This is a genomic window from Eubacterium barkeri (assembly GCF_900107125.1).
In the GTDB taxonomy this organism is placed as follows: Bacteria; Bacillota; Clostridia; order Eubacteriales; family Eubacteriaceae; genus Eubacterium_O; species Eubacterium_O barkeri.
The window spans coordinates 1-57,671 of record NZ_FNOU01000007.1 but is presented as its reverse complement, the minus strand read 5'-3'; the positions used below and the strand labels follow the sequence as shown (position 1 = coordinate 57,671).

At 48.0% G+C, this 57,671-nt stretch carries 58 protein-coding genes (1 of these 58 running past the window's edge); 52 read left to right on the top strand and 6 right to left on the bottom strand.

The genetic code is table 11. The features are described 5' to 3' along the window. From acsV to BLU30_RS05775, 15 genes are all read left to right on the top strand, one after another. On the top strand, positions 1–1,343 hold the 3' portion of the coding sequence (gene acsV, locus BLU30_RS05845) for a corrinoid activation/regeneration protein AcsV (protein ID WP_090244413.1). It extends 598 nt beyond the left edge of the window; only the last 1,343 of its 1,941 coding nucleotides appear in the window; its start codon lies beyond the left edge, outside the window; the stop codon is at positions 1,341–1,343. Further along, positions 1,340–1,984, top strand: coding sequence for a DUF3786 domain-containing protein (locus BLU30_RS05840; protein WP_090244411.1), 645 nt, complete (start codon positions 1,340–1,342; stop codon positions 1,982–1,984). The genes acsV and BLU30_RS05840 overlap by 4 nt, the downstream gene beginning before the upstream one ends. 87 nt (positions 1,985–2,071) lie before the next feature. Continuing rightward, complete coding sequence (gene acsD, locus BLU30_RS05835; protein ID WP_090244409.1) at positions 2,072–3,007, top strand: acetyl-CoA decarbonylase/synthase complex subunit delta; 936 nt, start codon at positions 2,072–2,074, stop codon at positions 3,005–3,007. Between the two features lie 18 nt (positions 3,008–3,025). Further along, complete coding sequence (gene acsC / locus BLU30_RS05830; protein WP_090244407.1) at positions 3,026–4,372, top strand: acetyl-CoA decarbonylase/synthase complex subunit gamma; 1,347 nt, start codon at positions 3,026–3,028, stop codon at positions 4,370–4,372. Positions 4,373–4,489: 117 nt separating this feature from the next. Then, complete coding sequence (gene acsE / locus BLU30_RS05825; protein WP_090244405.1) at positions 4,490–5,275, top strand: carbon monoxide dehydrogenase/acetyl-CoA synthase methytransferase subunit; 786 nt, start codon at positions 4,490–4,492, stop codon at positions 5,273–5,275. 130 nt (positions 5,276–5,405) lie between these two features. Then, positions 5,406–7,313: an anaerobic carbon-monoxide dehydrogenase catalytic subunit gene (cooS, locus tag BLU30_RS05820; protein WP_340148131.1), complete on the top strand. Its 1,908-nt coding sequence runs from the start codon at positions 5,406–5,408 to the stop codon at positions 7,311–7,313. Positions 7,314–7,329: 16 nt separating this feature from the next. Continuing rightward, on the top strand, positions 7,330–8,115 hold the full coding sequence (locus tag BLU30_RS05815) for an ATP-binding protein (RefSeq protein ID WP_090244403.1): 786 nt from the start codon (positions 7,330–7,332) through the stop codon (positions 8,113–8,115). Between the two features lie 51 nt (positions 8,116–8,166). After that, positions 8,167–10,314, top strand: coding sequence for an acetyl-CoA decarbonylase/synthase complex subunit alpha/beta (gene acsB / locus BLU30_RS05810; RefSeq protein WP_090244401.1), 2,148 nt, complete (start codon positions 8,167–8,169; stop codon positions 10,312–10,314). A gap of 169 nt (positions 10,315–10,483) precedes the next feature. Continuing rightward, positions 10,484–10,858 carry a DUF8180 domain-containing protein gene (locus tag BLU30_RS05805; RefSeq protein ID WP_090244399.1) on the top strand — a complete coding sequence of 125 codons (375 nt, stop codon included), beginning with the start codon at positions 10,484–10,486 and terminating at the stop codon, positions 10,856–10,858. Between the two features lie 50 nt (positions 10,859–10,908). After that, positions 10,909–11,109: a CooT family nickel-binding protein gene (locus tag BLU30_RS05800; RefSeq protein WP_090244396.1), complete on the top strand. Its 201-nt coding sequence runs from the start codon at positions 10,909–10,911 to the stop codon at positions 11,107–11,109. Further along, positions 11,102–11,539: a DUF3842 family protein gene (locus tag BLU30_RS05795; protein WP_340148130.1), complete on the top strand. Its 438-nt coding sequence runs from the start codon at positions 11,102–11,104 to the stop codon at positions 11,537–11,539. The genes BLU30_RS05800 and BLU30_RS05795 overlap by 8 nt, the downstream gene beginning before the upstream one ends. Further along, positions 11,536–11,751, top strand: a complete 216-nt coding sequence (locus BLU30_RS05790; protein WP_090244394.1) for a DUF8180 domain-containing protein — start codon at positions 11,536–11,538, stop codon at positions 11,749–11,751. The genes BLU30_RS05795 and BLU30_RS05790 overlap by 4 nt, the downstream gene beginning before the upstream one ends. A 32-nt stretch (positions 11,752–11,783) precedes the next feature. Continuing rightward, positions 11,784–13,547, top strand: coding sequence for a vWA domain-containing protein (locus tag BLU30_RS05785; RefSeq protein WP_090244393.1), 1,764 nt, complete (start codon positions 11,784–11,786; stop codon positions 13,545–13,547). A gap of 20 nt (positions 13,548–13,567) precedes the next feature. Beyond that, complete coding sequence (locus BLU30_RS05780) at positions 13,568–14,485, top strand: AAA family ATPase (RefSeq protein WP_090244391.1); 918 nt, start codon at positions 13,568–13,570, stop codon at positions 14,483–14,485. 32 nt (positions 14,486–14,517) lie between these two features. After that, complete coding sequence (locus tag BLU30_RS05775; RefSeq protein WP_090244389.1) at positions 14,518–15,081, top strand: 5-formyltetrahydrofolate cyclo-ligase; 564 nt, start codon at positions 14,518–14,520, stop codon at positions 15,079–15,081. Positions 15,082–15,128: 47 nt separating this feature from the next. Here BLU30_RS05775 and BLU30_RS14220 read toward each other — a convergent pair whose 3' ends face one another. The 5 genes from BLU30_RS14220 to BLU30_RS05755 form a co-directional block, all read right to left on the bottom strand. Beyond that, the gene (locus tag BLU30_RS14220) at positions 15,129–15,293 is read right to left on the bottom strand and encodes a hypothetical protein (protein WP_176770841.1); all 165 of its coding nucleotides are present in this window, start codon (positions 15,291–15,293) and stop codon (positions 15,129–15,131) included. Between the two features lie 114 nt (positions 15,294–15,407). Continuing rightward, complete coding sequence (locus BLU30_RS05770; RefSeq protein ID WP_090244387.1) at positions 15,408–16,922, bottom strand: 4Fe-4S dicluster domain-containing protein; 1,515 nt, start codon at positions 16,920–16,922, stop codon at positions 15,408–15,410. Positions 16,923–16,948: 26 nt separating this feature from the next. Beyond that, positions 16,949–17,206: an NAD(P)H-dependent oxidoreductase subunit E gene (locus tag BLU30_RS05765; RefSeq protein ID WP_090244385.1), complete on the bottom strand. Its 258-nt coding sequence runs from the start codon at positions 17,204–17,206 to the stop codon at positions 16,949–16,951. Positions 17,207–17,223: 17 nt separating this feature from the next. Continuing rightward, entirely contained in the window at positions 17,224–18,582 is a 1,359-nt protein-coding gene (locus tag BLU30_RS05760; RefSeq protein WP_090244383.1) for a PFL family protein, read from the bottom strand. 14 nt (positions 18,583–18,596) lie between these two features. Continuing rightward, a complete protein-coding gene (locus BLU30_RS05755) occupies positions 18,597–18,866 on the bottom strand; it encodes an ACT domain-containing protein (protein ID WP_090244381.1) in 270 nt (89 codons plus the stop codon). A gap of 189 nt (positions 18,867–19,055) precedes the next feature. Between BLU30_RS05755 and mraZ the strand changes: the two genes are divergently transcribed. The 33 genes from mraZ to dprA all read left to right on the top strand — a co-directional run bounded on the left by mraZ (position 19,056) and on the right by dprA (position 50,535). Further along, positions 19,056–19,493 carry a division/cell wall cluster transcriptional repressor MraZ gene (gene mraZ, locus BLU30_RS05750; RefSeq protein ID WP_090244379.1) on the top strand — a complete coding sequence of 146 codons (438 nt, stop codon included), beginning with the start codon at positions 19,056–19,058 and terminating at the stop codon, positions 19,491–19,493. 9 nt (positions 19,494–19,502) lie between these two features. After that, positions 19,503–20,438: a 16S rRNA (cytosine(1402)-N(4))-methyltransferase RsmH gene (gene rsmH, locus BLU30_RS05745; RefSeq protein WP_090244377.1), complete on the top strand. Its 936-nt coding sequence runs from the start codon at positions 19,503–19,505 to the stop codon at positions 20,436–20,438. A 37-nt stretch (positions 20,439–20,475) separates the two neighbouring features. Then, the gene (locus BLU30_RS05740; RefSeq protein WP_090244375.1) at positions 20,476–20,973 is read left to right on the top strand and encodes a hypothetical protein; all 498 of its coding nucleotides are present in this window, start codon (positions 20,476–20,478) and stop codon (positions 20,971–20,973) included. Positions 20,974–20,999: 26 nt separating this feature from the next. Further along, the gene (locus BLU30_RS05735; protein ID WP_090244373.1) at positions 21,000–23,405 is read left to right on the top strand and encodes a penicillin-binding transpeptidase domain-containing protein; all 2,406 of its coding nucleotides are present in this window, start codon (positions 21,000–21,002) and stop codon (positions 23,403–23,405) included. 90 nt (positions 23,406–23,495) lie between these two features. Then, entirely contained in the window at positions 23,496–24,860 is a 1,365-nt protein-coding gene (locus tag BLU30_RS05730) for a UDP-N-acetylmuramoyl-tripeptide--D-alanyl-D-alanine ligase (protein ID WP_176770840.1), read from the top strand. 3 nt (positions 24,861–24,863) lie between these two features. After that, the gene (gene mraY, locus BLU30_RS05725) at positions 24,864–25,835 is read left to right on the top strand and encodes a phospho-N-acetylmuramoyl-pentapeptide-transferase (RefSeq protein ID WP_090244369.1); all 972 of its coding nucleotides are present in this window, start codon (positions 24,864–24,866) and stop codon (positions 25,833–25,835) included. 23 nt (positions 25,836–25,858) lie between these two features. Then, positions 25,859–27,232 (top strand): UDP-N-acetylmuramoyl-L-alanine--D-glutamate ligase, encoded by a 1,374-nt coding sequence (gene murD / locus BLU30_RS05720; protein WP_090244367.1) that lies wholly within the window; start codon positions 25,859–25,861, stop codon positions 27,230–27,232. Continuing rightward, entirely contained in the window at positions 27,232–28,335 is a 1,104-nt protein-coding gene (locus BLU30_RS05715; RefSeq protein WP_090244365.1) for an FtsW/RodA/SpoVE family cell cycle protein, read from the top strand. The genes murD and BLU30_RS05715 overlap by 1 nt, the downstream gene beginning before the upstream one ends. Next, positions 28,335–29,438, top strand: a complete 1,104-nt coding sequence (gene murG / locus BLU30_RS05710; protein ID WP_090244363.1) for an undecaprenyldiphospho-muramoylpentapeptide beta-N-acetylglucosaminyltransferase — start codon at positions 28,335–28,337, stop codon at positions 29,436–29,438. Before BLU30_RS05715 ends, murG begins: the two co-directional genes overlap by 1 nt. A 31-nt stretch (positions 29,439–29,469) precedes the next feature. Continuing rightward, positions 29,470–30,258, top strand: coding sequence for a cell division protein FtsQ/DivIB (locus BLU30_RS05705; RefSeq protein ID WP_090244361.1), 789 nt, complete (start codon positions 29,470–29,472; stop codon positions 30,256–30,258). Positions 30,259–30,266: 8 nt separating this feature from the next. Then, a complete protein-coding gene (locus tag BLU30_RS05700; protein ID WP_090244359.1) occupies positions 30,267–30,983 on the top strand; it encodes a DUF881 domain-containing protein in 717 nt (238 codons plus the stop codon). After that, positions 30,970–31,707, top strand: a complete 738-nt coding sequence (locus BLU30_RS05695; protein ID WP_176770839.1) for a DUF881 domain-containing protein — start codon at positions 30,970–30,972, stop codon at positions 31,705–31,707. Before BLU30_RS05700 ends, BLU30_RS05695 begins: the two co-directional genes overlap by 14 nt. A 22-nt stretch (positions 31,708–31,729) precedes the next feature. Then, positions 31,730–32,203: a small basic family protein gene (locus BLU30_RS05690; RefSeq protein WP_090244355.1), complete on the top strand. Its 474-nt coding sequence runs from the start codon at positions 31,730–31,732 to the stop codon at positions 32,201–32,203. 44 nt (positions 32,204–32,247) lie between these two features. After that, positions 32,248–33,321 carry a cell division protein FtsZ gene (gene ftsZ, locus BLU30_RS05685; protein WP_090244528.1) on the top strand — a complete coding sequence of 358 codons (1,074 nt, stop codon included), beginning with the start codon at positions 32,248–32,250 and terminating at the stop codon, positions 33,319–33,321. Positions 33,322–33,329: 8 nt separating this feature from the next. Next, positions 33,330–33,785: a transcriptional regulator NrdR gene (gene nrdR / locus BLU30_RS05680; protein WP_090244354.1), complete on the top strand. Its 456-nt coding sequence runs from the start codon at positions 33,330–33,332 to the stop codon at positions 33,783–33,785. A 10-nt stretch (positions 33,786–33,795) separates the two neighbouring features. After that, entirely contained in the window at positions 33,796–34,326 is a 531-nt protein-coding gene (locus BLU30_RS05675) for an NUDIX hydrolase (protein WP_090244353.1), read from the top strand. A 75-nt stretch (positions 34,327–34,401) separates the two neighbouring features. Next, positions 34,402–35,673 (top strand): diaminopimelate decarboxylase, encoded by a 1,272-nt coding sequence (lysA, locus tag BLU30_RS05670; RefSeq protein ID WP_090244350.1) that lies wholly within the window; start codon positions 34,402–34,404, stop codon positions 35,671–35,673. Position 35,674: 1 nt separating this feature from the next. Continuing rightward, positions 35,675–36,319, top strand: coding sequence for a site-2 protease family protein (locus BLU30_RS05665; RefSeq protein ID WP_090244348.1), 645 nt, complete (start codon positions 35,675–35,677; stop codon positions 36,317–36,319). Between the two features lie 3 nt (positions 36,320–36,322). Next, entirely contained in the window at positions 36,323–37,078 is a 756-nt protein-coding gene (locus BLU30_RS05660; protein WP_090244346.1) for a segregation and condensation protein A, read from the top strand. Continuing rightward, the gene (gene scpB, locus BLU30_RS05655; RefSeq protein ID WP_090244345.1) at positions 37,050–37,625 is read left to right on the top strand and encodes an SMC-Scp complex subunit ScpB; all 576 of its coding nucleotides are present in this window, start codon (positions 37,050–37,052) and stop codon (positions 37,623–37,625) included. The genes BLU30_RS05660 and scpB overlap by 29 nt, the downstream gene beginning before the upstream one ends. Next, entirely contained in the window at positions 37,622–38,341 is a 720-nt protein-coding gene (locus BLU30_RS05650; protein WP_332582224.1) for a pseudouridine synthase, read from the top strand. The genes scpB and BLU30_RS05650 overlap by 4 nt, the downstream gene beginning before the upstream one ends. Before the next feature lie 3 nt (positions 38,342–38,344). After that, positions 38,345–38,734 (top strand): hypothetical protein, encoded by a 390-nt coding sequence (locus tag BLU30_RS14215; protein WP_176770838.1) that lies wholly within the window; start codon positions 38,345–38,347, stop codon positions 38,732–38,734. A gap of 1 nt (position 38,735) precedes the next feature. Continuing rightward, positions 38,736–39,317 (top strand): tRNA 5-(aminomethyl)-2-thiouridylate-methyltransferase MnmM, encoded by a 582-nt coding sequence (gene mnmM / locus BLU30_RS05645; protein ID WP_176770837.1) that lies wholly within the window; start codon positions 38,736–38,738, stop codon positions 39,315–39,317. Continuing rightward, positions 39,314–40,231, top strand: coding sequence for a MurR/RpiR family transcriptional regulator (locus BLU30_RS05640; protein WP_242873522.1), 918 nt, complete (start codon positions 39,314–39,316; stop codon positions 40,229–40,231). Before mnmM ends, BLU30_RS05640 begins: the two co-directional genes overlap by 4 nt. Further along, positions 40,219–41,457, top strand: coding sequence for a BaiN/RdsA family NAD(P)/FAD-dependent oxidoreductase (locus tag BLU30_RS05635; RefSeq protein ID WP_090244341.1), 1,239 nt, complete (start codon positions 40,219–40,221; stop codon positions 41,455–41,457). Before BLU30_RS05640 ends, BLU30_RS05635 begins: the two co-directional genes overlap by 13 nt. Positions 41,458–41,460: 3 nt before the next feature. Then, the gene (gene cmk / locus BLU30_RS05630) at positions 41,461–42,111 is read left to right on the top strand and encodes a (d)CMP kinase (protein ID WP_090244339.1); all 651 of its coding nucleotides are present in this window, start codon (positions 41,461–41,463) and stop codon (positions 42,109–42,111) included. After that, positions 42,108–42,686: a lysophospholipid acyltransferase family protein gene (locus BLU30_RS05625; protein WP_090244337.1), complete on the top strand. Its 579-nt coding sequence runs from the start codon at positions 42,108–42,110 to the stop codon at positions 42,684–42,686. The genes cmk and BLU30_RS05625 overlap by 4 nt, the downstream gene beginning before the upstream one ends. A 97-nt stretch (positions 42,687–42,783) precedes the next feature. After that, complete coding sequence (locus BLU30_RS05620) at positions 42,784–44,958, top strand: bifunctional 4-hydroxy-3-methylbut-2-enyl diphosphate reductase/30S ribosomal protein S1 (RefSeq protein WP_090244336.1); 2,175 nt, start codon at positions 42,784–42,786, stop codon at positions 44,956–44,958. Between the two features lie 137 nt (positions 44,959–45,095). Further along, positions 45,096–45,461, top strand: a complete 366-nt coding sequence (locus tag BLU30_RS05615) for a demethoxyubiquinone hydroxylase family protein (protein WP_090244335.1) — start codon at positions 45,096–45,098, stop codon at positions 45,459–45,461. Between the two features lie 9 nt (positions 45,462–45,470). Next, a complete protein-coding gene (locus BLU30_RS05610) occupies positions 45,471–46,274 on the top strand; it encodes a family 1 encapsulin nanocompartment shell protein (protein ID WP_090244333.1) in 804 nt (267 codons plus the stop codon). A 191-nt stretch (positions 46,275–46,465) separates the two neighbouring features. After that, entirely contained in the window at positions 46,466–47,872 is a 1,407-nt protein-coding gene (locus tag BLU30_RS05605) for an amidophosphoribosyltransferase (protein WP_090244331.1), read from the top strand. Continuing rightward, the gene (locus tag BLU30_RS05600) at positions 47,872–49,404 is read left to right on the top strand and encodes a YifB family Mg chelatase-like AAA ATPase (RefSeq protein ID WP_090244329.1); all 1,533 of its coding nucleotides are present in this window, start codon (positions 47,872–47,874) and stop codon (positions 49,402–49,404) included. The genes BLU30_RS05605 and BLU30_RS05600 overlap by 1 nt, the downstream gene beginning before the upstream one ends. A gap of 36 nt (positions 49,405–49,440) precedes the next feature. Further along, positions 49,441–50,535: a DNA-processing protein DprA gene (dprA, locus tag BLU30_RS05595; protein ID WP_090244326.1), complete on the top strand. Its 1,095-nt coding sequence runs from the start codon at positions 49,441–49,443 to the stop codon at positions 50,533–50,535. 56 nt (positions 50,536–50,591) lie between these two features. Here dprA and coaBC read toward each other — a convergent pair whose 3' ends face one another. Beyond that, on the bottom strand, positions 50,592–51,788 hold the full coding sequence (gene coaBC / locus BLU30_RS05590) for a bifunctional phosphopantothenoylcysteine decarboxylase/phosphopantothenate--cysteine ligase CoaBC (protein WP_090244324.1): 1,197 nt from the start codon (positions 51,786–51,788) through the stop codon (positions 50,592–50,594). A gap of 155 nt (positions 51,789–51,943) precedes the next feature. On the opposite strand from coaBC, the gene BLU30_RS05585 reads away from it, so the two are divergent. From BLU30_RS05585 to BLU30_RS05570, 4 genes are all read left to right on the top strand, one after another. Further along, complete coding sequence (locus tag BLU30_RS05585) at positions 51,944–52,576, top strand: ECF transporter S component (protein ID WP_090244322.1); 633 nt, start codon at positions 51,944–51,946, stop codon at positions 52,574–52,576. A 177-nt stretch (positions 52,577–52,753) separates the two neighbouring features. Further along, a complete protein-coding gene (locus BLU30_RS05580; RefSeq protein ID WP_090244320.1) occupies positions 52,754–54,811 on the top strand; it encodes a lectin like domain-containing protein in 2,058 nt (685 codons plus the stop codon). A gap of 62 nt (positions 54,812–54,873) precedes the next feature. Continuing rightward, positions 54,874–55,668 (top strand): LytTR family transcriptional regulator, encoded by a 795-nt coding sequence (locus BLU30_RS05575; RefSeq protein WP_090244318.1) that lies wholly within the window; start codon positions 54,874–54,876, stop codon positions 55,666–55,668. A 270-nt stretch (positions 55,669–55,938) separates the two neighbouring features. Continuing rightward, positions 55,939–57,300, top strand: a complete 1,362-nt coding sequence (locus tag BLU30_RS05570; RefSeq protein WP_090244315.1) for a citrate/2-methylcitrate synthase — start codon at positions 55,939–55,941, stop codon at positions 57,298–57,300. Positions 57,301–57,671 lie beyond the last annotated feature (371 nt).

The window sequence follows — 57,671 nt, the reverse complement described above, 5'->3', positions numbered from 1 at the left end:
AAATACTGGATGTAGCCGTCCCTTTTACCGATGCACGACAGCTCTACGGCATTGCCTTAGACATTGGAACCACCTCTGTTTCTGCCTGTCTGGTGGATATGGACAGCAATGAAATTGTGGCAAAGGCATCCATGGGGAATGCCCAGGTGAAATATGGCGGTGATGTCATTAACCGGATTGTGTATTCATTAAAGCCAGGGGGTCTTGAAAAACTTCGGGCGGCGGTGGTGGATGAAACCATCAACCCCTTAATCGAACAAATTGTCCTGGCTACGGGGATTCGTCCCACGGATATTTACACCATTTGTGCGGCTGGGAACACGACCATGGTTCAGCTGCTTCTGGGGGTAAACCCGGACTACCTAAGACAGGAGCCCTTTATTCCAGGAGTTTGCCGGGTAAACGAACTGGCAGCCATGGATTTAGGGATCAATATTAATGCCGAGGGGCGGATCTACCTGGCTCCCTCCGTCGCCAGTTATGTAGGTGGCGATATTACCACTGGCGTTTTCGCCGTGCCCCTGTGGCTCCAGGAGGACTTTACCATGCTGGTGGATTTGGGCACCAATGGTGAAATCGTCTTTGGGAATCAGGACTTTATGATGACCTGTGCCTGCTCTGCCGGGCCGGCCTTTGAAGGGGGAGAGATCAGCTGTGGAACCCGGGCAGTACCGGGAGCCATTGAAACGGTCCACATTGACGACACCTCCTATAAAGCGGATTTTCATACCATCGGCGATGAAAAGACGGTGGCGGGAATTTGTGGTTCGGGTATCATCGATTTAATTTGCGAGCTGAAGCGCGTGGGACTCATCGATGGGAAGGGACGGATGCCCCGGGAATTCAGTACTCCCCGGATTGCCTTCGATGATTATGACATCGGGCGGTATCTGTTATTGTCCAAGGATTTGGACGGCGCAGCCCGGGATATTTACTTGACGGAGGTGGATATCGATAGCTTTATTAAAGCCAAGGGAGCCGTATTCTCAGCCATCAATACCCTGCTTAAAACAATGGATATGCCGGTGGAGATATTGTCCAATATCTACGTGGCCGGTGGGATTGGGACCAATCTCAATATCCACAACGCCATTGCGCTGGGGATGCTGCCGGACATTGAAGAGGAAAAGTACTACTTCATTGGAAACAGTTCTATTCAGGGCTCCTACCTTGCCTTGACCTTAGCAGAGGCAAAGGAGAAAATCGAAAGTATCGCCGATAATATGACCTATGTGGAATTAAGTGCCCATCCGGGGTATATGGATGAATTTATTTCAGCCTGCTTCATTCCCCATACGGATAAAACCCTGTTTCCAAGTTTAAATCAAGGGGGGATGGGATGATCGATCGTAAGGCAATTCTCGAAGCTGTTGAAGAGCACCGTAAGGATAAGGTTCCCCTGGAGCATTACCGAAGCTTACTCGGTCAGCATGACCCACAGGAAATGGCAGCGGGAAGCAGCTGTCCATATGATGAAGCTGAAAAATCCTTTGATGTCGTGCTTATGGGAAAACACTATTTTGTCAGCTACCCAAAGGGGATAATTACCATGGAGGATGGCACCGAATGCCAGGATATGCACATGATGACGCTGATCCTGCGGTATTTGGAAAATGCGAAGCCCATGGAACCCACAGGTGCTAATATTGCTTACCGGGATATATCCGGTGGGAACCATTATTTTAAAACATTTGAAGGCCGCTGCCTTAAACGTTTGGCCTTCAGTTTCGGACACAACCCAGGAGGTTTTAAAAAGGCCATGGCGGCTGTCGGTGCAGAGCTGGTAAAAGGAGGGGATTTGGCCTACCGATTCCGGTTTATTGGAAATCGGTATGTTACCGCGATTTTGTGGCTGGCCGATGAGGAGTTTCCGCCGGAAGCCCAGGTGCTCTTTGATGAAAATGTTTTAACTGCCTTTGATGCCGAGGATTTGGCAGTGGTTGGCGATGTTTTTATCAGTGAGCTGAAGGCTTATACAAAATAATAGGGTATAAAGTTTAATCTGTTTATATCAATATAATTTATTTATATTTATTATAAAATTCAAAGAGGTTTAGAGGAGGTTTTGGAAATGCCATTTAAAATGACAAAGCAGAAATTCAGTGGCAGTATCAACGAGTGTGTCCTGGGGACAGGCGAAAAAGCCATCACCATCGGTGGGGAAAAGGGCCTGATGTTCCTGGACGATGCTGGGCATGCACCAGCAGTGGGAATTGAAATTACCGATTCATATCCGGAGGATTGGGAACCCTGTCTGAAGGATCTGTACGGTGATGTGATGAAGGACCCAGTGGAATGGGCCAAGTACATCGAAGCCAATACCGATGCTCAATTTATCGAATTGAAATTTAGCAGTGCGGACCCCAATGGTGCGAATCGTCCGGTTGATGAATGCGTTGAGATTGCAGTCGCTGTTGAAGCTGCTGTGGATCTGCCCCTTATTATTGGTGGTTGTAAAAATGCTGAAAAGGACAGTGAGCTATTGAGCAAAATCTCCCAGGCATTAATGAATAAGAATGTCATTTTATTCTCTGCTGTGGAAGATAACTATAAAACAATCGGAATCGAAGCCAATGCGGATGGCAACAAGGTTTCAGGTGAATCTGCCGTGGATATCAACCTGGCTAAACAGTTGAACATCCTCATGGACCAACTGGGCGTGAATAAAGATAACATGGTTATGGATATCGGTTCAGCTGCTGTAGGTTACGGTTTTGAATATGTTGCATCAACCATGGACCGCATTCGTCTGGCTGCTCTAGGCCAAAATGATGATTCCCTCCAGATGCCCATCATCACCAATGTAGCCGATGATGCCTGGGGCGTAAAGGAAGCCGTGTTTACCGAAGAGGAAGCTCCGGAATGGGGAAGCCAGGAAACCCGCGGCATCGATATGGAAGTTTCTACTGTGGCTGCCTGCCTGATTGGAGGCAGTAATGCGGTCGTCGTCAGACATCCCAAGTCCGCAGCAGTTGCTTTGGATTTCGTCAAGGAATTAGTTGGTTAGGAAAGGCGGCGTACTAAAATGGCAGTAAAAGGATTAGATATTTTCAAATTAACTCCCAAAAAGAATTGTAAGGAATGTGGATTCCCGACCTGTATGGCATTCTCAATGAAGGTGGCCGCTGGCGCTGCTGAATTGGAAAAATGTCCTTATATTTCAGACGATGCCAAGGCAGTCCTTTCCGAAGCCACAGCACCTCCTATGAAAACCATCAAGGTAGGTACTGGTGGAACAGAATATACCCTCGGTGGCGAAACGGTACTTTTCCGTCACGAAAAAACCTACAACAACAAAGCCCTCATGGCTGTAGAACTCTCTGATGCCGACGCTGATGACGTCATTGCAGCAAAGATTGCTCATTTAGAAAGCGTAAAATACGATCGAATCAGCGAAATGATGTTCGCTGAAATGGTTGCGGTCCGCTACGCAGGCGATAAAGACAAGTTCTTATCCCTCATTGCAAAGGCTGTTGAACTCGGCCGTGTACCCATCGCCGTTGTCGAAGATGCAGATGTGGCTAAGGAAGCGGCTGCTGCCATCGCACCCGTCAAGGGGATTCTCATGGCTGCCAACGTAGATAACGCTGAAGCCATGGCTGCTGTTGCAAAGGAAGCTGGTGTCGTTCTAGGTGTGACAGCGGACAGCATTGAAGCCCTCCACGACACGGTGGAAAAAATCGAAAAGGCCGGTTACAAGGAATTAATCCTGAATGTGGGTGAAACCTCCATTAAGGATGCCTATCAAAATGCTGTAACCATCCGGACCAATGCCCTGAAGGGGGACGACCGGACCTTCGGTTATCCATCCATCGTCTTTGTTAATAAGCTGGCAAAGAGCTCTGAAATGGAAGTGGCTCTGGCTTCTGCTTTCATCATGCGTTATGGCTCCGTTATCGTCATGAATGATATTGATTATGCCCAGGCTCTGCCACTGTTCGGCCTGCGCCAGAATATCTTCACTGATCCTCAGAAGCCAATGCGTGTTGAACCCGCGATCTATGAATACAATAAGCCTGATGATAACGCACCAGTCCTCGTTACCGTTGACTTTGCATTATCCTACTTCGTGGTTTCAGGCGAAATCGAACGCTCCAAGGTGCCATCTTATCTGATTATTCCCGATGCTGGTGGATACTCTGTTCTGACCGCCTGGGCAGCTGGTAAATTTGGTGCAGGAACCATTGCTGATTTCGTCAAAGAATCTGGCATTGAAGCAAAAACTAAGAGCAGAAAGCTCATCCTGCCAGGGAAGGTAGCTGTCCTCCAAGGGGATGTTGCTGAAAAACTGCCGGATTGGGAAGTCATTGTTGGACCGACCGAAGCCATGCAGGTTCCTAAGTTTATGCGGGATCTTTGCGGCATTAGCTAGAAAGCACAGAGTAGCATTCAAAGTCGGAATGAATTCTGGCTGGAGGAGCGCTTTCCCCTTGAAGAATGGAGGAAGTGCTCCTGTGAATAAATGTTGAAAGCGTGAAAGGAGACTCCTATGTCTAAATTTATGGTAATTGGTGAACGGATTCACTGTATCTCACCGGTAATTCGAAAAGCTTTTGAAGAACGTAACCCTGAACCAATTCTGGCTCGTGCAAAGGAACAACTGGATGCTGGTGCAGATTATTTGGATCTGAATATTGGGCCGGCTGAAAAAGATGGGGAAGAACTGATGCAGTGGGGCGTCAAGCTCCTCCAGGAAAACTTCAATAATGTGCCGTTGGCATTGGACACCGCTAACATGAAAGCCATTGAAGCAGGTATCCAGGTTTATGACCGCAGTGTTGGGAAGCCTATGGTTAACTCAGCGGATGCTGGCGAACGGATTGGTTACTTAGATCTGGCAGCTGCCAATGATGCCATGTGTATCTGCCTGTGCTCTAAAGAAGGTGTTCCTGGTGATAATGATGAACGGATTGCCTATTGCTCTGAGCTTCTCGAACGAGGCATGGAACACGGTATGGAGCCCACAGACATGCTCTTTGATCCCCTGTTCCTGGTGGTCAAGGGAATGCAGGATAAGCAGATGGATATTTTAGAATGTATCAGTATGATTACCGAGATGGGTCTGCTGACCACCGGAGGCTTAAGCAATAACTCCAATGGTGCTCCCAAACATATTCGTCCCATTTTGGATAGCGCGATCATGGCCATGGCTATGCAGTGTGGTTTATCCTCTGCGATCATCAATCCCTGCGACAAGCGATTGATGGAAACCATCAAGGCTTGCGATATCATTAAGAATGAAATCCTGTATGCGGATTCCGTTTTAGAATTGTAATTTTAGCTAAAATAGAATAGAGCGTCTTCGCGAGGGCATCGAAATGCCGGTGCAAAGACGCTCAGAGAGAACACATCTATTATAGCAAATTTTTAACTGTTTGAAAACAGAAGAATGAAGGAGATAAAATATGTCAAATGAGATGGCCAGTAAGTTATTGGAATTTGACCAGATAGCTGAAGCTTTATTAGAAAAGGCCGAAAAGGATGGCGCTGAAACCATGTGGGACCGCCGGAAAGCCTTAAAGGCCCAGTGTGGTTTTGGTGAAAATGGGATCTGCTGCCGAATTTGTGTCATGGGACCCTGCCGGGTTGGGATGACCGAAGACAAAGGCGCACAACGTGGGATTTGTGGCGCAGACCGCGATACCATCGTTGCTCGTAACTTTGCCCGTATGGTCTGCGGGGGGACTTCTGCCCACTCTGACCATGCCCGGGATATCGTTCATGCCATGCACAATTCCTCCGCAGAAGGCCCCTTTAAGATTCGTGAAGAAGGTAAGCTGCGCAGAATTGCTGCAGAGTGGGGAATCGAAGATGCTGATACCAAGGAAACCTACGCTTTGGCTCATGAATTGGCAGAAGTTGCATTGTTGGAATTTGGAAAGCCCTTTGGTACCCAAAATTTCTTAAAACGTGCCCCGGAAGCCCGTCAAAAGATTTGGAACGACGAACGTCTGGCACCTCGTGCCATTGACCAGGAAGTGGTTACCCTGATGCACTCGACCCATATGGGTTGTGCATCGGATTATAAATCCATCTTAAGACGCGCCCTGCGTACCGGGATGGCAGATGGCTGGGGCGGCTCTATGATTGGAACTGAATTCTCAGATATTATGTATGGTGTTCCCACCGAACGTGCTTCTCAGGCCAACCTTGGAGTTATTGAAGAAAACATGGTCAACGTCATGATTCATGGACATGACCCAAATCTGGCAGAAATGGTGGCTGTGGCGTCCAAAAACCCAGAATTCATCGAAATGGCAAAAGAACAAGGTGCCGATGGTATCAACATTGTTGGGATGTGCTGTACTGGTAATGAAATGACCATGCGTCATGGTATCCGAATCGCAGGGAACTTTTACCAGCAGGAAATGGCAATTTTAACTGGGGCTATGGAAGCAATTGTTGTTGACGTGCAATGTATTTTCCCGGCATTGCCAGAATTAGCAAAATCCTACCATACCCGTTTTATCTCTACTTCTCAGAAGGCCCATATCGCCGGAGATATGTATATTGAATTTAACGAAGAAGATCCCATGGCAGTGGCAAACGAAGTCATTAAAACTGCAGTCATGAACTTTAAAAACCGGGATGCCTCAAAGGTTAGCATTCCTGAACTAAAATCAGATACCATCGTCGGTTATTCAGTAGAAACTACCATCAGTGCCTTAGACCGCGTGGTGAACTCCCAGACCGATGTTACTGGAACTTTTAAGCCTCTCACAGACCTGATTTGGGCTGGTGTCCTCCGTGGTGCTGCTGGTGTGGTCGGATGTAACAACCCGAAACAGGAACATGACCTGGCCCACATCACCTTAATCAAAGAGCTTATTAAGCGGGACGTGGTTGTCGTTGTGACAGGATGTGCGGCTCAGGCAGCTGCTAAAGCTGGTCTTTTGACTTATGAAGCGAAGGATCTTTGTGGCCGTGGGTTGCGTGAAGCTTGCGAACGTGCTCATATCCCACCTGTACTGCATTTAGGTTCCTGCGTGGATAACAGCCGAATTCTGGATTTAGTCAATCAATGTGCCAACGAACGCGGCATTGATGTCTGTGAACTGCCTGTTGTTGGGGCTGCTCCTGAATATATGTCTGAAAAAGCCGTTGCTATCGCATCCTATGTGGTTGCTTCTGGACTGAATACCTACCTGGGTGTCACCCCCTATGTGGCTGGTAGCCCCAATTTCATGAAGGAAATGAGCGAAGGCCTGAAAGAATACACGGGAGCTGGTTTTGTCTTTGAAACCGATCCGATGAAGATGGTTGATTTGATCATGGAAGATATCGAAGACAAGCGTGTCAAATTAGGAATCTAGCCGAGGAGATGATTGCATGAAGATTGCACTGACGGGAAAAGGCGGTGTGGGGAAAACCACAATTACCGCTTGCTTAAGCCGGTATTTTGCGGACAAAGGGTATGAAGTCCTTGCTGTAGACGCCGATCCAGATGCCAATCTGGGACTGGCCCTGGGGATGAGTGAAGAAATGATCGATTCCATCACGCCCATTTCAGAGATGAAGGATCTGGCGGAGGAACGGACCAATGCCACCACTGGTGGCTATGGCGCCTTCTTCAAAATGAATCCAGAGGTTGCAGATATTCCTGAAAAATTCTGCCGCAGATTCAACGGCGTTAAGCTACTGACCATGGGAACTGTCGATCTCGGCGGATCTGGATGTGTCTGTCCCGAGCATGTGCTACTAAAGATGCTCACGACCCATTTGGTTCTTTACGAAAAGGACATGGTCATTATGGATATGGAAGCCGGTATCGAACACCTGGGCCGGGGCACCGCCTCGGCGGTGGATGCCTTCATCACCGTAGTGGAGCCTGGAGTGCGCAGTATTCAGACCTATAAACGGGTCTGTAAACTGGCAGCTGATATCGGAATCCATCAGGTCTATGTCATTGGAAATAAAATACGGGGTCAGAAGGATCGGGATTTCCTCACCCAGCGTATTGGTGCGGAAAACATCGTTGGCTTCATCGATTATCAGGATTCAATCTCAGAGTCAGACCGGAACGAACACTCTCCCTATGACGTACCGGCAATCCGGGAAATGACCGCTAAATTGGGCGATGCTATTGAAACCATCGTCCAGGAAAAAAAGAAATAGCCATATTAACGGATGCATGAAGCACCCTTTAAGTATTAAGGAGATATTTATATGGAACGAAAAACAGTCAATTTGTTTGATGTTATTTTTAGAGGTACGGCGGAGTACCAGACCCGTGCTGAAAAAATGGTGGCGGAAGCCTTGGCCACTAAGGGCGCGGATGCCCAGGTCAAGCTGCCAGATACCGCTTACGCTCTGCCCTGTATTTACGCCATCACTGGTGAAAAAATCACTACCGTTGGCGAATTAGAACACGCACTGGAACTTGGGCGGGAACGAGTTAATCGGACAACCATGCTGCAAAGTGCATTGGATGCTGGCGTGGCCTCCATTATTTTCTGTGAAATCATCCAGGCCATTAAATACTTGGATGGTAATCCCCACGAAGAATGGGTGGACGGTTCCTTAACCGATGCTGTCGTCCGTTCTTTCGGTGTGGCCCTGGTTACCCAGGATATCCCCGGTGTCGCCGTTATCATCGGGAAGCACAAGGATCCGGAGCAGCTGGCTAAAACCATTAAATCCTACCAGAACAAGGGTCTGCAGACTTACTTGGTAGGGGAATGTATCGACCAGGCCAGAGAACAAAATATTAAAATGGGCGTTGAACTTCGGGTTATCCCCTGTGGGTATGAAATCGAAGATGTCATCAATGTTGTTTCTGTCGCCATCCGTGCTTCTATCATGTTTGGGAACACACCAGCAGGGGATTGGGAAGCACACCGCATTTACACCCGCGACCGGGTTATGGCCTTTGTCAACGTCTTTGACGATTGGACAGATAAAATTATCGCAGCTGGGGCTGGTGCCATCGAGCTGGGATTCCCGGCCATTACGGAAACCTATATCAATGAAGTACCAACCCTGCTGCTCAACCAGCCAGATCTGACAAAAACCGATTCAACTTCTTTGGAAGCCCGGGGCATTAAGATTAAGATTACCGAAATCGATTGTCCAGTGTCCGTTTCTTCTGCCTTTGAAGGGGAACGTGTCCGTAAGGATGACATGAAGGCTGAATTCGGTGGAAACCGTACTAAGGCTTGGGAATTGGTCCACACTGTTGATTTAGGGGATATTGAAGATCACTCCATTGAAATCATTGGACCGGATATTGACGATCCAATGTTCGACGGCGTGGATGTCGTTCGCCTGCCCCTGGGTATGGAAATTAAAGTGGCTGGTAAAGCCATGCAGTCGGATTTCGAATCCGTTCTGGAACGTCGTCTCCATTACTTCTTAAACTATATTGAAGGCTCCATGCACGTTGGACAGCGTAATATCTCCTGGATCCGCCTAACCAAAGAAGCCTTTGATGCTGGCTTCCGTCTGCGTCACTTTGGTGAAGTGGTTTATGCCAAAATGCTGGATGAATTTGGTAAGGTGGTAGACAAGGTTTCTGTAACCTTGTACACAAAAGAAGAAGATGTCGTTCGTTTAGAAAAAGAAATGGTTAAGCCCATTTACGACAAGCGTGATGACCGTCTTGCATCCCTCACCGATGAAAGTGTTGATCAATTCTATACTTGTACCCTTTGTCAGTCCTTCGCACCTTCCCACGTTTGCGTGGTTACACCGGAACGTTTGGGTCTGTGCGGTGCTGTATCCTGGCTGGATAGCAAGGCTACTAAGGAACTTGATCCTACTGGTCCGGCTCAGCCAATTGAAAAGAAAAAGGTGATCGATGATCGTCTGGGTTCATGGGAAGAAGTCAATGAAATTGTGGCAAAATGTTCCCAGGGTGCGGTCGAAGCCGTTACCTTGTACTCCATTTTGGAAGACCCCATGACCTCCTGTGGTTGCTTTGAATGTATCTGTGGGATTATGCCAGAAGCCAATGGCGTTATCATTGTCAACCGTGAGTTCCCGGATATGACCCCCACAGGCATGACCTTTGGTGAATTAGCATCAATGACTGGTGGTGGGGTGCAGACGCCTGGCTTTATGGGCCATGGCCGTCACTTTATTTCCTCCAAGAAATTCATGGCAGCTGAAGGCGGTATCGAACGGATCGTTTGGATGCCTAAGGAGCTGAAAGATGATGTTGCAGAACGTTTGAATAAGTCAGTTGAAGAAATGACCGGTATTAAGAACTTTACCGATATGGTGTGTGATGAAACCATTGCCACTGATTCTGAAGCTGTTCTGGAATTCTTGACTGAAAAAGGACATCCAGCCCTTGAGATGGATGCGATTATGTAGGGGCACCTGCCTTTATAATGCATGATTGCTTTGTTTGACTGCCCCCTTTCTTAAGGGGGCTTTTCAATAGGCAGGTATGGACGTCATTCCAGTGGATTTTCTCGCCAGCCCCAATAGACTCTGTTATAATGATAATAAATATAATGAATAATGCAAAGGAGGCATTCTGATGAAAGAACATACGCACGAACACTTGCACGATCACGACCACGATGGAGGGGCACACACCCATGAGCACGTTCATACCCATACCCATGATGGTGAAACCCACGGTCATGCCCACAGCCATGATCATGCCCATGATGGTGAGCATGGCCATTCCCATGCTGCAGGGGGACGGGAGCAAGAGGTCCTTGCCCTGCTCTTAGACCATTGGGCAGCCCATAACCAGGACCATGCCGTGGAATACCAAAAATGGGTGGATAAGCTGACCGCTGATGGAAAAATGGATGTCGCAGGAGCTATAACTGAGGCTATTGCCCTCATGGCCCAGGCGGATGATCATCTCCGTGCCGCTAAAAAGAAATTGATGGAAGAAGCGTAAAGCCTAAAAAGCATATTGAAAATTGAAATACAGATCAAAGGAGAACAATCATGTGTGAATCTGCCGCTTTTTTTGTAAACAAACAAGGTAATGAAGAAAAGATAATGGATTATGTTATTGATATCCGTCCATCGGAAGATGGTGGTTTAGTGTTATCCGATTTATTGGGTGAAACCAAATCCATCCGGGGACGGTTAAAGGAAGTTCAGCTGCTCCAACATAGAATCCTCATTGAGGAAACTGATGCGTGAAATGGTTATTACGGTACTGGATGGTATGGGAGGGGGCATCGGGGCTCGGATTGTTGAAATTCTAAAGGAAGAGCTTCCGGCTGAGGTGATGGTGTACGGCCTGGGAACCAATTCCCTGGCGACGGCAGCTATGCTGAAAAAAGGTGCAAACCGCGGCGCTACCGGAGAAAATGCCATTGCTTACAATGTGGCCCGGGCGGATGTGGTGGTGGGAGCCATCTCCATGATGATTCCCAATGGGATGATGGGGGAGGTCACCACCCCCATGGTGGAGGCCATTGCAGCCAGCAACGCCATTAAAATCCTCATTCCCATCCTCCCGGAAGGGACGGCCATCGTGGCTCTGGAAAAGAAACCCTTGCTCCTGCAAATCCGTGAGGCCGCCGATTTAATTAAAATGAAGTTAGAATCCGGAGGGTGTTTGAAATGAAGCCAGGGGACCAGCAATTATTTAAGGTACTCATAACCCATTGGATTAACCATCTGGAGGACCATGGGACAGAGTATGGGGTATGGTCTGAGCGGGTCGCTGGGGAGTACCCCGGAGTATCTGCAGAAATTAAGGAAGCCTGGGAGATCATGAAGGGGGCTGAGGGTCGCCTAATGGCGGCGAAGGTGGCCTTTGACAGGGATCAGGCTTAAGATTGCCCTATGGGAGCGGGAAGGAAGACTGTATGGCGGACGGCAGTAAATGGCTCACGGATACACCAGAGATTGACAATCGTATCTCCAACATGATGTGGACGATTTCTGGAAATTATGACGACGGTGTCGATGCCGGAGAAAAGAGTCGGATTTCCCCGGAGGTTGCCCTGTACTACGGCATTACCGCTGGGGGCCGCCGGCGGTTCATCCAGTGGGATCAGGTTAAAAAATTTGTGATTAGCCGGGTCCGGTCCGGATGTGACAAGGATACCCTTCTGGGACTGGTACAATTGGCTTCCGATAGCTATGTGGAAGCATGTGTGATTGCCGAGCGTCCGGGGGTGGCCACCTTACGGCAGCAGGCCTACGATTCCATAGCCGCCCATTTTTTGTTTCTCCACAGCGCAGATCTTATGGAAAAAGCCCAGTATGCCACGGTGCTAAGAAAATCCGGTCGAAACCCTCAAATGGACACGGCCACCAGCAGGCTGCTATCAGCGATATCCGAGGCGGCGTCCCAGAAGGACACCCGGGAAATGCTGCGCAGCCTGGAGAAAACCTATCTATCCTTTTTTCCTTTATACCTGCCATCAGAAAATGGGGAAAACCCCGAGGAGCAGCGAAAGGCACAGTCCAGTGATTTCAATGATTTCCTCCTGGACGAGCTGTATAGTGATGATGAGCTTGAGGATGTGGAAATGGAGCTGGAAGAACTGGCCGAGGCTTTATTTGAAGGGACCCTGGATGAAGGTGCGGGTGCTCTGGATGGAGGCCCAGCCCGGGTTTTAAGAATCCGGGAGGAAGATTTAGAAGGCATTTACCGCCAGGTTTCCCGGCATTTCGGAAACACCTATCTCTCCCCGGAGGAGCTTTTAATCCGCCAGGGGCGTTTATGCCGGGGCATCCACGAAAACTGCCGGATTCATATGACCGACGGCGTGCTGCGGTCAGCCTGTGATAACGCCTTCCAACATAGCTTTGTCACTCGGCATAAAAATAAGAACAAATTGGTTTATGGTGAAAACCAGCGAATCTTTCGCCGGGCGATTCATAAGCTCACCGAGAGCATCGCCCGAACCCTGGTCCAGGAGGACGTGGTGGATGCCATTGCCTCAGATGCCGGCGCTTTGGTGCCCGGGCGCTTGTGGCGTATCGGGCGAAGCAATAACCATAAGGTCTTTGAACGTACCGTGGATAATACCAAAGGGCGGTATGTGGTGGATGTCCTCATCGATGCCAGCGGGTCCCAAAGCCGGAATAAATACCGGGTGGCGGCCCAGGCCTACATCTTAACCGAGGCCCTCACGGGAGCAGGCATTCCTACCCGGGTCCAGGGCTACAGCAGCTTTCTGGATTTCACCATCCTCAAACGCTTCAGGGACTACGAGTCCCCTCACGCAGCGAATGAGAATATCTTTGAGTACTTTTGTTCGGGAAATAATCGGGATGGCCTGGCCATTAAAGCAGTCACCTATGATTTAGTAAAGCGTCCGGAGGAAAACCGTATCCTCATTGTCTTAAGCGACGGACGGCCCAACGATATCCAGGTGGGCAAGGGGCGCAGTACTACCATGGAGGAATCCTATCGGGGCATCAACGCTGTGCGGGATACGGCCCTGGAAGTCCGAAGAGCCCGACAGGCTGGCATTATGGTTTTGGGGGTATACACCGGACGGGAGCGGGACCTTCCGGCTGAAAAACTGATATACGGTGTAGATTTTGCCTATATCCGGGATATCAACCGGTTTTCAGAGATCGTCATTAAGTATATTCGGCAAATTATCACGATTTAAGAGGAATAAAAGGAAGAAGAATGGTATTAGCAGACAAGCTTAGAGAACAACAGGTGGATGAATCCTTAATCCAGGCAGCCATGGCCTTTAATGAAACCAGTCCATTGGCTTCCGATCTGGCCGATCGCATCCCCGGGACAGAGATGGTTTTTTATGGAAAAGAAATTTGGGAGATGTGTATCGCCGCACTCCTGGAAGGGGAGAATATTCTGCTATCGGGGCCAAAGGCCACAGGTAAGAATATCTTAGCCGATAATTTGTGCCGATTGTTTGGCCGTCCCCAATGGAATACCTCCTTCCATGTCAACACCGACAGTACCAGCCTCATCGGTACGGATACCTTCATTGATAACGAAGTGCGGCTGCGCCGGGGATCGGTTTATGAATGTGCCGTCAATGGTGGATTTGGGGTCTTTGATGAAATCAATATGGCCAAAAATGATGCCCTGGTAGTGCTGCACTCTGCCCTGGATTATCGAAAGATTATTGACGTTCCGGGTTATGAGAAAATCTCCCTGAATCCTAAAACCCGTTTTATCGGCACCATGAATTACGATTATGCCGGGACGAAGGAACTCAATGAAGCCTTGGTCTCCCGGTTTTTGGTGGTGGACATTCCCAGAATCGAGGCCCCGGTTTTAATGAAAATTTTGACTGATGAATTTCCTGATGGCCGTCTAGAGGCCTTGGAGCAATTTGCCGGAATCTTTGTGGATCTTCAGGAAAAGGCGTTCCATTCGGAAATTTCCACAAAGGCAGTGGATCTCCGGGGGATTATGGCGGCCCTGCGGACTATCCGTCGGGGGTTATCCCCACAACTGGCCATTACCATGGGGGTGGTGGGAAAAACCTTCGATCAATATGAAAAGGATATTGTCGGTGATGTCATTGCCACTCGATTGCCCCGGGAGTGGGGCCCTGCTGATATTTTTGCTTAGGGCAGAAAATGGAGAAAAAGAGGAGCGAACCAATGGATAAACAAACCTTTCGGAAGGAAACCCTGGCCAAGCGCAAGGCAATCTATTCCCCAGTGACCGATGCCCGGATCGTCAATCGATTTTTGGCATCGGATGACTACAAGTCCTGCCAATGGATCATGGTCTACGTCAGCTTTGGGACGGAAATTAACACCCATGAGCTCATCCGCCGGGCGTTGACAGATGGGAAGCATGTGGTAGCACCCATTTGCGTTATGGCTGACCATACCATGATTTTATCGGAAATCCAGGATTTCCCGGGAGATTTAGAGGAAGGCCACTACGGCATCCTGGAAGTTAAAAAAGAATGCATCCGGCCCATTGATGCCAGAAAATTGGATTTGGTATTAGTGCCGGGTATGGCTTTTATGCCCGACGGCGGGCGCATGGGTTTTGGGGGAGGCTACTATGACCGCTTCCTGGAAACCATCACCCCGGATTGCAAAACCCTGGGGCTGATCCGGGAGGATTTTATTTATGAGACCATTCCCATGGATGCCCACGATAAACACGCCCAGGTTTTAGTGACCGAGGATCGGATTATTAATTGTCAGTGAGTTAACGTAAAAAGGGACTGTGTGGGACAGTCCCCTTTTATTTGTGTCTAAACCGCTTCTCCCGGCAGGGTTTGGAGGGTGCTGTACACCTCGGTGATTACCTGGCAAATGGTGTTCACATCCAGTTTAGGAGTATCTCCTGTATTTTGGTGTGCAACAATATAGGCCTTTGCGACATCAACGGCTAATTCTTTGTTGGATTTTTCGTCCATGTCCACGTCTCCTTTCGCTTTTTGCCATTGTAGCACCAAAAGCTTGAAGGTTTTATGAATAAAAACGAAAGGACAGAAAGCGTTAAGGATAACGGCCTGTTTTACCAAAAACGCTTAATCTAAGGTATCCATTTCTGAAAGATAGCTGCTGTCCATAGCGCTGTGGTGCTCCGCTTCTTTTTGGAATTTTCCCACAGCAGTGACAGCCTTACGGATGGGCATTAAGGTACCGGCACCACCAATACAGCCACCAGGACAGGCCATTCCTTCCAGGAGGTAACCATCCCGTTTACCGGCCCGGGCCAGCTTTAGCATTTTTGCACACTCCCGGAGTCCCTCGGCGCGGTCAATCTTCACCTCCACATCGGGGTACAATTCCTTTACGGTTTGGCCAATGGCATCCGCCACACCGCCAGCTACAGCGTAGCCACGGCCAGCTGAGGTGGCGTCTTCAATGGGAGTATCGGTATCAATTTCACCGAACTCCACACCCTTTCCTACAAACATTCCCATGAGCTCTTCAAAGGTAATGACAAAATCCACATCGCTGCGTACCGTCCGGCGGCTGGCTTCCAATTTTTTTGCGGCACAGGGTCCGATAAAAACAATGCGGGCGCCAGGCCGTTCTTTTTTAATGATCCGGGCTGTGGCAACCATGGGGGTAAGTTCCCCGGAAATATATGACGCCAAATCCGGGAAGGTGGTCTTGGCCATGACGGACCAGGAGGGGCAGCAGGAAGTGCCAATGAAGGGATCTTCGCCCCGGACAACTTTATTGACATAATGATGGGCTTCTTCGATGGCACCGAGATCCGCACCGATGGCCACCTCATAAACATCGGAAAAGCCCAGTTCCCTGAGTGCATCCTTAATTTTTTCAGGGGTGGCCAAGGGTCCGAATTGCCCCACAAAGGCGGGGGCAATGGCGGCAATTACCTCATCCCCATTTTTAATGGCTTGAATAAGCTGAAAAACCTGGGTTTTATCCGCAATGGCTCCAAAGGGGCAGCTGACCAGACACATACCACAGGAAACACATTTATCGTAATTGATCGTTGCCCGACCTAAATCATCGCTTTCGATGGCATCGACACCGCAGGCTGCGGCACAGGGACGGTCGTAGGCAATGATGGCACCGTAGGGACAGGCATCCTTACAGCGGCCACATTTAATACACTTCTCATTGTCAATAATGGATTTTCCGTTTTGGATGGAGACGGCCTTTACAGGACAGACAGAGGTACAAGGATGGGCCAGGCAGCCCCTGCAATTATCGGTGACTTCCAGGGCCTTTGTCTTGCAGGCATCACAGGCAAAGGGAATGACATTGATGAGGGGAGGCTCGTACACCTTTTCAGCAATGGCGCTTTCCCGGACTCCCTTGGAAATAGGCGAGGGCCGATCTACGGGATAGAGGGGCAGGCCGATGGCAAGACGCAGGCGTTCCCCAACAATGGCTCTTTCTTTAAAAACACTGTCCCGGTATCGGGCGGTTTCTCCAGGAACAATTTCATAAGGGATTTCTTCAATCCGCTTAGCGTAGTCCACATCGTCATCGTAAGCCATTCGGGCAATGGCGGCAAAAACGCGGCGACGTATTTCGGTCAGAGGGGTATAGATGCCTCTCAATTGATTCACTTCCTTCTTCTGTCAAATCAGGCCAGGGCCATAATATGGGCCATGACGGTTTCCATGGTAGCGCATTCGATGATATTATCCCCAATCCGAACGATGGGGGAATTTTTTCCGTGACCTGGCAGTCCAAGACAACCCACCGGTTTGATTTCAATATTACACTGGAGACCCGTAATATCCTGGACCTCCCCGAGACTCTCGATGGAGTCAATAATATCCATGGCTCCCTTTAAAATGCATGCTGAGCAGACGCATACTTCAATCTGTAAATGATCCATACCATCCTCCGATAGTGTTAGTTTTTGAAACTGTGGATTGGTGCGGGGATTTTTCCACCGCGGTTGACAAATACGGAGCTATCATTACTGTTGACCGCCATGATGGGGGCCATGCCCAGTAAACCACCGAATTCAGCGGATTCACCAAGGCCCTTGCCATAGACTGGAATCAGACGGACGGCGGTGGTTTTATTATTGACCATACCGATGGCCGCCTCATCTGCAATAATGGCTGAAATGGTGGTGGCCGGTGTATCCCCGGGAATGGCGATCATATCCAGCCCCACGGAGCAGACGCAGGTCATGGCTTCCAGCTTATCCAAGGTGAGGGCACCGATGGTGGCGGCCTCGATCATGCCTTCGTCCTCACTGACAGGGATGAAAGCACCGCTTAAACCACCCACCGAAGTGGAGGCCATAATACCGCCCTTTTTAACGGCATCGTTCAGCATGGCGAGCGCCGCGGTAGTACCGTGGGCGCCGCAGTGTTCAAGCCCCATTTCTTCCAGGATTCGGGCGACGGAATCTCCGATTTCTGGTGTGGGTGCCAGGGATAAATCCAGGATGCCAAAGGGGACATTCAGGCGTTCAGCCACAGTGGTTCCCACCAATTGTCCAGCCCGGGTGATCTTAAAGGCCGTTTTTTTGATGATTTCGGCCATTTCGTCAAAGGACGCATCTTGTCGTTTTTCCAAGGCCCGTTTGACAACTCCAGGACCGCTGACACCAACGTGGAGCACTGTGTCAGGCTGACCAACACCGTGGAAGGCACCGGCCATAAAGGGATTATCCTCCACCGCATTACAAAAGACCACTAGCTTGGCGCAGCCAATGGAATCGGCATCCCGGGTGAGATAAGCGGTCTGCTTGACAATTTCGCCCATCATTTTGACAGCATCCATATTGATACCCATTTTAGAGGAGCCCAGGTTGACCGAGGAGCAGACACGTTCGGTTTGAGCCAGGGCTTCAGGGATGGAGTTGATCAGGGTGAGATCCCCCCGGGTAAAGCCCTTGGGAACCAAGGCGGAAAAACCACCGATGAAATTGACGCCAACTTCCTTGGCGGCAGCATCCAGGGTTTGGGCAAAGGCGACATAATCGGTATCGCCACTGGCACCTGCCACCAAAGAGATGGGGGTAACGGAAATTCGTTTATTGACAATGGGAATACCGAATTCTGTTTCAATCCGTTCGCCCTGCATCACCAATTGTTCTGCACTCCGGGTGATTTTATCATAAATTTTCTTGCGGCATTTTTCACCGTCGGCATCGATACAGTCAAGCAAGGAAATCCCCATGGTAATGGTACGGATATCCAGGTTTTCTTTTTCAATCATGCGGACAGTTTCCAGCACATCTTTAAACATTGCCATCGCTTTCCACCGCCTTAAATGGAATGCATGGCGTTGAAGATGTCTTCATGCTGGATGCGGATGGACATACCGATAGTTTTGGAAAGGGCATCCATATCTTCTTTCAACTGGGCAAAATCGCAGGTGATGTTGGAAACATCCACTAACATAATCATGGTGAAAATCCCCTGCATGATCGTTTGGCTGATATCCTCGATATTGGCATTGTTTTCCGCGAGAATTTTGGAAACATTGTAAATGATACCGGTACGGTCATTACCGATTACTGTCAAAACTGCTCTCATACTTTAACTCCTTAAATAATACTTTTTCTATACATCTTATACTAAAAACCGAGGAATCACAAGGGGAAGGCGTGGTGTAACGGAATTCAGGAAATCAATTATAACCTTTTTAATGAAATAAAAACCATCCGATCTTGCGATGAAGTGGGGAAAAGTGGTATAATGTGGTAAATTATGGTGATTGGAGGGATGATTGTGGCAGATTATGTGCTTGGCGAGTATTCTTATGCTGTGGATAATAAGGGCCGGGTCATCATTCCGCCTAAATTCAGGGATTTTTTAGGGGAATCCTTCATCATCACCAAAGGACTGGATGGCTGTCTCTTTGTATTTCCAAAGAATGAATGGCAGCTTTTTGAAAAGAAATTGATGGAGCTGCCCCTGGCGGATCGGGATGCACGGATGTTTACCCGATTCTTCTTTGCTGGTGCGGCTGAATGTACCCTGGATAAGCAGGGGCGGGTGATGCTTCCGGCAGTACTGCGACAATTTGCGGATTTGCAAAAAACAGCTGTGGTGGTGGGGGTAACGAATCGGATTGAAATATGGGATGAGGCCAAGTGGCAAAGCTGCACGGATATCGATGCAACGGATTTTGCTGATCGAATGGCCGCCCTGGGAATATAGGAGGAGCCTGTGGAAGGAAAGCACATTACTGTCTTATTACACGAAACAGTGGATAGCCTTTGCATTAAGGCTCAGGGGACATACGTGGACTGCACCCTTGGGGGTGGTGGCCATTCAGAGCTGATTTGCAAAGAATTGGGGAAATCAGGCAGGCTCATTGGTATCGATCAGGATACTTATGCCTTAGAGCGTGCTACCAAGCGCTTGGCCCCTTATCCCTGTGAAAAGGTATTTGTCCACGACAGCTTTTTTAATTTAGATCGGATACTTGAGGAAAAGGCACCGGATGGTGTGGATGGCATTATTTTTGACCTGGGGGTTTCTTCCTTCCAATTTGATGATGCTGACCGAGGCTTTTCTTACCATAATGACGGTCCTCTGGATATGCGCATGGACCGCAGTGCATCCCTGACAGCGGCAGATATTGTGGCCACCTATGACAAGACAGCGTTAGTCCGGGTTCTCAAAGAATTTGGGGAAGAACGTTTTGCCGGACGCATTGCCGATCGGATTATTACCCAGAGGGACAAGGCCCCCATCGTCACAACCCTGGCATTGTCTGATATTGTCAAGGGGGCTTATCCAGCCAAGGAGCGATACAAGGAAAAACACCCAGCACGAAAAACCTTTCAGGCTCTGCGCATCGAGGTCAACCATGAGCTGGACTATTTAGAGGATGCCCTGGCTGCAGGGATTCATCATCTTCGTCCAGGGGGACGAATGTCGGTGATCACCTTCCATTCCCTGGAGGATCGGCTGGTGAAGCAGTATTTTAAAAAATGTGAGCACCCTTGTACCTGCCCTCCGGATTTTCCAGTTTGTATCTGTGGTAAAAAGCCAGAGATCAAAGGGATCACGAGGAAGCCCATTGCACCCCCAGAGGAAGAGCTGGAGATAAACCGCCGGGCGCGGAGTGCAAAGCTGCGGGTAATTGAAAAACGATAATAAAATCCACGAAATGAAAATTTGTTGAGGTGAATGAATGAAACGGAAAGAATATGGTTGGCAAATTTCTCAGATGAGCGGTATGGGCAATGTTGCAGCGGCCCCGGGAAGTTATACAGGCACTAAGCGGAAGGTGCCAGAGGCACCAGTCCGTTCCCCAAAAAAGAAACGACCGGCTAGAAGCCGGGCCAAGGGGAGAAAAAACCAATGGGCTTTGACCACTACCATCAGCGTTGTAGCAATCATTGCTTTTTTACTCTGTGCCGGAATCCTGGTCCAGCACGCCGTTATTTCCAGCTTAGATAATGATGTGCGGCAGCTCCAAAGCCAATACGATGAAAAAAAAGCGTTAAATGATAGTAAGGAAGGGCAGCTGGTAACCAGCAGGGATTATAATCAGATCGAAGCCCAAGCCCGGGGCTATGGGATGACAGAGGCAACCGCCCAGCAAAAGGTGAGCGAATCCGTTACCTCCCAAACCCTGCAGGAAAGTCCAGAGGAGAACACTGCGTGGTATGTGGGGCTTTTTAATTAGCCACCTTTCATATAAATGGAGTTAGAATGGCAAAAAAGAAAAAAGTTAAAAAAAGTCTGAAGCAGATTAGCCAAAAGCGTCTGCTTTTCGTCATATTCCTCCTTTCCTTTGTTTTGGTTTTTATCATCGGGAAGCTGATCTATCTGCAAATTTTTGATGTGGCGGATCAATATGAAGCCCAGGTCGATCAATCTGTTGATGAGGTAGAGGTATCCGCTTCCCGTGGGAATATTCTGGATCGAAATGGGAATATCCTGGTGCAGGATAGCTCGGCTAAGTCTGTGCATATCATTCCCTTGGACGTTGAAACCGGGAAGGAAAAGGATTTAGCTAACCTCCTTTCCCAAAAGTTGGGCCTGGACTACAATGAGGTGTATGAAAAGGTTACGCGGTTAGAAAACGACCGGGTCGAGATGAAGAGCGGTGTCTCCCAGGATGTGGCAGATACCGTCACCAAAAAAATTACCAAGGGAATGACCTACAAAAATGGAACCCTTTATTGCATTCCAGATGAAATAGAAGATAGTGCCGCGGCTGCGGGGGCGATCAGCGATGCCACGGGGATGGAATACGATTCGGCTTTAAAATATCTGACCCGTCGGGAAAATTCGCCAATTAAAATTAAGGGGAAGGTCGACAATAGCCTGGCCCAGGAAATTCTTGAGAGCCAAAGTAAAAAGGATGCCGCTGGAAAAACAGAAAGCACCAACGGTGTTGAGCTTATAGAGGATAGTCGCCGATATTACACCAATGGTAATTTTGCGTCCTATTTATTGGGCTTCACCGATGCCAATTACGATGGCCTCAGTGGGGTGGAAGCGACCTGTAACGATATTTTAAGTGGAGAAAAGGGCATTGCCTATTTCCAGAAGGACGCTACGGGAAATACCATTCCAAGCCAGACAAAGATTATCAAGCAGCCTACCCAGGGGAAGAATATCACCCTGTCCATCGACAGCAATATACAGAATATGGCTGAAAAAGCGGTATCCAGCGCCATTGAAGAATGGAAGGCTAAAAGTGGTACAGCTATTGTCATGGAAACGAAAACCGGAAAGATTTTGGCCATGGCCAGTAAGCCGGATTATGATTTAAATGATCCCTATACCATTAGTGATGCTTTTAAAGCGAGAAAAGCGGAGGATCTAAATGGCAAATCTGAAAGCGATCAGCTATCGGAAATGTGGAAAAATCCTGCAGTGGCATCGAATTATGAGCCGGGTTCTACCTTTAAAGCTGTAACGGCCGCCGCCGCCTTGGAAGAAGGGGTGGTGAGCCCGGATACAACGGTGTATTGTTCGGGGTCCATTAATATTAACGGTGTGACGGTCAATTGTACGGGAAACCACGGGACCCAATCGGTAACTGAAGCCATTGCCAATTCCTGCAACCCTGGCCTGGTTCAAATTATCCAAAGGCTGGACCCCAATAAGTTCTACCAATATGCTTACAATTTTGGCTACGGTGAAAAAACGGGGATTGAGCTTACGGGTGAAGAAGCCGGCTTGATTAGCCGCCGTTTTGACGATAGTGGTGCCATTAATGAGCTGGATTACTCAACCCTTTCCTTTGGGCAAGGCCTGGCCACTACGCCAATCCAAAATCTGGCAGCTCTGAATTGTGTTGTCAATAATGGGTATTATATGGAGCCGTCGGTTCTGGCAGATAATAATGATTCCTCATTGGGGGTCAACGGAAAACTAGGGTCTTCCAAACAAATTGTCTCCAGTGAAACCTCCAAGGAAATGCGGGATATCATGGTCAATGTCATCACGGGGAGCAGCACGCTAAAGAATCTGTCTGAGGGATACAGTATGGGTGGGAAAACCGGGACTGCGGAAAAATTTGTGGATGGTGCTTATTCAAAAACGGCCTATGTGACATCCTTCTTCTGCTACGCACCGGTTGAAGATCCCCAATATTCCATTTTGATGGTATTGGATGAGCCCAGTAGTGATGCATCCGGTGGGACGAGTGCCGCGCCGGCTGCCATTGAAATTATGAAGCAAATTCTCGGAGCATCGGAATCCAGTGTATCCAGTGCGGGCGTCGGCGGAAGTGTTGTGGTGCCGGATTTGGTTGGACTGAACCTTGAAACAGCAAAGGCGATATTGGATGAAAAGGGGATTGCTTATACGGTAAATCAAAAGGATCATGGCGGTATCGTCCTTAGCCAGAGCATTGATGCCAAGGGAAGCTACGCCGAAGGGGATACCCTGGCCCTGGATGTGGGAACCTCGGACAGCATAGAAAATGGAAAGGTCCGGGTGCCGGATTTGACCGGATTATCGGTCCAGTTCTGCAACGAGCTTCTCAAGGGCCTGGGCCTGAACCTAAAAGTCCAGGGGAGTGGCTTTGCAACGGGTCAAAATCCAGCGGCTGGATCAGCGGTCGATAAAAATTCTGATGTAACGGTAACCTTTACCCAATAACCCTGAGAAAAGAGCTGGACCTTATTGAAAGATTTGCTATAATAAATAAGTTAAGCAAAAGAAAAATGAAATAGAAGGATGCAGATCGAAATGGAAAAATTTTTAGTCAGTGAGTTGTTGGATGTTTTTGATGGTCAACTGGAGCAGGAGGGGACCGTTCCCTTCATTACTTCAGCTTCCATTGACAGTCGGACCATCGCTCCTGGAGGATTATACATCCCCATTATTGGTGAATCAATGGATGGGCATCAGTTCATTCAAAATGCCATTGATAACGGAGCGGTGGCCGTATTAACCCAGCAGCCAGATTGTACAGCTCCTGAAGAAATAACAGTTATACGGGTGGATTCCACCAAGGATGCCCTTCAGGCCCTGGGACGAGCCAATCGTCATCGGTACCATATTCCGGTAGTGGCAGTGACGGGGAGTAGTGGAAAGACAACCACGAAGGATGTCATCGCCGCGGTGTTATCTCAAAAATGTAAAACGATGAAAACCCAGGGCAATTACAATAACCAGTTGGGAGTGCCCCAAACCCTCTTCCAGTTAGATGGAAGTTACGGTGCTGCCGTCGTGGAAATGGGGATGGATCATCTGGGGGATATCCGGGAGACCATCGATGAGGTGACACCCCACTACGCCGTCATCACCAATATTGGGACAGCCCATCTTGAGTTTTTAAAGACCCAGGAAAATATTTTGAAGGCTAAAATGGAAATTTTGGAAACCATGGGTGAGGGAGACTATGCGATTTTAAATGGCGATGATCCTTATCTTAATCGCATTTCAGAGACGCCCTACCGTATTATTCGCATCGGAATCGATTCTGATGCGCTAGATTACCGGGCTGAAAACATTGAATCCTCATCAGAAGGGGTGCGCTTCACCTTGGATGGAGAGGCTTATCATTTCCGGTTTCCTGGGATTCACAATGTGTACAATGCCATGGCTGCCATCGTCATTGCAAAGGACCTGGAACTGAGTCAGGCGCAAATCCAAGGTGGGTTTGATGCCTTTGTACCCAGCGGAAACCGCATGAAGGTGGAAACCATTGGTGGCATTACCTATATCGATGATTCCTACAATGCTAACCCAGATTCTATGCGGGCGGCATCAAATACCCTCCGGGCCATGGGTGAGGAAAAAGGCCGCTGTATTGCTGTGATTGGTGATATGCTGGAAATGGGAGAAACCGGTTGGGAACTCCACCGTAAGGTGGGGGAAACCGTCGGGGAAATAGCGGATATTCTCATTGCCGTTGGGGATTTGGCCAAGGCCTATGTCCAGGGAGCGTCTGGAAAATTGCCCGCTGAGGCCATTCATCACTGCGAGGATGCCGTGGATGCTGCGCTGATGCTTAAGAATATTGCGGCACCAGGGGATACGGTTTTAATTAAGGCATCCCATGGTGTCCATCTTGAAAAAATTATGGAATCCGTAAAGGAAGAGGACTAAACGATGGGTATTGAAAAGCTAACGATTATTGCTTTTTTAGTCAGCTTTCTGTTTGTCTGGATTATCACTCCGCACTTTCTGCCGGTGCTCAGACGCTTACATTTTGGCCAGGCCATCCGTGAGGAAGGGCCTAAAAGCCATATGAAAAAGTCCGGGACACCGACTATGGGGGGCATCGTTATTCAGGGTGGTGTTCTTTTCTCCATGATTGTAATGATGATTGCCACGGGGGCAGCGGTATTATTTCCTGTGATCGTCATGCTCTTTTTCGGACTTATTGGTTTTGTGGATGATTATATCAAGGTGTCAAAAAAGCATAATTTGGGACTGAGGGCATGGCAGAAGCTAGTCCTTCAATTTGGTGGGGCAGCACTGATTGCTGCCTATACCGGTCTAAACCCGGATATCGGCACCGCCTTATACTTGCCCATTGGGGGTGGTATGGTAGATCTGGGGATGTGGTACTATCCCTTCACCTTTATTGCGGTGGTAGCGGTGGTTAATGCCGTCAATCTTACCGACGGACTGGATGGCTTGGCTTCTGGTGTTACTGCGGTATCCATGACCTTTTTTGCCATTGCGGCCATTGGCCTTAATCTTTTGCCACCAGCGATGTTCTCAGGGGCCCTCATTGGAGCCTGTCTTGGATTCTTGCGTTACAACAGCAATCCTGCGGATTTATTTATGGGAGATACCGGTTCCATGGCTCTGGGCGGCGGGGTTATTGCGGTGGCCATTATGACCCAGCTGCAGTTCTTTGTATTAATCGCAGGTTTTGTTTTCGTCATGGAGGCCTTATCCGTTGTCATCCAGGTGGGGTATTTTAAAATGAGTGGTGGCAAGCGTGTCTTTCGAATGGCCCCTATCCATCATCATTTTGAGTTAAAGGGCTGGAGTGAGACCCGGGTGGTCACTGTGTTTTGGGTGGCGGCTGCACTTTGCGTTGCTCTGGCATTTTTAGTATACGTTGCTTAGCTGTTATAATCCAGGAGGAAAATATGAGAGAAAAAGTATTGGTTATCGGAGCTGCCCGGAGTGGCGCCGCGGTTACACAGGCTCTGCTAGCCCGGGGGTACGATGTCATTCTGACGGATACCCGGGATACGGCGGCCATTATCAAGGAGTTCCCCCAGGTGGAGGACGCTTTAGCGGCCTTTTCGGCTGACCGGGTGGAAAAAATGCTGGGTGAACAGATCGATGTAAAAGTGATTTCATCCATTAATATGATTGTCGTGAGTCCAGGGGTTCCGTTGACCATTCCAATCATTCAGGCTGCATTTGAGAAGGATATCCCGGTGATTAGTGAGGTCGAATTAGGCTACCGCCTTTCAGCAGCGCCTTTTATTGCGATTACAGGGACCAATGGAAAAACGACTACCACCACATTGACTGGTGAAATTTTTAAAGCCAGTGGCCGGGGGACGTATACTGTTGGGAATATTGGAGATCCCATTTCCAATTATGTGAATGATGCCCGTGGGGAAGATATTTTTATAACGGAAATCAGTAGCTTTCAACTTCAAACTTGCCTGACCTTTAAACCGGTGGGGGCGGCCATTTTAAACCTTTCCCCAGACCATTTGGATCGGCATAAGACCTTGGAGAATTACTATGAGGCTAAGGCCAGGGTGTTTATGAATCAGGATGGGGCGGATTTTATCGTGCTTAATGCCGATGATGCGGATGTCTGCCGTATCGGTGCCATGGCTAAATCCCGTAAAATTTATTTTAGTGCTGAAAAGCCAGTGGATACCGGGGTTTTTCTGGAGAATGGAAAGGTTATCCTTCGGGATGGCGGGGATACCCCGGTGTGCACTGTGGAGGATATCGGCATTAAGGGGCCCCACAATGTCATGAATGCTTTAGCGGCAACAGCATTAGCTTATTTTGGTGGGGTATCCCTTCCAGTGATTCAAAGGGTTTTAAAGACTTTTTCAGGGGTAGAGCATCGACAGGAACGCTTTGCTACCATTGGTGGCGTAGAGTATATCAATGATTCCAAGGGAACGAATACCAATGCCTCCATCACAGCTCTGGAGGCCATGACGAAACCTACCATTCTTTTAGCTGGTGGCTATGATAAAAATGAAGATTATACCGAATTCATTGGAAGTGTTAAGAAAAAGGTGAAGGCCCTCATCCTTTTGGGCGCAACAGCCGATGCCATTGAGGCCTGCGCCCGCAAAAACGGTTTTGAAGCGATCTACCGTGTGGAAAATTATGATGAAGCAGTTCAAAAGGCATGCGGGCTGGCAGCGTCTGGGGATGTTGTTCTCCTTTCACCGGCCTGTGCCAGTTGGGGAATGTTTGATAATTATGAGGATCGAGGCAGGCTCTTTAAAACCCTCGCTGTCAAATACGGGAGTCAGTAATGAAACGTGGAGGGGTTGACCGGCCTTTACTCATTGCCTTGCTTATTTTGGTCGGCTTTGGAGTTCTGATGGTTTTTAGCGCCAGCATGTACACCTCATCCGTTGACGGCAACAGCAGTGGGCTCAGTCTGTTTGCCAAACAATTATTCTTTGTTGCATTGGGGCTGGTCATCATGTACTTTATCAGCCGGATTGACTATCGACGGCTGAATAATAAGGACCTTTCCTACTTTCTGATGGGTGCCAGTGGCGTATTACTGGTGGCTGTCCTGTTAATTGGGGTGGAAGTGAATGATGCTAAAAGGTGGATCTCTTTAGGATTTACGACCTTTCAGCCCTCAGAGCTGGCCAAGGTTTCCGGAATTGTATACCTTGCTGGCTTGATCTGCCGGGAGCCCAAGGTCCTGGGGAATAGTAAGCAATTTGCCCTTCGGTGTATTGCGCCTATTATGGTTTTATGCGGCCTGACTGCCATTGAGCCTTCACTCAGTGCCGCCATGGCCATTGGTGTGGGGATGCTTATTGTGCTTTTCCTTGGTGGGGTCAATATGAAGCGGTTTTTACCCTATGTACTGGTGATGCTCATCGGTGTGGTCATTTTGTTAATTGCGGAACCCTGGCGTTTAGAACGGATTCGCGTTATGTTTGGCCAGGGTACCGTGGATTATCAGATTACCCAGTCGCTCCTGGCCATCGGGACAGGCGGAATCTTTGGAAAGGGTCTGGGGAATGGCATGCAGAAATATCTGTTTTTACCTGAGCTGCAGAATGACTTTATCTTTGCCAATATCGGGGAAGAGTTTGGCCTTTTGGGATGCCTCTTTGTGATTGGCTTGTTTTGCTTTATCATTATTCGAGGCATTAAGATTGCAAATGCCTCCCCGGATCGCTTTGGCTATCTTTACACCAGCAGTGTCATGATTCTTTTAGGCTTTCAAGTGGTGGTTAATATTGGTGTTGCCACAAAGGTTCTTCCTGTAACGGGAATGGCGTTACCCTTTGTCAGCGCCGGAGGGAGCTCGATGTTGGTGCTTTTTGCGATGATGGGGCCGATTTTCAACTTATCCCGTCGGGTTAATTTAGAGAAAAGGAAAAAACACTAGTGAAGAAAATACTCATAGCTGCGGGAGGAACCGGCGGTCACATTTTTCCGGGCCTGGCCATTGCAGATCAGTTAAAGGAGAAGCTGCCGGATAGCCACATTACCTTTGTGGGGTCTTACGTGGGGATGGAAAAGAATATTATTCCTAAATACGGCTATCCGATGACCTTTATTCGGGCTCGGGGCTTCGAACGGGAGCTATCTTTAGAAACCCTGGCGGCAGTAAAGGGGATTTTTGATAGTATTCGGGATTCGAAGAAGCTTCTCAGAAGTGAAAAGCCGGATTTAGTCATTGGAACCGGGGGCTTTACCTGCGGGATGCTCGTGAAGGAAGCCGCTAAAATGGGGATTCCGACGCTTATCCATGAGCAAAACGCTTATCCGGGACGATCAAACCGAATGCTTGCCAAGGTAGTCGACCGTATCGGGATTAGCTTTAACGAGGCCCGGGATTACTTTCCAGAGGATAAGGTCTTTTTTGCTGGGAATCCTGTTCGGGGTGTCTTTAAGACCATTGACCGGGGAGAAATGCGAAACGCCCTTCATCTTGGGGAGGATCAACGAATGGTCCTTGCCGTTGGCGGCAGCCAGGGGGCAGAGAGCATTAATCGGGCAATGGTAGAACTGGTCGGAAAGGATGCGGAGTCAGACCGGGTGTTTTATCATCTGACAGGGAAAGAACAGTACGATGCGGTCTGTCAGGACTATGCAAAAGCGGGCATTACCATTGATGGAGAACGCTTGAGGGTGTCCCCCTTCAGTACCGAAATGCAGGTGCTTATTGGCGCCAGTGATTTGGTTATCAGCCGTTCCGGGGCAATGTCCATCGCAGAGCTGGCAGCGTCGGGAACTCCTTCGATCCTGATTCCCTATCCCATGGCAGCTGGGGACCACCAGCGTGTAAATGCCCAGGCAATTGTGGATCTTGGGGGGGGAATTATGATCCCGGATGCCGACCTTGAAGGCGGACGCTTGATGCAGGTTGTCGAAGATTTATTGGCAGATCCTGTGGAAATGGAGAATATGGAGGCAGCGGTACGGGCCTACGGTGTCATCGATGCAGATGCACGTATTGCCGATGAAGCCATGGGGCTGATGGTGTGAAATAAGATCAAATAAGGAAGTAGATGCCGGTATGAAGAAAAGGTCACAGCGACAAAAGGAGCTCAAGCAGAAGCTGAAGCGAAGAAAGAGACGGCGCATTGCGGTGCGTGTTCTTAGTTTGCTTATTGCCTTGGGGATTCTTGCCGGTGTGGGATACTGGTTTTACACCGCAACGGTCCAGGGAGTTTTTAATATCAAACATGTTGAGGTTGTGGGGAGTGGATCCCGGGAATCCCAGGGGATTATCGATGCAGCTGGTGTCCCTATGAATCAAAATCTCTTTACGGCCAATCTCAATGCTATTGATACCAATATCCGAAATAATTTGATGGTGGACGATTTGAGGGTATCAAAAAAATATCCGGATACGATTCTTATTGATATTACCCTGGAGCCTGCTGTTTGTGCCATGGTGGCAGAGGATAAAACCTTTTATCTTAACAAGGAGGGAAAGGTGGTGGAGGTCAGTGATTACCTGGAAAAATCAGATATTCCACTGGTCTCTGGACTGACGGGGATTACGGCGGATACCGCAGTGCGCAGTAATGCGACCATTCAGCCGGAATGGAAATACAAAGAAATCCTGCGGATGATTGATGTGTTAGACAATAGTGGTTATGGGTCAAAGATTTCAGAAATCATTGCTACCTCGGATAATCACTATAAAATTATCACCAAAAATAATGTGATTTTCCAGGTCGATGATTTTGAAGGTTTTAAAGAAAATTACGATTATATTGGTACGGTTATTCAAAAGAACCAGAGCAATCTGGATATCAATCTGACGGCGGGGCCCAATCCCATCGTTAAAACACGTTAGGGGATGATATGAAAAACACCGGAAAATTATCCATTGCTGTCGTGTCTGTCCTTGTTGGCGTACTCATTATTCTGTCCATGCGGGCGGTGGATCAGATTGGCGGCTCCGCCAACACAGAGCGTGCCGCCAAGCTCGCCTCTGAAATCAATGCCCTGGAAAGCCGTAATGAAGCCTTGGAGGCAGAGAAAACAAAGCTATCCCAAAAACTCGCCCAATATGAAGCCTCTGTGGCAGAAGGGGACGATGTCATTAAGGAGAAGCTGAAAGCTTTGGAAAAGGAGCGGATTGCAGCAGGCTATACGGATGTCAGTGGTTCGGGTATTATCATTGCCATCGATGTTGACGGTACATCGGATTACGATCCAAGCCTGTACGCTTCCCATGCAGAGCTACTCTTAACCCTGGTGAATGAGCTCAACGCAGCGGGGGCAGAAGCGGTCTCCATCAATGGAGAACGACTTGTGGGGACAACAGAAGTCCGCCAGGGCGGTAATTATGTCAATATTAATAAAAAGAAATTTACGGCTCCCTTTGAAGTTCGGGCTATTGGAGAACCAGCAACTCTCGCTGCAGCGGTGGAAATGCGCTCAGGTATTGTGGATGTCATGAAGAGTAATCATCTGAAGGTGGGAATTTCCCGGCAGGATACCCTGGAAATTGCGGCTTATGATGGTACGGTAGACATTCAATATGCTCAGCCGGTGGCAGATGATGCCGCCCAATAAATATTTAAAACCCAGGGAACTGGGACTATTGGTTTTATTCACCCTTATTGGTGCTCTGATGGCGATTATGGTTAGAAATCTGGATAGCGTTAGCTTTACCCTGGGAGACGGCCTTCATTCTACAGCGTCCCTGTACGAGCAGGAGGTAATCCTTGAGAACCTCAGGACACGGAGTGCAATACTCGAGCAGCAAATGACAAAGCAGCAGGAGCGTATTGCGTTGTACGAGGGAGCCTACGATGTGCCCTCCAAGAGTGCTGATGAAAACAGAACAGCTTCTCTGGAAGCGTATTTAAATGAGACGACCCAAACGCTGCAGATTCTTGATGGTTCCCTCGCCATTCAGGGCCAGGGAGTCCGGGTAACTTTAATGGATAGTGATCGGGAAATCCAGAAGGGTGAGAATCCCAATCAATTTTTGGTCCATAATTCGGATGTGCTTCAGGTTCTCAATGAACTGCGTGTGGCGGGTGCGGAAGGCATCGCCCTCAATGGTTTTCGGGTAACAGAGCATAGCACCGTAAATTGTGGTGGTGCAGTCATCAATGTGGATGGAAATCTTTCGACCCCACCCTTCGTTATTGAGGCGATTGGAGATTCGGAGAAATTGAGTCTTTACTTAAATTCTGACGAAAGTGTCATTCAGATATTGAAATATTCGGAAATAAAGGTTAATATAGAAAAGTCAGAATCATTATACTTGGATAAGAGTAGCTATTATTAATTTTCCAGGAAAAGAGGTTGCGATGTTATTTCCTTTAATTGGGTTGATGATCGGTCTGATCATCGGGCTGTTTTTACCCATAGAGGTACCGCTGGCCTATTCCTCTTATTTATCCATTGCCATTCTGGCTGCATTGAATTCCATTTTTGGCGGGATTCAGGCGGATTTGGAAGGGGCCTTTGATCAAAAGCTTTTTATCACAGGTTTCTTTGGCAATACGGTACTCGCCGCATTGTTAACCTATATTGGGGACCGTATTGGGGTTCCGATTTATTACGCCGCGATTTTCTATTTTGGAACGACATTATTTTCCAACTTTGCTAAAATCAGGCGACATTACTTCCATACAGAAGGTGGCAACAAGAATAGTGTTATTAAGCGAGAAGAAGTGCCTGGAACCATCAAAGAGTCAGCAATGGCGCGGGAAAAGAAGGACGAAGGTACCAAACATCCCGTAAACATGGAGCAGCTTAGAGATGTTGAAGGTGATGATTGATATAGATTATTATTCTGTATATGAAAAAGCAGGAGGGAAAAAAAGTGATTGAATTAGATAACTACAGTAGCAATTTCGCTAAGATTCGTGTCGTCGGTGTCGGCGGAGGTGGAAACAATGCCGTCAATCGCATGATTGAGGCTGGCCTTAAAGGGGTTGATTTTGTCTCCATCAATACGGATAACCAGGCCTTGGCTCTAACCTTGGCAGAAAAGCGCCTTCAGATCGGTGAAAAGACCACTGGAGGTCTTGGTGCAGGTGGCAATCCGGAAATGGGTCAAAAATCTGCAGAAGAAAGCCGGGATGCCATCGCTGAAATCATCGAGGGCACCGATCTTCTCTTTGTAACTGCCGGAATGGGTGGTGGGACTGGCTCTGGTGCTGCCCCAATCATCGCCAGAGTGGCGAAGGAAATGGGAATTCTCACCATTGGTGTCGTTACAAAGCCCTTCTCCTTTGAAGGAAAGGTGCGGATGCGCAATGCTCAGATTGCCAGTGATTTCATGCAGGACAGTGTCGATGCCCTGGTAACCATCCCCAACGACCGTTTGCTGCGTATGGCAGACAAATCCACCTCCCTGCGGGAAGCTTTTAAATTAGCAGATGATGTTCTGCTTCAGGGTGTTCGTAGTATTTCGGATTTAATTTCCATGCCAGGCCTGGTCAGTCTTGACTTTGCCGATGTCAAGACCATCATGCAGGATGCCGGTTTGGCCCACATGGGTGTTGGCCGTGCTTCCGGTGAAAACCGTGCTGAAGAAGCGGCTAAAGAAGCCATTTTAAGTCCACTTCTGGAAACTGAAATTGATGGTGCTACAGGCGTATTGCTGAACATCACCGCAGGGGAAGATTTATCCCTCTTCGAAGTTGATAAAGCAGCGACCATTGCCCGGGAAGCCTCTGACGAAGATGCCAATGTCATCTTTGGGGCAACCATTGATGAAAGTCTGGGGGATGAAATCCAGATTACTGTCATTGCCACTGGTTTTTTGACAAAGGATGAAGAACGGGCAAGCCGTTCAGTTCCAACTCAGAAACAGGCGCCGAAAAAGAGTGAAAACCGTCGTTCCAGTGCGGATCTCTTCTCTATTCCGGACTTCTTGAATACAGACGAATAGGATGAACCATGCGATGTCCCTTTTGCGAGTATGACGGCAGCCGGGTAATCGATTCACGACCAGTTGAAGAAAATACCATGATTCGACGTCGCAGGGAGTGTGAAAAGTGCAAGAAGCGCTTTACCACCTACGAGCGGATTGAAAACATCCCCCTTATCATTGTGAAAAAAGGGGGCCAACGGGTATCCTTCGATCGGAATAAAATCCTGAACGGGATGATTAGAGCCTGCGAAAAGCGGCCTGTTCCCATCAACCATCTCGAAGAAGTGGTCGATGGCATTGAACGCAACCTTTATCAAAATGAGGCCAAGGAAATATCCTCGGAGTGTATCGGTGAGCAGGTGATGGATGCCCTTAAATCCATTGATCAGGTAGCTTATGTGCGCTTTGCTTCAGTTTATCGACATTTTAAGGATGTGGATTCCTTCATGGAGGAACTGAACCATCTGAAGTCGGAGCAGTAAGGAGGCTTTTGTGGACTTTTACGAACCGACCATCGAAACAAAGGAAATTTTTTCTGGTCGAATTTTAAATTTAAGGGTGGATACCATTGCCCTTCCGGATGGAAAAACATCCCTCCGTGAAATTGTTGACCATAAAGATGCAGTGGCTATTTTGCCCATCGTGGATGACTGCATGGTCTTTGTAAAGCAATTTAGAAAGGCCATCGAAACGGTGTTGACAGAAATACCCGCAGGCCTTATGGAAGTGGGGGAAAATATTTTTGAAACCGCTTCCCGTGAGCTCCAGGAAGAAATTGGACTGAAGCCGATGGACCTGAAGTACTTAGGAGACATGTGGCCTTCACCAGGATTCACCAATGAAAAGACAGCGTTGTTTATGGCGACACAGTTTGAAGAAGAAGCTTTGGAGGCGGATGATGATGAATTCATCCAGATTATCCGGATTCCAATCCCGACAGTAAGGGCCCTTTATTTAAGCGGCAAATTTACAGATGCAAAGACGGCCTGCGCATTGGGACGTTATTTTTCACAGTGCAGATAATAATCATGGGTGATCCTTTATCCCGCCTGGGCGAGATAAGTGGTCACCTTTTCTATTCTAAAAAAGGAGTATTGAATGAGCCATTATATTTTTTCCGGGCACGATACCGTGACCCTGGCCAAAGAGTACGGCACACCCTTATATGTTATGAGCGAAGATATTCTTAGAGATAATATTCAGGGAATTAAGGACGCCTTTGAAAAAACAGGCGCCGAATACGAAATTAATTTTGCCGGCAAATCCTTCTTGAACCTGGCGATGTGCCGTATCGTTGATGAGATGGGCATTTGCCTGGATGTTGCTTCTGGCGGAGAATTATACACCGCCCTCCAAAGCGGCTTCGATCCGGCACGCCTTTGTCTCCATGGCAACAACAAATCCAGGGAAGAGCTTGAAATGGCTCTGGATGCCAGGGTCGGGCGTATTGTCATTGACAACGCAGTAGAGCTTGATACTCTGGATCAACTGACCCGGGACCGGGAGCAGCACATCACCGTTTTGTTTCGGGTAACACCGGGAATCTCTGCCCATACCCATGAACTGATCCAAACAGCAACCGAGGATTCCAAGTTTGGAGTTCCCATTCGTCAGGCTCGGGGAGTCATTGGCAATGCTCGAAAAATGCCTTTTATTGACGTAGTCGGTATCCACTGCCATGTCGGCTCCCAGATCATTGACGATGCCCCCTTTGTTATGGCCATGGACATCATGATGGATCTGTATAAGGTCCTCCAGGAGGATGGCTTGGATTTAAAAGAAATTAATCTGGGGGGAGGCTTTGGCATTCCATATTTAACGGGTGACGAATCCTTTGATGTCATGAACCATATTCCAAGAATGGTGGCCCATATTCGGGAGATGTCTGTAAAAAAAGCCCTGGCCATGCCACGTTTGGTTGTCGAACCAGGCCGGTATATATCGGCGACCGCTGGCATTACTCTATACACGGTTGGAACGGTGAAGGATATCCCCGGGGTGAAAAAATACGTGTGTATTGATGGGGGAATGGCAGATAACCCAAGACCTGCGTTGTACGATGCGGAATATGAAGCCCTTTTATGCAATCACTATGGGGAAGCATCCACCGAAACCGTGACAATTAGTGGAAAGGCCTGTGAAACCGACCGCTTAATCGCTTCGGCAAAATTACCCAGTGCCGCACCAGGGGATATTTTGGCCGTCCGCCATACCGGCGCCTATAATTATTCCATGAGCAGTAATTATAACCGTCTCCGTCGGCCGGCAGTGGTCCTCCTTCGTGGTGAACAGTCCGGTATTATTGTGGAACGGGAAACTTATGCAGACCTTATCGCCCATGACCGGATCGTGCCATGGCTGGAGAAATAAGATGCTGACAAATTTTACGCCAGAGTATTTTTTCAATCTGCTCCTTGGGCTACCGGGGATCCTCATTGCCATCTCTTTTCATGAGATGGCCCACGGCTATGCGGCGGATGCCATGGGGGATCCCACACCCAAGATGATGGGACGTCTGACCATGAATCCTTTAAAGCACATCGATCCCGTGGGATTCATTGCCATGGTGCTGCTGCGCTTCGGCTGGGCGAAGCCGGTTCCTGTCAATCCCAATAATTTTAAAAATCGAAAAAAAGGGATGATTGTCGTTGCTCTATCGGGATGTCTTACCAATTTGCTGTTAGGCTTTATCGGAATGGCGGCCTATTTTGCGGTCCTTCCTTTGCAAAATGGGATGCTCTCGACGATTTTACAATATATTTACTACTATAACGTCCTCTTTGCCGTTTTTAATCTCATTCCCATTCCACCTCTGGATGGGTCCCAGCTTTTAGCTGAATTTCTGCCGCCAAGGGCGAGCCAAAAATTCTCTGAATTCGGGCGTTATGGGATGTTTGTTTTGCTGGCATTGATGTTTACTGGTATTTTTGGGATGGTCATCAGCCCTATTATCAATGCGGTGCTTAATCTGTACGCCACCCTTTTGTCACCGTTGTTCACCCTCATCTGGTCCTAAACGATGTCCTATGAGGTTGCACTGGAGAGCTTTGAAGGCCCTTTAGACTTATTGTTGTTTTTAATTCAGAAAAATAAAATCGATATCTATGATATCCCAATCGTACAGGTTACCAGGCAGTATTTATCTTATATTTATAAATGGCAGGAGATGGATTTAGAGATTGCCAGCGAGTTTATCGTCATGGCCTCCAGGTTGCTGGAAATTAAATCCCGGACGCTGTTACCCCGGACGACACCCGAGGAAGAATCTGAAGAGGAGATGCGGGCAGCTCTAGTCAGCCAACTTCTGGATTATCAGGTTTTTAAAAAAATCAGCACCTATCTCGAGAATCGGGAGATGGCTGAGCTGGGAACCCTGGCCAAGGAGCCAGAGTATATTCCAGGGCTGGTCCAGGAAAGGCCGGTGGAAATAAAGGGGGAGGATTTGGCCAAGGCCTTTCGGGGTGTCATTGCCATGTACCGGGATGATCATCTCCTTAAATCTTACTCCGGACAGATTTTAAGGGATAATTTTACCGTTGAAGAAAAGATTGATTTAATACGGGGCCGAGTTTCAAATGGGACAGGAGAAGCGGTGCCTTTCTCGGATTTACTCATTGGACATGGGCAGAAGGAGGAGGTGGTGGTCACCCTTTTGGCTGTACTGGAATTGTTCAAAGGTGGAGAGATTGCCATTAGGCAAAGGGGCTTGTTCCAGGAAATAATCATAGAAGAAGGATGGATGGTAGATGGAGAATCGACAGATAACCATGATTGACCGCCGCCGATATCAGGGAATGATCGAGGCGGTACTTTTTGCGTCCGGGGAACCGGTTACCTTAAAGGATCTGGCTGTGGCGGTGGATCAAAAGCAAGACACGGTACAGCAGCTGTTGATTGAGATGGAAAAGGCCTATCAGAAGGAAGAACGAGGAATTCGTCTCCTTAATGTTAACGGAACCTGGCAGTTAACGACAAAGCCAGAGCACTACGCCGTGGTTTCGGATGTTTTAGGCCTCCATCAGGCAGCGGGTTTATCCAAGGCAGCACTGGAAACCCTGGCTATTGTAGCCTATCGCCAGCCCATTACCCGGGTGGAGGTTGAGGCTCTCCGAGGGGTAAGCTCCAGCAGTTCGATCCAATTACTTCTGGACCGGGAGCTTATCACAGAGGCAGGGCGCAAGGATGCCCCCGGGCGTCCATTTTTGTATAAAACAACCGATTGTTTTTTGAAATCCGTCCATCTGACATCTTTGGCAGAGCTGCCATCTTTTGATCTCTTTTCAGATGCGGGACAGGATTTATTGGAGGAAGCTATTTTATGAGTATGCGGTTACAAAAATATATGGCAATGTGCGGCGTGGCCTCCCGACGAAAATCTGAAGAGCTCATTGCCACAGGTCATGTTCGGGTTAATGGCGTGGGCGTTATGACACCGGGGTACCAGGTGGAGCCCGGTGTAGATCAGGTGGAGGTGGATGGTAGCCCCATTACTGGGGAATCCCATGAATATATCCTGCTGAACAAACCCATGGGAGTGATTTCGACGTCATCGGATGTTCATGCCGTGGAAACCGCCGTGGATTTGGTGAAAAGTGATAAGCGCCTGTACACGGTGGGACGGTTGGATAAGGATACCGAGGGCTTGTTGGTTTTGACCAACGACGGGGATCTGACCTTTCGACTTACCCACCCACGGCATCATTTTAAAAAGACCTATACCTGCCTGGTTAAGGGGCGGATGGAGGATGAGGCCGTTGAGCTTCTCCGGGGAGGGGTCCTTATTGATAATGATGGGGAAGACTATCAAACCCAACCTGCGGAGATTACAGTACTGCGAAGAAAACGGGGAGCTACCCTCATTAGTATCACTATTTCTGAAGGGAAGAATCGTCAGGTCCGTAAGATGTGCGAGGCGGTGGAGCATCCTGTTATCCAGTTAAAGCGGGTTGCATTAGGGAATTTAAAAGACCCGGCCCTTAAAGCTGGAAAGTGGCGCTATCTGACGGCTGCTGAAGTGGACTACTTAAAAGGAGTTTAGAAAATGCTGAAATTTTATTTTCCAAAGGAAACAGATGGAATTGCCTCTTTTTTTGAGGAGGATGCTTTAAAGAAAAGTTTGATTATGGCTGCAGAGGATGAGGTTGGTCTTTTGGCCCTCTGCCGTTTTATTTATTCGGGAAGCTCAGCCGTGATCCAGGAGATTGTAAAAGTGGACCACAGCGCAGATTTGGAGATATTTGATGGACTTCTGCGGTCTGTTCTTTTCCATTTAATGGAGATGGGCTGCCGTTCGGTGGATGTTTTCGATGGACCAGAGGATCTGGAGGGATACTTTAAGGGTCTGGGCTTTACGCGGGAAGGAAACCATTGGCATCACGATGATTTTCCAGGGGCCCTTTTCTGCGGATGTCCATCCTGTGGAGGCATGTAGTATGATTGAAGCCTTTAGGCGTCAAACAATTTTGGCAGGGTCCATTATATGGGAGCATTTGAATCATGGAGATTCTGCCATCGATGGTACCGCAGGAGCTGGAGAGGATACTCTTATGATGGCCAGGAGGGTGGGGCCAGAAGGCAGGGTGTATGCCTTTGATATTCAAGGGGAAGCCATTGCCCGGACGCGCTCCCTTCTGGCGTCCCAGGGGGTGGAACAACCGGTTCGGCTGTATCACCTGGGGCATGAGTCCTTGGGAAGCCTGCCGGAAATTTCCGGTGATCCAAGAATTCGCGGGATTATGTTTAACCTCGGTTACTTACCAGGCGGCGATCATGCCATCGTGACCCGATGTGAGACCACCATAGCGGCTCTGAAGGGGGCCCTTGGCGTATTGGCAGCGGATGGGGTGATGACGGTATGCGTTTATGGACATCAAGAAGGTCTGTCGGAGGCACAAGGGGTAGAAGCCTGGTGTAGTGCCTTAGGTAAGGGGATTGATGTCCATCGGATTGAAACCATCAATCATCAGAATAGCCCCGTTTTGTATCTTATCAAAAAAGCAAGGGATGTAAAGTGAACAATTATCGGAAAAAATGTGATGTCAGGGATATCTTTGCAGAACTAAAGCACCAGTATAACAGCTTTAGCAAAAGCCATAAAAAGATTGCGTTGTACATCATGCGGAATTTTGAAAAGGTCCCGGATATGTCGGCCATGCAGGTCGCCCGGGCAGTGCATGTCAGTGAGGCCACCGTGGTGCGATTTGCCATTTTCCTTGGCTATGAAGGCTATCCGGAATTTCGGAAATTCCTGAAGGACGAAATGAATAGCAAGTTAACCACCGTGGAGCGCATTGACTTAACCATGGGTGATGATGAAAAGGCCCTTCTGATGAAGGATAGCGCCAAACATATGCTTAAAAGCGATATCGAATCCGTAAAGGATACCCTTGCGAATTTCGATGAGGAGACCTTTGAACACTGTGTGGGGCTCATTGCAGAGGCCAGGAAGGTTATTATCATCGGATTTCGAACTACCAGCCTCCTTACTGAGTATTTGGGCTATTATTTGGGTCTGGTATTGGATGATGTGCGCATCGTTAACCATGGGGTGACAGATTTTTATGAGCATCTCATTAAAATTGGGGAGAATGATGTGGTCATCGCCATTAGCTTTCCACGTTATGCCAAAAAAACCATGGAGGCTGTGGAGTTTTTAAAGGATCGGGGGCCGAAAATTATTGTGATTTCCGATAACAACCATGCTCCCATTAACCAATATGCGGATTATACGCTTTTGGCCAAAAGCAACGCCTACGCCTTTGTGGATTCCCTGGTGGCGCCACTGAGTATGATTGATGCTCTGGTGGTGGCCATCGGTCTTAAAAATGTAGCAAAAACAAAAAAGACCTTTAAGGATTTGGAAGAAATATGGAAAGAAAACTACGTCTATACAGGAGATGAATTGGAGCGAGACTTATGGAGCGAGTAATGCAGACCATAGTGGTCGGCGGCGGCCCCGCCGGAATGCTGGCGGCCCTTTCTGCAGCAGAGGGTGGAGGAGCTGTGATTTTGTGCGAGCAAAATGAAAAGCTGGGAAAGAAGCTTTATATTACGGGAAAAGGCCGCTGCAATGTGACCAACGCCTGTGACCGGGATGATTTTTTTGAAAACATTATGACTAATCCTCGGTTTTTATACTCGGCCTTTGCGGCCTTTAATAATTACGATTTGATGGGGATTCTGGAAGATGCTGGCTGCCCCCTTCAGGTGGAGCGGGGAAACCGGGTTTTTCCCACAAGCAATAAATCCAGCGATATTATCCGCGCTCTGGGCACAGCCCTTAAAAAAGCCGGTGTTCAGGTTCGCCTGGGGACTGCGGTCAAAGCCATTGAAAGGGAAACTGTAAAGGGTAGGCCGAGGGCCATGGGTGTAACGCTACAAGACGGGAGCCTCATTCCAGGGGACCGCGTGATCCTGGCCACCGGGGGGATGAGTTATACGTCCACTGGCTCTGATGGTTATGGCATGCGTCTGGCCAAGGCCCTGGGGCATCGCTTGGTGCCTTGTCGGCCCTCTTTAGTGGGCCTGACAACCAAGGAGCGGTGGCCGATGGCGCTTCAGGGATTATCCCTGCGCAACGCTGGTCTCACCCTGTATTCCGGGAAAAAGCTGGTCGCCCGGGAACAAGGGGAAATGCTCTTCACCCATTTTGGGGTGTCCGGTCCCATGGTCTTAAGCCATAGCGCCCGAATCAAGAAGGACCCGGGAAACTATCATCTCTCCATCGATCTTAAGCCAGGACTCAGTGAGGAGCAAATCCAGGCCCGGGTCGTCCGGGATTTTGAAAAATACCAGAACAAACAATTGATTAATGCAATGGGAGATCTCCTTCCCGCCAAACTGATTCCTGTCTTTGTCGAATTAACGGGAATTTCAGGGGAAAAGCGGGTCAACCAGATTACCAGGCAGGAACGGCGCAGGGTTGAGGAGCTCCTTAAATCCATGCCCCTGTCCATTACCGGGTTTACCGCCATGAATTCGGCCATCATTACCTCTGGGGGTGTTCATGTGGGGGATATCAATCCGAAAACCATGGAATCTAGAATTATGGATGGACTGTATTTTGCAGGGGAAATGATTGATGTGGATGCCCTGACGGGAGGATATAATATTCAAATTGCAGCGAGCACAGGATGGCTTGCCGGTAAGGAGTGAAAAATGCAAATTGCCATTGATGGCCCGGCAGGGGCCGGTAAAAGTACCATTGCAAAGATGATCGCAAAGGACCTGGGAATCATCTATCTGGATACCGGGGCAATGTATCGGGCCATTACCTATGGTGTCATGGAAGCGGGGATTCCATTTTCGGATGAAGGAGCCATTATTGATTTTACCCAGAAAAGTACCATTGATTTTGATGGTTCCGCTGTGCTTTTAAACGGGGACGTCATTACTGAGGAAATCCGCAGGCCCCTGGTGAGCCAGCATACCTCGGATATTGCCTGTATCCAGGCTGTTCGGGATCTTCTGGTGAAGGAGCAGCGACAGATTGCGGCTAATCATTCTGTTATTATGGATGGCCGGGATATCGCATCGGTGGTGCTGCCCCAGGCTCAGTACAAATTCTATTTAGATGCCAGTATTACAGAGCGTGCTGTGCGGCGGATGAGGGAATTGGCAGAAAAAGGCATCGATAAGTCCCTGGATGAGGTGAAGGCGGATATTGCTACCCGGGATTATAACGATACCCATCGCGATGCTGGTCCCCTGGTCTGTACTGAGGATGCCATTATCATTGATACCACGGGCAAAAGCATCTCTGAGGTTTGTCAGGCCATTATGACACATATTAAAGGGGGGCCATTATGATTTATCGACTGGGCCGTGCTTTATTCAAATATATTGTCAATATCATCCTTTATCGGTTTACCATTAAGGGTAAGGAGAATGTACCTGAAAGTGGCGGGCTAATTATCTGTCCCAACCATGTTAGCCTTTATGATCCCATTGTCATTGCGACCCAACTGGATCGCCCCATCCATTACATGGCCAAGGCGGAGCTTTACAAGCATGCCCTTGTTGCCTGGGTTATGCGTGCGGTTAAAACCATTCCGGTGAATCGGGGGAATGTTTCTGTACAAACCCTTAAGGAATCCATGAAAGTTCTGAAAGACGGCGGGATTTTAGGAATTTTTCCAGAAGGAACTCGGGTGGCAGAGGGGGAAGAAAAGCCCCCTATGGATGGCTTTGTGGTGTTTGCACTTAAGACAAAAAGTCCAATTTTACCGGTTCATATTCAGGGGCGTTTTAAGTTTAGAAGCCATATCACCATTACTTTTGGAGCGCCCATCACTTTGGAAGAATACTACGGGAAGAAGCTGAAAGCCCCTGAGATGTCCGAAATTAGTCAAAAAATCATGGATCAGGTGTACGCTCTGGATTAGGCCCAGGGAGAATGAAAATATTAGAAAAAAAACACGAATTCGTGCAAAAAATAGTGGACATTAAGGGGGTTTTACAATACAATAATGGAGATAGTCGATGAAAATAATTATTGCTGAAAAAGCGGGGTATTGCTTTGGAATACAGAACGCCATGGCAATGGTGGAAAATACCCTTAAAACCTATCCTGGACAGCCAATCTATTGTCTGGGCGATATTTCCCATAACCGGCAGGAAATGGACCGTCTGATTACCCTTGGGGTGAAAAAAGTGGATACATTGGATGCGGTAGAGGATGGCATCGTCATTATTCGCTCCCACGGTGTGGGAAGGACGGTCATCACTACAGCAGAAGAGAAGGCACTGACCATTGTCAATGCAACCTGTCCTTTTGTCCGGGCCATGCAAAATAAGGTTCGGGATTATTACGAAAAGGGCTATCAAATTGTTATCGTTGGAAATGCCGAGCACCCAGAAGTGGTCGGAGCCATGGGGTGGTGTGATGATTCTGGAATTGTCCTCAGCTCCGGGGATGAAGTGGATGCCTTACCGCATTTCGAAAAAATCTGCGTGGTGGCTCAAACCACTATCATCGAAACTAAATTCCAAAGGATAACCGCAGCCTTGAAAAACAAGGCAGATGAATGTGTTATATTTAATACCATTTGCAGCGCGACGGCTGAGAGACAAGCAGCCGCGGCGAAGACGGCAGAAGGTGTAGAATATATGATCGTAGTGGGTGGGTACCATAGCTCCAATACGCAAAAGCTTTTGGAGGTGTGCAAAGCCCATTGCAAAAATACTTGTCACATAGAGACAGCCGGGGAATTAGATCCTGATGAGATTAAGAAATATCAAACCATCGGAATCACAGCGGGAGCATCGACACCGGATTGGATCGTTAAGGAGGTAACGGAAAGTATGGAAGAAAACGTGTTAGAGCAGGAACAGACGCAAGCGGTTCTGAATGATGTTGCAGATGAAGAGTTTGATTTTGCAAAAGAACTAGAAGACTCGATGAAGTCTATCCGCAAGGGTGCACCAGTGGAAGGCGAAGTTATCGCAGTTGATGCGGATGAAGTGATCCTGAACATCGGATATAAATCTGATGCAGTCATTAAGAAAAGTGACTACACTTGGAAGCACGATGAAGAATTAACAGATTTGGTCAAGCCTGGCGATTTGATTACCGCCATCGTCACCGATTTGAATGATGGTTCTTCCCGGGTAAAATTGTCCAAAATCAAATATGAAAATCAAAAGGTTCAGAATAAATTAGCTGAAGCCTTTGAAAATCAGGATGTTTTGGAAGGTAAGATCAAAAGTGTTTCTGGTAGCGGCCTGATCGTCGATATCGGATTTACCGATATCTTCATGCCTGCATCCCAGTATCATGTGCGTTATGTCAAGGATTTGGAATCCCTTATCGGCGAAGAAGTCAAGGGTAAAATCATTGATTACAATGCAAAGCGCCGCAGAGCAATTCTTTCCCAGAAGGTTATCCTGGAAAAGGAAATCAAGGAAAAACAAGCAAAGCAGCGCGAAGTTAAGGAAAAACGTTTTGGTGAGCTGAACGTTGATGATGTGGTCAAGGGAAATGTTAAGACCATTACCAATTTCGGTATCTTTGTGGATTTAGATGGTATCGATGGCTTCGTCCATCGCTCTGACCTGACTTGGGAACGTGCTAACGAACCTAAGGATTTGGTTCAGAAGGGACAGGAAATCGAAGCAAAGGTTATCTCCAAGAACGAAGAAGACAAGAAGATCAAGCTCAGTGTCAAGGCATTGATGCCCAGACCTTGGGATGTGTTCGTTCAGGAATATAACGAAAAGGATGATGTTGAAGTCAAAATCACCAATGTGTTGGACTTCGGCGCTTTTGCAGAAATCATCCCTGGTGTTGAAGGCCTGATCCATGTTTCTGAAATTAGCTATGACCGTGTCGAATCGGTGGCTGCTGTCCTGAAACCAGGCGATGTGGTCACGGTTAAGATCATCGGCATCAACACTGAAAAAGAAAAAATCAGCCTGAGTATCAAAGCAACTCTGGAAGCACCTGAAAGACCTCAGCGCAGCAGAAGCAAGAAGCGTGAAGGTGGCTTCACTGGCGATCGTCCCAACCGTGGCGGTGGACAGAAGAAGAGAGCAGCACAGAACAGAAACACCACTGTGTATGAAGAATCTGCTAATGTTACCCTTGGTGATGCATTCGGTAATCTCTTCGAAGGTTTATCCTTTGGGGATGATACGGATGACGGCGACAAAGAATAATTGAGAAAAAATGGAACAGCTTAGGCTGTTCTATTTTTTTACTTTAACCCCCCTTAAATGGCATGAGTGTCAATTTTGGTTCTTCTTAATAATCCCGTGGTATGGTTAGTCTATCAACTTTGAAAGGAGAAACATCAATGCCACAGTTTGGAGATCCCTTTGCCGGGAATGTAGAACGGAAAATGAACAAGAAGGAATTGGCAGAAGCCATCCGATTGGATTTGGCTGGAGAATTAGAGGCAATCTATTTATACGATGCCCATGTTCGTGCGACGGACAATGCCATCGCAAAAAAAGTTCTGGCGGATATCCGGGATGAAGAAAAAGCACATATCGGTGAGCTAACAACGCTGATGCGTTATTTAGATGCTGAGGAATATAAGCTCTTTGAATCGGGGGCTGAGGAAGTCCATGAAATGATGCGGGAATTAGGCATTCCTGTGGACAGCACGGATGCAAAGTCTCCTGAGGGTGCTACCATTGGCAGCCTGAAAGAAGAATAGGTGGATCAAATGGATTATTTAGGACGGACGACAGCGCCCTTTGGGGACTCCCTATGGAATGACATTGATGCCCATGTGGTAAAAAGTGCCAAAAAGTTTCTGGTTGGCCGACATCTTATACCCCTTTATGGTCCACTGGGTGCGGGAATTTTAGAAGTCAATGTTGACACCAAAAGAGAAGAAGCCTTCGATGGTGGCATTGCTCGAACCTGCGGACGCAGTATGGTGGATCTTTTACAGATTTATGAAGATTTTTGGCTATTTTGGCGGGATTTAGAAGAGGATGAGCGATTAAATACACCAGTGGATCTGTCCAGTGTGGATCAGGCAGCTCAGACCCTGGCTCAACGTGAGGATGAGATTATCTTTTTCGGTCAGGAGCAATTGGGCATCCAGGGTTTATGTAATAGTGAGGGTGTCATTGCGATGGCCCGGGATGATTGGAGTGTCGGGCAGGATGCTTTCTTGAATATTACCAAGGGTATCAGCCAATTTTATGAATCCGGCATCATCGGCCATTATGCTTTAGCCATGGGGCCAGATTTATATTATAGTCTCCAGCGCATTCTGCCGGAAACGGGTGTCATGGAAATTGATCGGATTCGGGGCCTTTTGGATGGCCGGGTGTATGTCAGTAAAGCTCTGATGGGAAAGGCTGTTTTATTATGTGGAGAAGCCCAGTTTATGGACTTGGCCATTGGCCAGGACATGGCAACGGCCTATGTGGAGTATGCTGAATTAAATCATCACTTCCGGGTTTTAGAAACACTGGCTCTTCGCCTGAAAGTACCCCAAGCTGTTATTGTGTATTAAGTTTATAAGTTTTTAAATAAAAGTACCCCCTGTCCTCGGTGATTAAAAATGACCTGAGGATGGGGGGGCTTTTATTTTAGAAAGAGCATGGGGGTTTTTTACGAAAAAGAGAAAAGCAGGTGGTCCCCGGGTCAAAATTAATGTATAATGAAAGGGATTTTAGTAGACAGAGTGCCAATGAGGAGGTAAACATGGGAGGATTATTCGGGGTAGCAACCCGGGATGATTGTGTGAATGATTTATTTTTTGGGGTCGATTATCATTCCCATTTGGGAACACGTCGTGGGGGAATGGCAGTATGTAAGGACGGATCCTTCGACCGGGCAATCCACAATATTGCCAATGCTCCCTTTCGGACGAAGTTTGAGCAGGATGTGCAGATTATGGAGGGAAATCTAGGGATTGGAGCCATCAGTGATAGTGATCCCCAGCCTCTGATTGTTCGGGCCCACTTTGGCCATTTTGTACTGGCTACAGTAGGGCGGGTCAATAACGCCCAGGCCATCTTAGATCAGGTTTTAGCGGATCGCAGAGGGCATTTCATGGAAATGAGTGCCGGCCAGATTAATACGACTGAGCTGGTAGCGTCGATTATTTCTTCCCATGAAAACCTGCTGGCGGGTATCCGTGCTGCCCAGGAGCTGGTGGATGGATCTTTAACCATGCTGGTGATGACAGAAAAAGGTATTTTAGCCGCTCGGGATCGTCTGGGGCGCACTTCTCTGGTTATTGGGGAACAGGATCGGGGCTATGCCATTTCCATGGAAAATTTTGCTTACCAAAACCTAGGGTATCGGGATGCCTACGAATTAGGCCCCCGGGAAATTGTGATGGTGACACCTGAGGGTTACGATGTGCTTTCTAAAGCCGAAGAGGACATGAAAATTTGCGCCTTCCTTTGGACGTATTATGGATACCCTACCTCTAGTTATGAGGGGCGCAACGTTGAGGAAGTGCGGTATCGCTGTGGAAAAGCCTTAGCTAAGCGGGATCAGGACATTGATGTGGATTATGTCAGTGGGGTACCGGATTCCGGCATTGCTCATGCCCTGGGGTATTCCCACGCTTCGGGCCTACCCTATAAACGTCCTTTGATTAAATACACGCCAACCTGGCCCCGGAGCTTTATGCCTCCTAAGCAGAGTATGCGACAAATGATTGCCCAGATGAAGCTGGTGTCTATTTCCAGCCTCATTAAGGACAAACGGCTGCTCATTATTGACGATTCCATTGTTCGGGGAACTCAGACGAAGAAAATGGCGGATTACCTCTTTGGGGATGGTGCCAAGGAGGTCCATATCCGGTCGGCCTGTCCGCCCATCATGTTTGGCTGTAAATATTTAAATTTCTCCAGGTCAACATCGGAGTACGATTTGATTACCCGCCGGATTATTAAAGAGCGGGAGGGGGACCATGATGCGGAGCGTCTCTTTGAATATGCCGATCCCAATACGGAGGCCCATCAGGAAATGGTGGATTGTATTTGTAAGCGCTCGAAGTTTACTTCCCTTAAATACCATCGTCTGGATGAGATGATTGAGGCCATTGGGATTGATCGGTGTAAGGTCTGTACTTACTGCTGGGACGGGAAAGAATAATGCTATCCCGGGTTTTTGGCTGTGGACTCCTGGGGGTGGATGGCTTCATTATCACCGTGGAGACGGATGTGGCCAATGGGTTACCAGTGTATGCGGTGGTGGGGTTACCGGATGCCGGTATCCGGGAGTCTAAGGAACGGGTGTATGCAGCCTTAAAGAACAGTGGCTATCATTACCCCATGCAGCGAATCACCATCAATCTGGCCCCGGCGGATTTTAAAAAGGAGGGCTCAGCCTTTGATCTCCCCATTGCCATTGGTCTGCTCCTTTCCTCGGAGCAGATCCAGGTGGTGGATATTGAGGATTATCTTATTATAGGAGAGCTTTCCCTGGGTGGGGAGATTAACAGTGTCACTGGGGTCCTTCCCATGGCACTGGCGGCTAGAGACCACGGTTTTAAGCACATTATTGTGCCCCTGGCCAACGGGGAGGAGGCCGCAGTAGTGGAGGGTATTACGGTCTATCCCGCAGGTCATATTACCGAAGTAACGGCCCACTTGACGGGTGAAAAAATCCTGGAAGCCAAGCATGTGCCCTTGGAGGCGCTGTTAAAGGAAGGGCGGGCTTGTGATAAGCTAGTGGATTTTGCAGATATCCGGGGGCAGGAGGCGGCTAAACGCGCTCTGACCCTTGCGGCGGCCGGCGCTCACAATATTTTACTCAGCGGCCCGCCCGGTTCGGGAAAATCTATGATGGCCAAGGCTTTTCCCTCAATTCTTCCAGATCTGGATGCCGAAGAGGTTTTAGAGATTTCTAAGATTTATTCCGTAGCTGGCTTGTTAAAAGGCCAGCGCCTTATCACTACCCGGCCCTTTCGGGCTCCCCATCATACCATTTCTAAAAACGCTCTGGTGGGTGGCGGGCGTATTCCGAAGCCCGGGGAGGTTTCCCTGGCTCATTTGGGCGTCCTCTTTTTAGATGAACTGCCGGAGTTTTCCCGGGGGAGTATCGAAACCCTGCGCCAGCCTATGGAGGACCATTCGGTTACGATTTCCCGGATTAATGCCTCCCTAACTTATCCGGCATCCTTTATGCTCATTGCGAGTATGAATCCCTGCCCCTGTGGCTATAATGGGGACCCAACCCACGCCTGCAGCTGTACACCTGGGGAAATCCATCGCTATGCCAGTAAAATTTCAGGTCCCCTTATGGACCGTATTGATATTCGCATCGAGGTGCCTGCTGCCTCCTTTTCGGAGCTGGAGGGCGGGCCTTCTGGGGAAGGATCAACCGTCATTCGAAGGCGTGTCAATGAAGCCAGACAACGTCAGCGGGAGCGCTTTAAAGAATTTCCAGGGATCTTTTTCAATAGCCAGCTTACCCCCAGAATGATTGCTAAGTGCTGTATCCTCAAGGGGGAGAGCCTGGCCTTTATGGAGATGATCTATCAGAAAATGGCTCTAAGTGCCAGGGGCTATCACCGTGTTTTAAAGCTGGCCCGAACCATTGCCGATGTGGAAGGTGCCGATGCCATCGAGCAGCGTCATTTGGCAGAGGCTGTTCAGTATCGGACCCATAAGGTAAGCCGCTAAAGGCCCGCATTATATTTGAAGGAAAGGAATGAAAGGATGGAGCAACTGTATTGGGTTTGGCTGATGTCACTACCAGAAATCGGGAATGCCACCCGTCATTTATTGTTAACGTATCTGGAGTCTCCCCAGTCGATTTATGAAAGTGATGAGTCCTCCTTAAAGACCATTGAGGGACTGAAGCCAGAAAAACGGGAAGTATTGATGAAAAATCGTGATTTGAAGGGGGCTGAAAAAGCCATCCGTTACATGGAGCGCCATCATATTCGCCTGATCACCCAAGGGGATGCTGCCTTTCCATCCTTTCTTCATGAGATTTATAATCCACCAACGGCATTTTTTGTAAAGGGAAATGCGGAATTACTGAAGGCCCCTTTAAATATTGGAATCGTGGGTTCACGGAAGGCATCGCCCGGGGGCTTAGCCCAGGCTCGGCGGCTTAGCCGGGAATTATCGGATAGTGGGGTTACCGTGGTGTCTGGTTTTGCAGCAGGCATTGATGCGGCCAGTCACGAAGGGGCTCTGGAAGGTGTGGGTTCTACCATTGCGGTGTTGGGCTGTGGCATTAATGTGTGTTATCCCAAGGCGAACAAACTGCTGTATCATGAAATTTTAGAGGGGGGAGGGCTGATCTTAACAGAATTTTTCATGGATACCCAACCTTTAGCCTTTCATTTTCCCCTGCGCAATCGGATAATCAGCGGTCTTTCCCAGGGATTATTGGTGGTGGAAGCAGCGGAAAAAAGCGGAGCCCTCATCACCGCGAAGCATGCCCTGGAGCAGGGAAAGAATGTCTATGCCATTCCCAAGGATATCACCCTCCTACAAAGCGTAGGGTGTAATAATCTGATTAAGGATGGGGCCAAGGTTGTGACGGAGGTCCAGGATATTCTGGAGGATTATGTGGATTTTGTCCAAGTGCCTGATGGGGAAGAGACGGTAAAGTCTGGGAAGAATTTAACATTATCTGAGGATGAAGCGAAGCTGTTCAACCTCGTTGCCAGGGGCTATCACACGACGGATCAATTGGTCTTGGTTTCAGAAAAAACCATTGCAGAAGTCAATGCCCTCCTCTCCATGATGGAGCTGAAGGACATTCTTCGCGTGGATTATGGACGGGTGACTTTGTTGTGAAAAAAGCGGGCTGGGCATAGGCGTTCACGCCGCCTGCAAACCAGCCCAAAAAATCTCTATTTTTTATGTCGGAGGATTTCATCCAGGATATGGTAAGCCGTATCCTCCTTGCTCATGAGTCCCAGCTCTGAAACCGAATCCTTGGTGATGATGGTAACGACGTTGGTATCACCGGAGAAGCCAGCACCAGCCACCTTCAGATTATTGGCAATGACCATATCGACATTTTTTCGGATGAGCTTATCCTGACTGTTTTTAACAAGGTCCTGGGTTTCCATCGAAAAACCGCATAAAAATTGATGGGGAAGGCGTTTTTCTCCAAGAGCCCCTAAAATATCCGGGGTTCGCTTAAGGGAGAGGGAGAGATCGCCCTCCTTTTTTTTGATTTTATCATCTGCACAAACTAATGGGGTATAATCCGCCACAGCCGCAGATTTAATGATAATCCCATGGGATGGGCCCTGAGCCATGACGGCATCGTACATATCCTGGGCACTTTCAACAGCAATATGGGTGGTGAAAGGGACCTTTGGTAATTGGGTCGGGCCGGAAATAAGGGTAACCGATGCCCCACGCAGCATGGCACAACGTGCCAGGGCATAGCCCATCTTCCCACTGGAATGATTGGTGATATAGCGGACCGGGTCCAGGGATTCACAGGTGGGACCAGCCGTAATGAGAATCTTTTGTCCCAGCAAATCTTTAGGACAGGCAATTTCCCGGTAAAGATAATCTAAGAGGACGTCCTCGGCGGGAAGCTTACCGGCGCCCTCATCCTTACAGGCTAGAATACCAGAATCCGGCTCAATGATCATAAAGCCAGCATCCCGGAGGATTCCGATGTTTTTTTGCACGATGGGATTGTTGTACATGGCCGTATTCATAGCCGGAGCAACGATTTTAGGGCAGGTACAGGCTAAGGCCGTGGTGGTAAGCATATCATCCGCCAGGCCGTAGGCCAGCTTGGCAATGATATTGGCCGTGGCCGGTGCAATGAGTAAGGCATCAGCCCGTTTAGCAAGGGCTACATGGGCCACATTATAATTTACCGTCTTATCGAAGGTATCCACAATGGTATTGTGGCCCGTTAAGGTGGAAAAGGTTAAGGGAGTGATGATTTCCGTAGCGTTTTGGGTCATGATGGTGTGAACATCACATTTCGCTTTGGCTAAGGTGCTGGCGACATTGGCCATTTTATAGGCTGCAATACTCCCGCTGATCCCTAAAATGACAGTTTTATTTTTTAATTCCATTGGATTCAGACTTTCTTTATTTTTTTGTTTATTTTATAACAAATACAGGGGATGCGTCAATAAAAACAGTAGACATCACCTTAATTTTTGTGTACAATTACCCCATTAGCATTGTATCCGTTAAACGGAACGATAGCAAGGAGGTCATATTTAATATGAAAAACAAATCAACATCGGATCTGGTCCAGCTTTCTTTGTTTGTTGCCATCATTGTGCTCCTGGCAGTGACACCATTTTTGGGTTACATTCCATTGGGGTTCACCAAAGCGACAATCATCCACATTCCTGTGATCATTGGCAGTATCGTTTTGGGATCGAAGAAAGGGGCATTCCTGGGCTTTGTCTTTGGATTAACCAGCCTGTTAAACGCCACATTTAACCCGACACCCACATCCTTTGCCTTTAGCCCTTTTTATTCCTTTGCAGGGGTAAACGGGAATTTCTGGAGCCTGGTCATCTGTTTTGTTCCCCGTATTCTGGTGGGTATTGTTCCTTTTTATGTTTATCGGGCACTTAAATCAAAGATTGGCAAGGATAGCGTAGCATTGACTGTTGCTGGTGTGTGCGGCTCTTTAACCAACACCGTCTTAGTCCTCAGCCTCATTTATTTCTGCTTCGGACAACAATATGCGGCTGTTTCCGGGGTAGACTATTCAGCCTTGGTTGGCGTACTTATGGGTGTTGTTGGAATTAATGGAATACCCGAAGCCATTGTTGCTGGTGTCCTGACCCTGGCAGTTGCCAAGGTATTGCTCAAATATCAAAAACATGTTGCTTCACCGGCCTAATTTAAAGAATGGATTGTAATCAAAACCCTCATCATAAAACGATGGGGGTTCTTTTTGTATTTAAAAGACAGCCAAACTATTGATGTCGTTTAAACCCTCATTGGTGCAGGCCCTGTTGATTTTCTAAAGCATTATAATATAATAAAAAAATAATAGGAAAGTGAAGGTGATTGAAGGATGCAAAAGCAATGGCTTCTCCGGGGAATGGTTACTGCGGTAGTGTCAGTCGGTTTGTTATTGGGAAATTCAGCGGTCTTTGCCGAGTCCTGGGAGTTTTCAGACCGGATTGCGTCACTCCAGGAGGTTGACCGTGTCTGGAATGACTATGTTCAGCAGCATATCGACCGGGATATGGATGAGCCTGAGGCGTACAGCGAAGCCAATGCTGCCCTGCCGGAGACCTATGATTTACGCACGTTAGGCCTCTCCACCGGTGTGAAAAACCAATCCCCCTTAAGTGATTGCTACGCCTTTGGGACCATTGCCTCAGTGGAATCCAATTATTTAAAACAGACAGGGAAAATGCCGGATTTTTCAGAAAAACAATTGGCATATTTTGCAAAGCATGCCCGTCCAGAAAACCTTAATCAAGGGGGAGAAGGGATTAACTCTCTGAAAAAGGATGGTACCGTTGATGAAACCGGTGCTGGACTCGAATGGGGCGTTGCAACCTTGGCTATAGGGCAATTATCCAACGGTGAGGGCGTGGTGAATTCCTCTAGTGTTCCCCATACGGCAGACGATGGAACCCTGGAAGCAACACACCTTTGGACGGTTTCCGAGGATTTTCGCAATATCAGTGAGGCCCGGTTGACAGAAGCAGAAATACTATCGAGTCCGGCCAATTATAGCACGGGGAGCTATCAATATGATGCGCAGGCAACCCAAAATATCAAGACTTCTTTAATGGAAAATGGTGCCCTTAGTGTCTATATGGGTGTTTATGATGCAAAAAGTGAGGCTGATGCAAGAAGCGTTTGGAATGAAACGACTGGAGCCTATTATAGCAAGCCAGATACGGCACCCAATCATGTGGTCACCATCATTGGCTGGGATGATAATTTCTCCCTGGATAACTTTAGCACAGGAAATCAGCCGGAAGGTAGTGGTGCATGGCTCATCAAGAATAGCTGGGGGGAGAAGCCCAGTGGTATTAATTTTCTCAATGCGGTTCCCAATGACAAGGGGGACAAGGATTATGGTTATTTCTGGATGTCCTATTATGACAAAAGTATTATGGCACCGGTTAGCCATACGGTTGATCCTGGCGCCGATGATCACGACAACCTCGTACAGTATGATTATTTGAATATTCGAAATTATGATTCTATTGTGAAGGGGATTACCCAACAGATTCTTAAAGAAAAGGGCATGACAGCGGGACAGTCTGTGGCCAATGTCTTTACCGCAGCAGATTACGAGACACTATCAGCCATATCGGTCATGACGCCAGAACCCAAGTATCAGGGGGAAATTCAAATTTATCGCAATTGTACACCAGAGAAAATAGAAGGAAAAACTCCTGATGTGACATTGAATACCGGAGTTTTTGAAAATGCAGGTTTCCACACCTACGATTTGGGCGAACAGGCCATCAACTTACGTCCCAACGAAAGTTATACCATTGTACAAACGATAACTGGTGGTAAAGATCAAAGCTACCTGCCCGTTGAATTGGGATCGCAACCGAAAAGTCTGACGGGAGGACCGACGGGATCCACAGCCGTCTGTAATCCAGGAGAAAGCTATGTGCAGACGACCGAGGGCTGGGTTGACTTAGCCCAAATTGGAGAGGTGGTGGTTCAGAATGAATCAGCAACGATGACCCTTACGGTTGGTAATGCGATGATCAAGGCCTACACCCAGAACCGGGAAGCAACGGCGGCGGAACTGGTCATGGCCCAGATTGATGCCCTGGGCGAAATAACACGTCTGGATCAGGAGCCGCAGGTTTTGGCAGCCCGGGCAGCCTACGAAGCCCTGGATGAAACCGAAAAAACCCAGGTGGAAAATATAGCTCTTCTTGTCGCAGCAGAGAAGAAAATTGTCGAATTAAAAGCAGCACAGGCACAAAATCAGGCAGAGGCACAGTCATCAGAGACAAAAGCAGCAGACAGAAATAATACCACTACCGGTGTAATGGAAAATGCCACAGGACTCTGGATTGGTTCGGGTCTGCTCTTCATTGCATTGGTAATCGGTGGTTGGTATGCTAAAAAACGGATGATTCCATAGCAACCAGCCTGTGTTTTGTGTTATGATGAATTACAAATGACCGTTAAGATGCGGAGGTTGTAATGCAGGTGGATTTAGTGGCGTTGACCCAAAAGCTCATGGAGTCCCATGGTCAGCGGGATCTTGAAGAAGTCATGTCCTATATGGATAAGGATGTTTTATGGATTGGCGCTTTAAAGGGACAGTATGTCCATGGCAGAGAGTCCATGCGTGGGATTTTGTCCCAGGAACAGGACGTTCTCATCCAATCGGAGGCGATTGTCTATGAATTGGTGTACAATACTGAGACGTTGGCCATCGTAACCGGCCAGCTCGATGCCTATACTAAGCCGGAATCCGGTTATCTGCTTAAGCAAAATCAGCGGGTGACCTTTGTCTATGAAAAAAAAGAGGACCAGTGGAAGGTGATCCATCTCCATGTCTCAAATGAATGGGACGTCCTCCAGGAAAATGAATTCTTTCCCTATACCTGTGGGCGGGAAACCTACCTCTATATGCAAGAGCAGATTGAAAATTTCCGTAGACGTTCTGATAAACTCATGGTCCATATTGGTAAAAAGTCCTATTTTTTAGAAAATGAGAGTATTTTATTTATTGAAGCCAACCGCCACCATTGTATCGTTCGTCAGGTTGCGGATCGGGTAGAAATTGATGAGTCCATCACGGAGCTATCCATTGGCTTGCCGAAGCACTTTTTTCGGGTACACCGCAGCTTTATCATCAATCTTTATTATGTCGAACGCCTGGAATATGGCATGGTGTATCTTAGTCAGGGGATTGAAATCCCAATTCCTAAGCAACGGTACGGAGAGATTAAAGGGCAACTGATTGCGAGACTCTCAGAAATTGGGCTGTAGTTTAATGAATGCGAATTAAAGTAAAAGAAAATGCCGTCACCGGGTTAACGGTTGACGGCGTTTTTTGAAGGTTTCATAGAGTTAAAAATGAAGGAACTATAGTAAAGTCTTGCATATTAAAGAGATTATCTTGATAAAAAGACTCTAAAACTTAAGAATATGAATAAAAAACTTAAGTATTATTCATATTTTACATTTTGTATACAATTCTATTCGGTTTTTATGATATGATTTATAAAAATAATTAAGGTGTGAAATGGAGTTGAATATATGAGTACAGCATTTTCGCAATCAATGCCTATCCTGGAAAAATATACGAAATTGTTATTCGAGAATGATCGGATTCCAGAAGAGCTTTTTCAAAAATATAAAGTAAACCGGGGACTCCGGGATCTTGAAGGCAAAGGGGTCTTAACCGGTCTCACAGAAATTTCCGAGATTCAATCCCATATTGAAAAGGACGGGAAAAGGGTGCAATGTGATGGCCGCTTATTTTACCGTGGAGTGGACGTTCGAGATATGGTCCGGGGATGTGTGGAAGAAAAGCGTTTTGGATTTGAAGAGACCACCTACCTCTTGTTGTTTGGCTCTTTGCCGAGTACTCAGGAGCTTAAGGATTTTGTCGATGTTTTATCCCATTACCGGACACTTCCAACGAGTTTTGTTCGGGACATTATTTTAAAGGCTCCCAGTAAATCCATGATGAATACCTTGGCAAGAAGTGTGCTGACTCTTTATTCCTATGATGATTTTGCCAGTGATACGTCAGTCTCCAATGTTCTGCGCCAGTGTATTGAACTTATCGCGCTTTTTCCGCTTTTAGGCGTTTATGGTTATCAGGCTTACCGCCATTATGAACACGGGGAAAGTCTGTTTATTCATTCCCCTGACCCTGAGCTGTCAACCGCTGAGAATATTCTCCATATTCTGCGACCGGATAGTCAATACACCGAGTTGGAAGCCCGGATTTTAGATATTGCCCTGATGCTTCATGCGGAGCATGGGGGTGGGAATAACTCGACCTTTACCTGTCACGTCGTTACTTCTTCGGGCACGGATACCTATTCGGCGATTGCAGCAGCATTAGGTTCCCTTAAGGGACCCAAACATGGCGGCGCCAACATCAAGGTGGTTGAAATGTTTGAGGATTTGAAAAAAGAAGTCAAGGATTGGAATGATGAGGTGGAAATTGAAGGGTATTTAGGGCGTCTCCTTAACAAGGAAGCCTTTGATCACGCCGGTCTGATCTATGGGATGGGTCATGCTATCTACTCGAAGTCTGATCCTCGTGCTGAAGTTTTTAAGGAATTTGTCCGAAGCCTGGCAGAAGAAAAAGGACGCATGGATGAATTTAATCTATACTTTAATGTTGAGCGTTTGGCACCAAAAGTCATTGCGGAAGAGCGTAAGATCTATAAAGGTGTTAGTGCCAATGTGGACTTTTACAGTGGTTTTGTCTACCATATGTTAGGATTACCCACGGAGCTGTACACCCCGATTTTTGCTTTTGCCCGGATTTCAGGATGGAGTGCCCACCGCTTAGAAGAGCTGATTAATGCGGGTAAGATTATCCGTCCTGCTTATCTGGCCATTGAGGAACGTAAGGACTATGTCCCACTAAATAAACGATAATCGATTAAAGAGGATAAAAAAGATTCACCCCGGACCCAGCAGTCGCTTGTTGCCAATCGCCTTTGGCTCTTGGACAAGCGTTGCATGGGTGCTATATCCCAAATCAAAGATTTGGATAGCACCGCAAGGCGCTGACGAACAAAGGGAAAGTTCTCAGTCGTCAGTGCGCAAAACCTTCGGTTTTGATCGGGTTTAAGGCAGGTTAACTTTCTTAATTTGATGAAAGCCCAAAACGCCAGCCCGCAGGGGCGCCAGGGTTCTCGTATTTTTATCATCACCCTGACCTGGGTTTGTCGACAGTCTGAGCCCTTGTGAGGGCTTTTTTTATGTGGATTTGAGAGAGATTATTTTTTGATATACCCTTTTCATTT

Excerpts from the sequence above, each read along its gene's own strand:
- BLU30_RS05840 (WP_090244411.1), top strand. The coding sequence starts at position 1,340 with ATGATCGATCGTAAGGCAATTCTCGAAGCTGTTGAAGAGCACCGTAAG.
- acsD (WP_090244409.1), top strand. The coding sequence starts at position 2,072 with ATGCCATTTAAAATGACAAAGCAGAAATTCAGTGGCAGTATCAACGAG.
- acsC (WP_090244407.1), top strand. The coding sequence starts at position 3,026 with ATGGCAGTAAAAGGATTAGATATTTTCAAATTAACTCCCAAAAAGAAT.
- acsE (WP_090244405.1), top strand. The coding sequence starts at position 4,490 with ATGTCTAAATTTATGGTAATTGGTGAACGGATTCACTGTATCTCACCG.
- cooS (WP_340148131.1), top strand. The coding sequence starts at position 5,406 with ATGTCAAATGAGATGGCCAGTAAGTTATTGGAATTTGACCAGATAGCT.
- BLU30_RS05815 (WP_090244403.1), top strand. The coding sequence starts at position 7,330 with ATGAAGATTGCACTGACGGGAAAAGGCGGTGTGGGGAAAACCACAATT.
- acsB (WP_090244401.1), top strand. The coding sequence starts at position 8,167 with ATGGAACGAAAAACAGTCAATTTGTTTGATGTTATTTTTAGAGGTACG.
- BLU30_RS05805 (WP_090244399.1), top strand. The coding sequence starts at position 10,484 with ATGAAAGAACATACGCACGAACACTTGCACGATCACGACCACGATGGA.
- BLU30_RS05800 (WP_090244396.1), top strand. The coding sequence starts at position 10,909 with ATGTGTGAATCTGCCGCTTTTTTTGTAAACAAACAAGGTAATGAAGAA.
- BLU30_RS05795 (WP_340148130.1), top strand. The coding sequence starts at position 11,102 with ATGCGTGAAATGGTTATTACGGTACTGGATGGTATGGGAGGGGGCATC.
- BLU30_RS05790 (WP_090244394.1), top strand. The coding sequence starts at position 11,536 with ATGAAGCCAGGGGACCAGCAATTATTTAAGGTACTCATAACCCATTGG.
- BLU30_RS05785 (WP_090244393.1), top strand. The coding sequence starts at position 11,784 with ATGGCGGACGGCAGTAAATGGCTCACGGATACACCAGAGATTGACAAT.
- BLU30_RS05780 (WP_090244391.1), top strand. The coding sequence starts at position 13,568 with ATGGTATTAGCAGACAAGCTTAGAGAACAACAGGTGGATGAATCCTTA.
- BLU30_RS05775 (WP_090244389.1), top strand. The coding sequence starts at position 14,518 with ATGGATAAACAAACCTTTCGGAAGGAAACCCTGGCCAAGCGCAAGGCA.
- BLU30_RS14220 (WP_176770841.1), bottom strand. The coding sequence starts at position 15,293 with ATGGACGAAAAATCCAACAAAGAATTAGCCGTTGATGTCGCAAAGGCC.
- BLU30_RS05765 (WP_090244385.1), bottom strand. The coding sequence starts at position 17,206 with ATGGATCATTTACAGATTGAAGTATGCGTCTGCTCAGCATGCATTTTA.
- BLU30_RS05760 (WP_090244383.1), bottom strand. The coding sequence starts at position 18,582 with ATGGCAATGTTTAAAGATGTGCTGGAAACTGTCCGCATGATTGAAAAA.
- BLU30_RS05755 (WP_090244381.1), bottom strand. The coding sequence starts at position 18,866 with ATGAGAGCAGTTTTGACAGTAATCGGTAATGACCGTACCGGTATCATT.
- mraZ (WP_090244379.1), top strand. The coding sequence starts at position 19,056 with ATGATTGTGGCAGATTATGTGCTTGGCGAGTATTCTTATGCTGTGGAT.
- BLU30_RS05740 (WP_090244375.1), top strand. The coding sequence starts at position 20,476 with ATGAAACGGAAAGAATATGGTTGGCAAATTTCTCAGATGAGCGGTATG.
- BLU30_RS05735 (WP_090244373.1), top strand. The coding sequence starts at position 21,000 with ATGGCAAAAAAGAAAAAAGTTAAAAAAAGTCTGAAGCAGATTAGCCAA.
- BLU30_RS05730 (WP_176770840.1), top strand. The coding sequence starts at position 23,496 with ATGGAAAAATTTTTAGTCAGTGAGTTGTTGGATGTTTTTGATGGTCAA.
- mraY (WP_090244369.1), top strand. The coding sequence starts at position 24,864 with ATGGGTATTGAAAAGCTAACGATTATTGCTTTTTTAGTCAGCTTTCTG.
- murD (WP_090244367.1), top strand. The coding sequence starts at position 25,859 with ATGAGAGAAAAAGTATTGGTTATCGGAGCTGCCCGGAGTGGCGCCGCG.
- BLU30_RS05715 (WP_090244365.1), top strand. The coding sequence starts at position 27,232 with ATGAAACGTGGAGGGGTTGACCGGCCTTTACTCATTGCCTTGCTTATT.
- BLU30_RS05705 (WP_090244361.1), top strand. The coding sequence starts at position 29,470 with ATGAAGAAAAGGTCACAGCGACAAAAGGAGCTCAAGCAGAAGCTGAAG.
- BLU30_RS05700 (WP_090244359.1), top strand. The coding sequence starts at position 30,267 with ATGAAAAACACCGGAAAATTATCCATTGCTGTCGTGTCTGTCCTTGTT.
- BLU30_RS05695 (WP_176770839.1), top strand. The coding sequence starts at position 30,970 with ATGCCGCCCAATAAATATTTAAAACCCAGGGAACTGGGACTATTGGTT.
- BLU30_RS05690 (WP_090244355.1), top strand. The coding sequence starts at position 31,730 with ATGTTATTTCCTTTAATTGGGTTGATGATCGGTCTGATCATCGGGCTG.
- nrdR (WP_090244354.1), top strand. The coding sequence starts at position 33,330 with ATGCGATGTCCCTTTTGCGAGTATGACGGCAGCCGGGTAATCGATTCA.
- lysA (WP_090244350.1), top strand. The coding sequence starts at position 34,402 with ATGAGCCATTATATTTTTTCCGGGCACGATACCGTGACCCTGGCCAAA.
- BLU30_RS05665 (WP_090244348.1), top strand. The coding sequence starts at position 35,675 with ATGCTGACAAATTTTACGCCAGAGTATTTTTTCAATCTGCTCCTTGGG.
- BLU30_RS05660 (WP_090244346.1), top strand. The coding sequence starts at position 36,323 with ATGTCCTATGAGGTTGCACTGGAGAGCTTTGAAGGCCCTTTAGACTTA.
- scpB (WP_090244345.1), top strand. The coding sequence starts at position 37,050 with ATGGAGAATCGACAGATAACCATGATTGACCGCCGCCGATATCAGGGA.
- BLU30_RS05650 (WP_332582224.1), top strand. The coding sequence starts at position 37,622 with ATGAGTATGCGGTTACAAAAATATATGGCAATGTGCGGCGTGGCCTCC.
- BLU30_RS14215 (WP_176770838.1), top strand. The coding sequence starts at position 38,345 with ATGCTGAAATTTTATTTTCCAAAGGAAACAGATGGAATTGCCTCTTTT.
- mnmM (WP_176770837.1), top strand. The coding sequence starts at position 38,736 with ATGATTGAAGCCTTTAGGCGTCAAACAATTTTGGCAGGGTCCATTATA.
- BLU30_RS05635 (WP_090244341.1), top strand. The coding sequence starts at position 40,219 with ATGGAGCGAGTAATGCAGACCATAGTGGTCGGCGGCGGCCCCGCCGGA.
- cmk (WP_090244339.1), top strand. The coding sequence starts at position 41,461 with ATGCAAATTGCCATTGATGGCCCGGCAGGGGCCGGTAAAAGTACCATT.
- BLU30_RS05625 (WP_090244337.1), top strand. The coding sequence starts at position 42,108 with ATGATTTATCGACTGGGCCGTGCTTTATTCAAATATATTGTCAATATC.
- BLU30_RS05620 (WP_090244336.1), top strand. The coding sequence starts at position 42,784 with ATGAAAATAATTATTGCTGAAAAAGCGGGGTATTGCTTTGGAATACAG.
- BLU30_RS05615 (WP_090244335.1), top strand. The coding sequence starts at position 45,096 with ATGCCACAGTTTGGAGATCCCTTTGCCGGGAATGTAGAACGGAAAATG.
- BLU30_RS05610 (WP_090244333.1), top strand. The coding sequence starts at position 45,471 with ATGGATTATTTAGGACGGACGACAGCGCCCTTTGGGGACTCCCTATGG.
- BLU30_RS05605 (WP_090244331.1), top strand. The coding sequence starts at position 46,466 with ATGGGAGGATTATTCGGGGTAGCAACCCGGGATGATTGTGTGAATGAT.
- BLU30_RS05600 (WP_090244329.1), top strand. The coding sequence starts at position 47,872 with ATGCTATCCCGGGTTTTTGGCTGTGGACTCCTGGGGGTGGATGGCTTC.
- dprA (WP_090244326.1), top strand. The coding sequence starts at position 49,441 with ATGGAGCAACTGTATTGGGTTTGGCTGATGTCACTACCAGAAATCGGG.
- coaBC (WP_090244324.1), bottom strand. The coding sequence starts at position 51,788 with ATGGAATTAAAAAATAAAACTGTCATTTTAGGGATCAGCGGGAGTATT.
- BLU30_RS05585 (WP_090244322.1), top strand. The coding sequence starts at position 51,944 with ATGAAAAACAAATCAACATCGGATCTGGTCCAGCTTTCTTTGTTTGTT.
- BLU30_RS05580 (WP_090244320.1), top strand. The coding sequence starts at position 52,754 with ATGCAAAAGCAATGGCTTCTCCGGGGAATGGTTACTGCGGTAGTGTCA.
- BLU30_RS05575 (WP_090244318.1), top strand. The coding sequence starts at position 54,874 with ATGCAGGTGGATTTAGTGGCGTTGACCCAAAAGCTCATGGAGTCCCAT.
- BLU30_RS05570 (WP_090244315.1), top strand. The coding sequence starts at position 55,939 with ATGAGTACAGCATTTTCGCAATCAATGCCTATCCTGGAAAAATATACG.